At 64.7% G+C, this 56335-nt stretch carries 57 protein-coding genes (2 of these 57 only partly in view); 31 read left to right on the plus strand and 26 right to left on the minus strand.

Going from position 1 to position 56335, the window contains the following annotated elements; genetic code table 11:
* The 13 genes from VJS90_RS17065 to VJS90_RS17125 form a co-directional block, all read left to right on the plus strand.
* A protein-coding gene (locus VJS90_RS17065) for an energy transducer TonB (protein WP_324122821.1) crosses the window boundary here: on the plus strand, nucleotides 1–23 show its 3' portion. The gene continues 880 nt to the left of window position 1, outside the view; 23 of the gene's 903 nt are visible here — the last part of the coding sequence; the start codon falls outside the window, past its left edge; the stop codon is at nucleotides 21–23.
* A gap of 63 nt (nucleotides 24–86) precedes the next feature.
* Complete coding sequence (locus tag VJS90_RS17070) at nucleotides 87–656, plus strand: YqgE/AlgH family protein (RefSeq protein WP_324122822.1); 570 nt, start codon at nucleotides 87–89, stop codon at nucleotides 654–656.
* On the plus strand, nucleotides 656–1087 hold the full coding sequence (gene ruvX, locus VJS90_RS17075; RefSeq protein WP_324122823.1) for a Holliday junction resolvase RuvX: 432 nt from the start codon (nucleotides 656–658) through the stop codon (nucleotides 1085–1087). The genes VJS90_RS17070 and ruvX overlap by 1 nt, the downstream gene beginning before the upstream one ends.
* A gap of 46 nt (nucleotides 1088–1133) precedes the next feature.
* The gene (pyrR, locus tag VJS90_RS17080) at nucleotides 1134–1652 is read left to right on the plus strand and encodes a bifunctional pyr operon transcriptional regulator/uracil phosphoribosyltransferase PyrR (RefSeq protein WP_324122824.1); all 519 of its coding nucleotides are present in this window, start codon (nucleotides 1134–1136) and stop codon (nucleotides 1650–1652) included.
* Nucleotides 1653–1665: 13 nt separating this feature from the next.
* On the plus strand, nucleotides 1666–2670 hold the full coding sequence (locus VJS90_RS17085; RefSeq protein WP_324122825.1) for an aspartate carbamoyltransferase catalytic subunit: 1005 nt from the start codon (nucleotides 1666–1668) through the stop codon (nucleotides 2668–2670).
* Complete coding sequence (locus tag VJS90_RS17090) at nucleotides 2667–3938, plus strand: dihydroorotase (RefSeq protein ID WP_324122826.1); 1272 nt, start codon at nucleotides 2667–2669, stop codon at nucleotides 3936–3938. The genes VJS90_RS17085 and VJS90_RS17090 overlap by 4 nt, the downstream gene beginning before the upstream one ends.
* 204 nt (nucleotides 3939–4142) lie before the next feature.
* Nucleotides 4143–4673 carry an ATP-dependent protease subunit HslV gene (hslV, locus tag VJS90_RS17095; RefSeq protein WP_324122827.1) on the plus strand — a complete coding sequence of 177 codons (531 nt, stop codon included), beginning with the start codon at nucleotides 4143–4145 and terminating at the stop codon, nucleotides 4671–4673.
* A 76-nt stretch (nucleotides 4674–4749) separates the two neighbouring features.
* Nucleotides 4750–6096: an ATP-dependent protease ATPase subunit HslU gene (gene hslU / locus VJS90_RS17100; protein ID WP_324122828.1), complete on the plus strand. Its 1347-nt coding sequence runs from the start codon at nucleotides 4750–4752 to the stop codon at nucleotides 6094–6096.
* Nucleotides 6097–6182: 86 nt separating this feature from the next.
* On the plus strand, nucleotides 6183–6560 hold the full coding sequence (locus tag VJS90_RS17105; protein ID WP_324122829.1) for a DUF971 domain-containing protein: 378 nt from the start codon (nucleotides 6183–6185) through the stop codon (nucleotides 6558–6560).
* Between the two features lie 295 nt (nucleotides 6561–6855).
* A complete protein-coding gene (phaC, locus tag VJS90_RS17110; RefSeq protein WP_324122830.1) occupies nucleotides 6856–8535 on the plus strand; it encodes a class II poly(R)-hydroxyalkanoic acid synthase in 1680 nt (559 codons plus the stop codon).
* A 57-nt stretch (nucleotides 8536–8592) separates the two neighbouring features.
* On the plus strand, nucleotides 8593–9444 hold the full coding sequence (gene phaZ / locus VJS90_RS17115; RefSeq protein WP_324122831.1) for a poly(3-hydroxyalkanoate) depolymerase: 852 nt from the start codon (nucleotides 8593–8595) through the stop codon (nucleotides 9442–9444).
* Nucleotides 9445–9494: 50 nt separating this feature from the next.
* Nucleotides 9495–11177: a class II poly(R)-hydroxyalkanoic acid synthase gene (phaC, locus tag VJS90_RS17120; protein ID WP_324122832.1), complete on the plus strand. Its 1683-nt coding sequence runs from the start codon at nucleotides 9495–9497 to the stop codon at nucleotides 11175–11177.
* Between the two features lie 13 nt (nucleotides 11178–11190).
* The gene (locus VJS90_RS17125) at nucleotides 11191–11805 is read left to right on the plus strand and encodes a TetR/AcrR family transcriptional regulator (RefSeq protein ID WP_324123239.1); all 615 of its coding nucleotides are present in this window, start codon (nucleotides 11191–11193) and stop codon (nucleotides 11803–11805) included.
* A gap of 122 nt (nucleotides 11806–11927) precedes the next feature.
* Here the strand turns inward: VJS90_RS17125 and VJS90_RS17130 are convergent, their stop codons facing one another.
* The 3 genes from VJS90_RS17130 to VJS90_RS17140 form a co-directional block, all read right to left on the minus strand.
* Nucleotides 11928–12662 (minus strand): phasin family protein, encoded by a 735-nt coding sequence (locus tag VJS90_RS17130; protein WP_324122833.1) that lies wholly within the window; start codon nucleotides 12660–12662, stop codon nucleotides 11928–11930.
* A 10-nt stretch (nucleotides 12663–12672) separates the two neighbouring features.
* Nucleotides 12673–13110 (minus strand): phasin family protein, encoded by a 438-nt coding sequence (locus VJS90_RS17135; protein WP_324122834.1) that lies wholly within the window; start codon nucleotides 13108–13110, stop codon nucleotides 12673–12675.
* Nucleotides 13111–13208: 98 nt separating this feature from the next.
* On the minus strand, nucleotides 13209–13484 hold the full coding sequence (locus VJS90_RS17140) for a polyhydroxyalkanoic acid system family protein (RefSeq protein ID WP_324122835.1): 276 nt from the start codon (nucleotides 13482–13484) through the stop codon (nucleotides 13209–13211).
* Between the two features lie 126 nt (nucleotides 13485–13610).
* Between VJS90_RS17140 and ubiE the strand changes: the two genes are divergently transcribed.
* From ubiE to VJS90_RS17185, 9 genes are all read left to right on the plus strand, one after another.
* Nucleotides 13611–14381 carry a bifunctional demethylmenaquinone methyltransferase/2-methoxy-6-polyprenyl-1,4-benzoquinol methylase UbiE gene (ubiE, locus tag VJS90_RS17145; RefSeq protein ID WP_324122836.1) on the plus strand — a complete coding sequence of 257 codons (771 nt, stop codon included), beginning with the start codon at nucleotides 13611–13613 and terminating at the stop codon, nucleotides 14379–14381.
* Nucleotides 14381–15010, plus strand: a complete 630-nt coding sequence (locus VJS90_RS17150; protein ID WP_324122837.1) for a ubiquinone biosynthesis accessory factor UbiJ — start codon at nucleotides 14381–14383, stop codon at nucleotides 15008–15010. The genes ubiE and VJS90_RS17150 overlap by 1 nt, the downstream gene beginning before the upstream one ends.
* Nucleotides 15007–16614: a ubiquinone biosynthesis regulatory protein kinase UbiB gene (ubiB, locus tag VJS90_RS17155; RefSeq protein ID WP_324122838.1), complete on the plus strand. Its 1608-nt coding sequence runs from the start codon at nucleotides 15007–15009 to the stop codon at nucleotides 16612–16614. The genes VJS90_RS17150 and ubiB overlap by 4 nt, the downstream gene beginning before the upstream one ends.
* 70 nt (nucleotides 16615–16684) lie before the next feature.
* Entirely contained in the window at nucleotides 16685–17077 is a 393-nt protein-coding gene (hisI, locus tag VJS90_RS17160; RefSeq protein WP_324122839.1) for a phosphoribosyl-AMP cyclohydrolase, read from the plus strand.
* Nucleotide 17078: 1 nt separating this feature from the next.
* Nucleotides 17079–17414, plus strand: a complete 336-nt coding sequence (locus tag VJS90_RS17165) for a phosphoribosyl-ATP diphosphatase (protein WP_324122840.1) — start codon at nucleotides 17079–17081, stop codon at nucleotides 17412–17414.
* Between the two features lie 25 nt (nucleotides 17415–17439).
* Nucleotides 17440–17730, plus strand: coding sequence for a twin-arginine translocase TatA/TatE family subunit (locus tag VJS90_RS17170; protein ID WP_324122841.1), 291 nt, complete (start codon nucleotides 17440–17442; stop codon nucleotides 17728–17730).
* A gap of 3 nt (nucleotides 17731–17733) precedes the next feature.
* On the plus strand, nucleotides 17734–18105 hold the full coding sequence (tatB, locus tag VJS90_RS17175; protein WP_324122842.1) for a Sec-independent protein translocase protein TatB: 372 nt from the start codon (nucleotides 17734–17736) through the stop codon (nucleotides 18103–18105).
* Nucleotides 18102–18887: a twin-arginine translocase subunit TatC gene (gene tatC, locus VJS90_RS17180; protein WP_324122843.1), complete on the plus strand. Its 786-nt coding sequence runs from the start codon at nucleotides 18102–18104 to the stop codon at nucleotides 18885–18887. The genes tatB and tatC overlap by 4 nt, the downstream gene beginning before the upstream one ends.
* Complete coding sequence (locus VJS90_RS17185; protein ID WP_324122844.1) at nucleotides 18884–19591, plus strand: 16S rRNA (uracil(1498)-N(3))-methyltransferase; 708 nt, start codon at nucleotides 18884–18886, stop codon at nucleotides 19589–19591. The genes tatC and VJS90_RS17185 overlap by 4 nt, the downstream gene beginning before the upstream one ends.
* A 70-nt stretch (nucleotides 19592–19661) precedes the next feature.
* On the opposite strand, the gene VJS90_RS17190 is transcribed toward VJS90_RS17185, so the two are convergent.
* From VJS90_RS17190 to hutC, 12 genes are all read right to left on the minus strand, one after another.
* Entirely contained in the window at nucleotides 19662–20396 is a 735-nt protein-coding gene (locus tag VJS90_RS17190; RefSeq protein ID WP_324123240.1) for an amino acid ABC transporter ATP-binding protein, read from the minus strand.
* Nucleotides 20389–21351, minus strand: coding sequence for an amino acid ABC transporter permease (locus tag VJS90_RS17195; RefSeq protein WP_324122845.1), 963 nt, complete (start codon nucleotides 21349–21351; stop codon nucleotides 20389–20391). Before VJS90_RS17195 ends, VJS90_RS17190 begins: the two co-directional genes overlap by 8 nt.
* 79 nt (nucleotides 21352–21430) lie before the next feature.
* Entirely contained in the window at nucleotides 21431–22228 is a 798-nt protein-coding gene (locus VJS90_RS17200; protein WP_324123241.1) for a transporter substrate-binding domain-containing protein, read from the minus strand.
* Nucleotides 22229–22579: 351 nt separating this feature from the next.
* Nucleotides 22580–25153, minus strand: a complete 2574-nt coding sequence (gene mdoH, locus VJS90_RS17205) for a glucans biosynthesis glucosyltransferase MdoH (RefSeq protein WP_324122846.1) — start codon at nucleotides 25151–25153, stop codon at nucleotides 22580–22582.
* Nucleotides 25146–26864, minus strand: a complete 1719-nt coding sequence (locus tag VJS90_RS17210; protein WP_324122847.1) for a glucan biosynthesis protein G — start codon at nucleotides 26862–26864, stop codon at nucleotides 25146–25148. Before VJS90_RS17210 ends, mdoH begins: the two co-directional genes overlap by 8 nt.
* A 263-nt stretch (nucleotides 26865–27127) precedes the next feature.
* Complete coding sequence (gene dtd, locus VJS90_RS17215; protein WP_324122848.1) at nucleotides 27128–27565, minus strand: D-aminoacyl-tRNA deacylase; 438 nt, start codon at nucleotides 27563–27565, stop codon at nucleotides 27128–27130.
* Nucleotides 27562–28533 carry a prolyl aminopeptidase gene (gene pip / locus VJS90_RS17220; RefSeq protein WP_324122849.1) on the minus strand — a complete coding sequence of 324 codons (972 nt, stop codon included), beginning with the start codon at nucleotides 28531–28533 and terminating at the stop codon, nucleotides 27562–27564. The genes dtd and pip overlap by 4 nt, the downstream gene beginning before the upstream one ends.
* A 184-nt stretch (nucleotides 28534–28717) precedes the next feature.
* The gene (gene hutG / locus VJS90_RS17225; protein ID WP_324122850.1) at nucleotides 28718–29518 is read right to left on the minus strand and encodes an N-formylglutamate deformylase; all 801 of its coding nucleotides are present in this window, start codon (nucleotides 29516–29518) and stop codon (nucleotides 28718–28720) included.
* Complete coding sequence (hutI, locus tag VJS90_RS17230; protein ID WP_324122851.1) at nucleotides 29518–30726, minus strand: imidazolonepropionase; 1209 nt, start codon at nucleotides 30724–30726, stop codon at nucleotides 29518–29520. Before hutI ends, hutG begins: the two co-directional genes overlap by 1 nt.
* 32 nt (nucleotides 30727–30758) lie before the next feature.
* Nucleotides 30759–32288 carry a histidine ammonia-lyase gene (gene hutH, locus VJS90_RS17235; protein WP_324123242.1) on the minus strand — a complete coding sequence of 510 codons (1530 nt, stop codon included), beginning with the start codon at nucleotides 32286–32288 and terminating at the stop codon, nucleotides 30759–30761.
* 57 nt (nucleotides 32289–32345) lie between these two features.
* A complete protein-coding gene (hutU, locus tag VJS90_RS17240) occupies nucleotides 32346–34019 on the minus strand; it encodes a urocanate hydratase (RefSeq protein WP_324122852.1) in 1674 nt (557 codons plus the stop codon).
* 78 nt (nucleotides 34020–34097) lie between these two features.
* Entirely contained in the window at nucleotides 34098–34844 is a 747-nt protein-coding gene (hutC, locus tag VJS90_RS17245; RefSeq protein WP_324122853.1) for a histidine utilization repressor, read from the minus strand.
* A gap of 109 nt (nucleotides 34845–34953) precedes the next feature.
* On the opposite strand from hutC, the gene VJS90_RS17250 reads away from it, so the two are divergent.
* Nucleotides 34954–36318, plus strand: coding sequence for a formimidoylglutamate deiminase (locus VJS90_RS17250; RefSeq protein WP_324122854.1), 1365 nt, complete (start codon nucleotides 34954–34956; stop codon nucleotides 36316–36318).
* A gap of 72 nt (nucleotides 36319–36390) precedes the next feature.
* Here VJS90_RS17250 and VJS90_RS17255 read toward each other — a convergent pair whose 3' ends face one another.
* From VJS90_RS17255 to VJS90_RS17275, 5 genes are all read right to left on the minus strand, one after another.
* The gene (locus tag VJS90_RS17255) at nucleotides 36391–36963 is read right to left on the minus strand and encodes a lipocalin family protein (RefSeq protein WP_324122855.1); all 573 of its coding nucleotides are present in this window, start codon (nucleotides 36961–36963) and stop codon (nucleotides 36391–36393) included.
* Nucleotides 36960–37214, minus strand: a complete 255-nt coding sequence (gene bamE / locus VJS90_RS17260) for an outer membrane protein assembly factor BamE domain-containing protein (RefSeq protein WP_324122856.1) — start codon at nucleotides 37212–37214, stop codon at nucleotides 36960–36962. The genes VJS90_RS17255 and bamE overlap by 4 nt, the downstream gene beginning before the upstream one ends.
* Before the next feature lie 177 nt (nucleotides 37215–37391).
* The gene (locus tag VJS90_RS17265; RefSeq protein ID WP_324122857.1) at nucleotides 37392–37988 is read right to left on the minus strand and encodes a DUF924 family protein; all 597 of its coding nucleotides are present in this window, start codon (nucleotides 37986–37988) and stop codon (nucleotides 37392–37394) included.
* Nucleotides 37989–37991: 3 nt separating this feature from the next.
* Entirely contained in the window at nucleotides 37992–39002 is a 1011-nt protein-coding gene (locus VJS90_RS17270) for a class 1 fructose-bisphosphatase (RefSeq protein WP_324122858.1), read from the minus strand.
* 207 nt (nucleotides 39003–39209) lie between these two features.
* A complete protein-coding gene (locus VJS90_RS17275) occupies nucleotides 39210–41660 on the minus strand; it encodes a glycogen/starch/alpha-glucan phosphorylase (RefSeq protein ID WP_324122859.1) in 2451 nt (816 codons plus the stop codon).
* Nucleotides 41661–41840: 180 nt separating this feature from the next.
* Between VJS90_RS17275 and VJS90_RS17280 the strand changes: the two genes are divergently transcribed.
* Nucleotides 41841–42245, plus strand: coding sequence for a YkgJ family cysteine cluster protein (locus tag VJS90_RS17280; protein WP_324122860.1), 405 nt, complete (start codon nucleotides 41841–41843; stop codon nucleotides 42243–42245).
* Nucleotides 42246–42422: 177 nt separating this feature from the next.
* Here VJS90_RS17280 and typA read toward each other — a convergent pair whose 3' ends face one another.
* Nucleotides 42423–44243 (minus strand): translational GTPase TypA, encoded by a 1821-nt coding sequence (gene typA / locus VJS90_RS17285; protein WP_324122861.1) that lies wholly within the window; start codon nucleotides 44241–44243, stop codon nucleotides 42423–42425.
* Between the two features lie 128 nt (nucleotides 44244–44371).
* Nucleotides 44372–45826, minus strand: a complete 1455-nt coding sequence (gene thiI, locus VJS90_RS17290) for a tRNA uracil 4-sulfurtransferase ThiI (protein WP_324122862.1) — start codon at nucleotides 45824–45826, stop codon at nucleotides 44372–44374.
* A gap of 333 nt (nucleotides 45827–46159) precedes the next feature.
* Here thiI and glnA point away from each other — a divergent pair, with 333 nt between their 5' ends.
* From glnA to ntrC, 4 genes are all read left to right on the plus strand, one after another.
* Nucleotides 46160–47566 carry a glutamate--ammonia ligase gene (gene glnA, locus VJS90_RS17295; RefSeq protein ID WP_324122863.1) on the plus strand — a complete coding sequence of 469 codons (1407 nt, stop codon included), beginning with the start codon at nucleotides 46160–46162 and terminating at the stop codon, nucleotides 47564–47566.
* A 151-nt stretch (nucleotides 47567–47717) separates the two neighbouring features.
* Nucleotides 47718–48260, plus strand: a complete 543-nt coding sequence (locus VJS90_RS17300) for a chorismate mutase (protein ID WP_324122864.1) — start codon at nucleotides 47718–47720, stop codon at nucleotides 48258–48260.
* Between the two features lie 255 nt (nucleotides 48261–48515).
* A complete protein-coding gene (glnL, locus tag VJS90_RS17305; RefSeq protein ID WP_324122865.1) occupies nucleotides 48516–49601 on the plus strand; it encodes a nitrogen regulation protein NR(II) in 1086 nt (361 codons plus the stop codon).
* Nucleotides 49598–51034, plus strand: coding sequence for a nitrogen regulation protein NR(I) (ntrC, locus tag VJS90_RS17310; RefSeq protein ID WP_324122866.1), 1437 nt, complete (start codon nucleotides 49598–49600; stop codon nucleotides 51032–51034). Before glnL ends, ntrC begins: the two co-directional genes overlap by 4 nt.
* Before the next feature lie 210 nt (nucleotides 51035–51244).
* Here the strand turns inward: ntrC and VJS90_RS17315 are convergent, their stop codons facing one another.
* Nucleotides 51245–51682: a hypothetical protein gene (locus tag VJS90_RS17315; RefSeq protein WP_324122867.1), complete on the minus strand. Its 438-nt coding sequence runs from the start codon at nucleotides 51680–51682 to the stop codon at nucleotides 51245–51247.
* Between VJS90_RS17315 and trmL the strand changes: the two genes are divergently transcribed.
* Nucleotides 51681–52136 (plus strand): tRNA (uridine(34)/cytosine(34)/5-carboxymethylaminomethyluridine(34)-2'-O)-methyltransferase TrmL, encoded by a 456-nt coding sequence (gene trmL / locus VJS90_RS17320; protein ID WP_324122868.1) that lies wholly within the window; start codon nucleotides 51681–51683, stop codon nucleotides 52134–52136. The genes VJS90_RS17315 and trmL overlap by 2 nt on opposite strands.
* Before the next feature lie 62 nt (nucleotides 52137–52198).
* On the opposite strand, the gene secB is transcribed toward trmL, so the two are convergent.
* The 3 genes from secB to VJS90_RS17335 are packed head-to-tail and all read right to left on the minus strand — an operon-like array spanning nucleotide 52199 to nucleotide 53396.
* Nucleotides 52199–52687, minus strand: a complete 489-nt coding sequence (gene secB, locus VJS90_RS17325) for a protein-export chaperone SecB (RefSeq protein ID WP_324122869.1) — start codon at nucleotides 52685–52687, stop codon at nucleotides 52199–52201.
* 39 nt (nucleotides 52688–52726) lie between these two features.
* On the minus strand, nucleotides 52727–52981 hold the full coding sequence (gene grxC / locus VJS90_RS17330) for a glutaredoxin 3 (RefSeq protein WP_324122870.1): 255 nt from the start codon (nucleotides 52979–52981) through the stop codon (nucleotides 52727–52729).
* 1 nt (nucleotide 52982) lies between these two features.
* The gene (locus tag VJS90_RS17335) at nucleotides 52983–53396 is read right to left on the minus strand and encodes a rhodanese-like domain-containing protein (RefSeq protein ID WP_324122871.1); all 414 of its coding nucleotides are present in this window, start codon (nucleotides 53394–53396) and stop codon (nucleotides 52983–52985) included.
* Between the two features lie 204 nt (nucleotides 53397–53600).
* Here VJS90_RS17335 and gpmI point away from each other — a divergent pair, with 204 nt between their 5' ends.
* Nucleotides 53601–55142, plus strand: coding sequence for a 2,3-bisphosphoglycerate-independent phosphoglycerate mutase (gene gpmI / locus VJS90_RS17340; protein WP_324122872.1), 1542 nt, complete (start codon nucleotides 53601–53603; stop codon nucleotides 55140–55142).
* Between the two features lie 136 nt (nucleotides 55143–55278).
* A protein-coding gene (locus tag VJS90_RS17345; protein ID WP_324122873.1) for a murein hydrolase activator EnvC crosses the window boundary here: on the plus strand, nucleotides 55279–56335 show its 5' portion. Its footprint extends 233 nt past the window's final position; 1057 of the gene's 1290 nt are visible here — the first part of the coding sequence; the start codon lies at nucleotides 55279–55281; the stop codon falls past the right edge of the window.

The raw sequence follows: 56335 nt of genomic DNA on the forward strand, positions 1-56335 counted from the left end.
GCGACCGGCTGTCGAGCAACTGAAGATACGATTTGGGCGCATGACGCACCTTGTCAGCCTCGCCAGTCAACGCCACACTACTAGCCATGAAAACCCTCAGCCCGAGCTACCTCAAGCATCAGTTCCTGATCGCCATGCCGCACATGGCGGATCCGAACTTTGCCCAGACCCTCACCTACATCGTCGAGCACACGGCCAATGGTGCCATGGGCCTGGTGGTAAACCGGCCGCAGGAACTCAACCTGGCCGATATCCTCGAGCAGCTGCGCCCCGACACCGAGCCGCCGGCCAGTTGCCTGCGCGTGCCGATCTACGGCGGCGGGCCGGTGCAGACCGACCGCGGCTTCGTGCTGCACTCCAGCGAACGCAGCTATCAGGCGACGGTCGAGCTGGGAGGGCTGTCGCTGTCCACTTCGCAGGATGTGCTGTTCGCCATCGCCGACGGGCAAGGCCCGAAAAAAAGCCTGATCACCCTCGGCTATGCCGGCTGGGAAGCGGGCCAGCTCGAAGCGGAACTGGCCGACAATGCCTGGCTCAACTGCCCCTTCGACCCCGAGATCCTGTTTGCCACGGCCAGCGACCTGCGCCTTGACGCAGCCGCCGCCAGCCTGGGTATCAACCTGAGCCTGCTGACCAGCCAGGCGGGCCACGCCTGATGGCTCAATTACGCCTGCTACTGGGCTTCGACTACGGTACCCGGCAGATCGGCGTCGCGGTCGCCCAGATGGTCACCGGCCAGGCCCGCGAGCTGTGCACCCTCAAGGCACAGAACGGCGTGCCCGACTGGGACCAGGTTGAAAAACTGATCAAGGAGTGGCAGCCCGATGCCATCGTCGTGGGGCTGCCGCTCAACATGGACGGCACCCCCAGCGAGATGAGCGCCCGCGCCGAAAAATTCGCCCGCCGTCTCAATGGCCGTTTCAACCTGCCCGTGCACACCCACGACGAACGCCTGACCACCTTCGAGGCCAAGGGCGAACGCCTGGCCCGCGGTGGCCAGCGTGGCAGCTACCGCGACAATCCGGTCGATGCCATTGCCGCCGCCCTGCTCCTGCAAGGCTGGCTGGATGCCAACAGCGGGCAGTAACCCATCGGTTTCAAGCCGGGCCCGCCCGGCGTCCTGAGGAGCAAGCATGAGCCTACCCAACCCCGCCGAACTGGTCCGGCAGATGGCCGTCGACCTGCGCGCGCACCTGGCCCGGCGCAACATCACCGAGCCACGTTTCATTGGCATCCACACCGGTGGCGTCTGGGTCGCCCAGGCCCTGCTCGAGGCGCTTGGCAGTGACAGCCCGCTGGGCACCCTGGACGTCTCGTTCTACCGTGACGACTTCAGCCAGAACGGCCTGCACCCGCAGGTACGCCCCTCGCAGCTGCCGTTCGAGATCGAGGGCCAGCACCTGGTGCTGGTCGATGACGTGCTGATGAGCGGGCGCACCATCCGCGCCGCGCTCAACGAACTGTTCGACTACGGCCGCCCGGCCAGCGTGACCCTGGTCTGCCTGCTCGACCTGGATGCCGGCGAGCTGCCGATCCGGCCAAACGTGCTCGGTGCCACCCTGTCGCTGGCCGCCCATGAACGGGTAAAATTGACCGGACCCGCACCGCTCGCCCTCGAGCGCCAGGACCTCGCTTCCGCTTCCGCCCTTTAAAGAGTCCCCCGCGATGACGCCAATCGACGCCAAGCGCCCGCTGCAGCTCAACGATCAGGGCCAGCTACGCCATTTTCTCTCGCTCGACGGTTTGCCCCGCGAACTGCTGACCGAAATCCTCGACACCGCCGACTCCTTCCTGGAAGTCGGCGCCCGGGCCGTGAAGAAAGTCCCGCTGCTGCGCGGCAAGACCGTCTGCAACGTGTTCTTCGAGAACTCCACCCGTACCCGCACCACCTTCGAGCTGGCGGCACAGCGCCTGTCCGCCGACGTGATCACCCTGAACGTGTCGACGTCCTCGACCAGCAAGGGCGAGACCCTGTTCGACACGCTGCGCAACCTCGAGGCCATGGCCGCCGACATGTTCGTCGTGCGCCATGCCGATTCGGGCGCCGCGCACTTCATCGCCGAGCATGTCTGCCCGGACGTGGCCATCATCAACGGCGGCGATGGGCGTCATGCGCACCCGACCCAGGGCATGCTCGACATGCTCACCATCCGCCGCCACAAGGGCAGCTTCGAGAACCTCTCGGTGGCGATCGTCGGCGACATCCTGCACTCGCGGGTCGCGCGCTCGAACATGCTGGCGCTCAAGGCGCTCGGCTGCCCGGACATCCGCGTCATCGGCCCCAAGACCCTGCTGCCAATCGGTATCGAGCAGTACGGCGTGAAGGTGTACACCGACCTGACCGAAGGCCTCAAGGACGTCGACGTGGTGATCATGCTGCGCCTGCAGCGTGAGCGCATGGCCGGCGGCCTGCTGCCGAGCGAAGGCGAGTTTTACCGCCTGTTCGGGCTGACCACCGCGCGCCTGGCTGGCGCCAAGCCGGACGCCATCGTCATGCACCCAGGTCCGATCAACCGCGGCGTGGAGATCGAGTCGGCGGTGGCCGACGGCGCCCATTCGGTGATCCTCAACCAGGTGACATACGGCATCGCCGTGCGCATGGCCGTGCTGTCGATGGCCATGAGCGGACAGACCGCGCAACGACAACTGGACCAGGAGAACGCCCAGTGAGCATCAGTATTCTTGGCGCCCGGGTCATCGATCCTGCCAGCGGCCTTGACCAGGTCACCGACCTGCACCTGGACGGCGGCAAGGTGATCGCCATCGGCGCCGCCCCGGCCGGTTTCAGCGCCAGCCGCAGCCTCGACGCCGCGGGGCTGGTCGCCGCACCTGGCCTGGTCGACCTCGATGTCGCCCTGCGCGAGCCCGGCTACAGCCGCAAGGGCAACATCGCCAGCGAGACCCGCGCCGCCGCCGCGGGTGGCGTGACCAGCCTGTGCTGCCCGCCACAGACCCGTCCGGTGCTCGACACATCGGCCGTGGCCGAACTGATACTCGACCGCGCCCGCGAGGCCGGCCACAGCAAGGTCTACCCGATCGGCGCCCTGACCAAGGGCCTTGAAGGCGAGCAACTGGCCGAGCTGGTCGCCCTGCGCGACACCGGCTGCGTGGCATTCGGCAATGGCCTGAACAGTATCGGCAACAACCGTACCCTGGCCCGCGCTCTGGAATATGCCGCGACGTTCGACCTGACCGTGGTGTTCCACTCCCAGGACCGCGACCTGTCCCAGGGCGGCCTTGCCCACGAAGGCCCGATGGCGAGCTTCCTTGGCCTGCCGGGCATTCCCGAGACCGCCGAGACCGTCGCCCTGGCGCGCAACCTGCTGCTGGTCGAGCAGACCGGCGTGCGCGCGCACTTCAGCCAGCTCACCAGCGCCCGCGGCGCCCGTCTGATTGCCCAGGCCCAGGCGCTCGGCCTGCCGGTGACCGCCGACGTCGCCCTGTACCAGCTGATCCTTACCGACGAGGCACTGCGTGACTTCTCGAGCCTCTATCACGTGCAACCGCCGCTGCGCACCCAGGCCGACCGCGATGGCCTGCGCGAGGCGGTGAAATCCGGCGTGATCCAGGCAATCTCCAGCCATCACCAGCCCCACGAGCGCGACGCCAAGCTGGCGCCGTTCGGTGCCACCGAGCCAGGCATCAGCAGTGTCGAGCTGTTGCTGCCGCTGGCCATGACCCTGGTCGAAGATGGCCTGCTGGACTTGCCGACCTTGCTGGCACGTCTGTCCAGCGGCCCGGCCGCGGCCATGCGGCTGCCCGCGGGCGAGCTAAAGGTCGGCGGCGCGGCGGACCTGGTGCTGTTCGATCCCCAGGCGTCCACCGTGGCCGGCGAGCAGTGGTATTCGCGCGGCGACAACTGCCCGTTCATCGGCCATTGCCTGCCGGGCGCGGTGCGGTACACGCTGGTTGATGGGCATATTTGTCACCAGCAGTAACCGTGTTGCCCCTTCGCTGGCAAGCCAGCTTCCACCAGGCATAGCGCTGCCCATGAGAGCGACGCCTTACCTGTGGGAGCTGGCTTGCCAGCGAAGGGGCAACACCGATCCATCTGTCACCCCACCAACAGTTGAAATCCTTCCCCCCCTCCCCCATATGAGTCTGCATCAGGCATTTTCGCCCCGCTGCGTGGAGACTCTCCCTTGACCACCATCGTTTCAGTTCGCCGCCACGGCAAAGTCGTCATGGGCGGCGACGGCCAGGTTTCCCTCGGCAACACCGTGATGAAAGGCAACGCCAAAAAGGTCCGTCGCCTGTACCACGGTCAAGTCATCGCGGGCTTCGCCGGCGCCACCGCCGACGCCTTCACCCTGTTCGAGCGCTTCGAAGGCCAGCTGGAGAAACACCAGGGCCATCTGGTCCGCGCCGCCGTCGAGCTGGCCAAGGAGTGGCGTACCGACCGCTCCCTGAGCCGCCTCGAGGCCATGCTGGCCGTGGCCAACAAGGACGCGTCGCTGATCATCACCGGCAACGGTGACGTGGTCGAGCCCGAAGACGGCCTGATCGCCATGGGCTCCGGTGGCGCCTTCGCCCAGGCCGCTGCCCGCGCCCTGCTCGACAAGACCGACCTGTCGGCCCGCGAGATCGCCGAGACCGCCCTGAATATCGCCGGTGACATCTGCGTGTTCACCAACCACAACCTGACCATCGAGGAGCAGGACCTGGCCGAGTGATCAGCTGTTCTGGCGCCCAGCCCCGACGGCTGGGCTTTTCCACGCTGACCCACTGCGTCCGAGGACCATCATTACCATGTCCATGACCCCCCGCGAGATTGTCCACGAACTCAACCGCCACATCATTGGCCAGGATGACGCCAAGCGCGCCGTCGCTATTGCCCTGCGCAACCGCTGGCGGCGCATGCAGCTCCCTGCCGAGCTGCGCGTCGAGGTGACCCCGAAGAACATCCTGATGATCGGCCCCACCGGCGTCGGCAAGACCGAGATCGCCCGGCGCCTGGCCAAGCTGGCCCATGCCCCGTTCATCAAGGTCGAAGCCACCAAGTTCACCGAGGTCGGCTATGTCGGCCGTGACGTCGAGTCGATCATCCGCGACCTGGCCGATGCGTCGATCAAGATGCTTCGCGAGCAGGAGATCATCCGCGTGCGCCACCGCGCCGAAGATGCCGCCGAAGACCGTATCCTCGATGCCTTGCTGCCTCAGGCACGCACCAGCAGCAGCTTCACCGAGGAAGCGGCCGCCACCAGCAGCGATACCAACACCCGTCAGCTGTTCCGCAAGCGTCTGCGCGAAGGCCAGCTCGATGACAAGGAAATCGAGATCGAAGTGGCCGAAGCCGTCGGTGTCGAGATCGCCGCGCCGCCTGGCATGGAAGAGATGACCAACCAGCTGCAGAGCCTTTTCGCCAACATGGGCAAGGGCAAGCGCAAGGCGCGCAAGCTCAAGGTCAAGGAAGCGCTGAAGATGGTCCGCGACGAAGAGGCCAGCCGCCTGGTCAACGAGGAAGAGCTCAAGGCCAAGGCACTCGAAGCGGTCGAGCAGCACGGCATCGTGTTCATCGACGAGATCGACAAGGTGGCCAAGCGCGGCAATGTCGGCGGCGCCGATGTCTCCCGTGAAGGCGTGCAGCGCGACCTGCTGCCGCTGATCGAAGGCTGCACTGTCAACACCAAGCTGGGCATGGTCAAGACCGACCACATCCTGTTCATCGCCTCCGGCGCCTTCCACCTGAGCAAGCCGAGCGACCTGGTACCTGAGCTGCAAGGCCGCCTGCCGATCCGTGTCGAGCTCAAGGCCCTGACCCCGGGCGACTTCGAGCGCATCCTGAGCGAGCCGCATGCCTCGCTGACCGAGCAGTACCGCGAGCTGCTCAAGACCGAGGGCCTGAACATCGAGTTCGCGCCAGAGGGCATCAAGCGCCTGGCCGAGATCGCCTACCAGGTCAACGAGAAAACCGAGAACATCGGTGCCCGCCGCCTGCACACCTTGCTCGAGCGCCTGCTCGAAGAGGTGTCGTTCAGTGCCGGCGACCTGGCCAGCGCGCACAGCGAAGCGCCGATCCGCATCGACGCCGAGTACGTCAACAGCCACCTCGGCGAGCTCGCGCAGAACGAAGACCTGTCGCGGTATATTCTGTAGATCGTATGGGGCCGCCTTGCGGCCCTTCGTGGGAAAACCCGCGAAGGGCCGCAAGGTACCCCGCTATCTGCCGAGACCCGCAAGCCATGCCCAGACTCCCCACCGCCATCAACCTGCACAAAGCCTCCAAGACCCTGCGCCTGACCTACGGCCCAGACGAATCCTATGACCTGCCCGCCGAATTCCTGCGCGTGCACTCCCCCTCCGCCGAGGTCCAGGGACACGGCAACCCGATCCTGCAGTTCGGCAAGCTTGGCGTTGGCCTGGTCGGCGTCGAGCCGGCGGGACAGTACGCGCTCAAGCTGACCTTCGACGATGGCCACGACAGCGGCCTGTTCACCTGGGAATACCTCGAGCAACTGTGCCTGCGCCAGCAACCGCTGTGGAGCGAGTATCTCGACGAACTGCACAAGGCCGGCAAATCCCGCGACCCCGCGGAATCGGCCGTAAGGCTGATGCTCTAACACAAGCTTTCCCCGGGTTAGAGCGCATTTTCTAATCTCATCTGCTTGAATGACGACTTGACGGCCAATGACTGGCTGTCTTGCGCATTACACGAAAGTCGGGTAACCAATGGAGCTGGCAAGTTTCCTGCCTCGTTTCCACGGTTTCAAGCGCGGGCGGAGCCGGGCCGGCATGGGCGTCCGGTCGCAGCGCCGCTGTTCGTTATCACTGGTCACCCGAGCAGTAGTACCGGGCATCCGCCTGTGTCGAGCAACACAGCGCCGGTACTCGTCTCAGGACAATGGAGCGTCGTAGATGAGCAACAAGAACAACGATGAGCTGCAGCGCCAGGCCTCGGAGAATACCCTGGGCCTGAACCCGGTCATCGGCATCCGTCGCAAGGATCTGCTGACCTCGGCGCGCACCGTGCTGCGCCAGGCGATCCGCCAGCCGCTGCACAGCGCCAAGCATGTGGCGCATTTTGGTCTGGAACTGAAAAACGTCCTGCTGGGCAAGTCGGGCCTGGCGCCGGAGAGCGATGACCGGCGCTTCAACGATCCGGCCTGGAGCCAGAACCCGCTGTACCGCCGCTACCTGCAGACCTACCTTGCCTGGCGCAAGGAACTGCACGACTGGATCGGCAGCAGCAACCTGTCGGAACAGGACATCAATCGCGGGCACTTCGTCATCAACCTGATGACCGAGGCGATGGCGCCGACCAACACCGCGGCCAACCCCGCAGCGGTCAAGCGCTTCTTCGAGACCGGCGGCAAGAGCCTGCTCGACGGCCTGGCCAACCTTGCCAAGGACGTGGTCAACAACGGCGGCATGCCCAGCCAGGTCAACATGGACGCCTTCGAGGTCGGCAAGAACCTGGGCACCAGCGAAGGCGCCGTGGTGTACCGCAACGATGTGCTCGAGCTGATCCAGTACCGGCCGATCACCGAGCAGGTGTACCAACGCCCGCTGCTGGTGGTGCCGCCGCAGATCAACAAGTTCTACGTCTTCGACCTGAGCCCGGACAAGAGCCTGGCGCGCCACTGCCTTCGCTCCAACCAGCAGACCTTCATCATCAGCTGGCGCAACCCGACCAAGGCGCAGCGCGAGTGGGGCCTGTCGACCTACATCGACGCGCTCAAGGAAGCCGTCGATGCCGTGCTGTCGATCACCGGCAGCAAGGACCTGAACATGCTCGGCGCCTGCTCGGGCGGCATCACCTGCACCGCCCTGGTGGGGCACTACGCCGCCCTCGGCGAAACCAAGGTCAATGCGCTGACCTTGCTGGTCAGCGTGCTCGACACCACGGTCGACACCCAGGTCGCGCTGTTTGTCGACGAGCAGACCCTGGAGACAGCCAAGCGCCATTCCTACCAGGCCGGCGTGCTCGAAGGCAGCGAGATGGCCAAGGTGTTCGCCTGGATGCGGCCCAACGACCTGATCTGGAACTACTGGGTCAACAACTACCTGCTTGGCAACGAGCCGCCGGTGTTCGACATCCTGTTCTGGAACAACGACACCACGCGCCTGCCGGCCGCCTTCCACGGCGACCTGATCGAGATGTTCAAGAACAATCCGCTGACCCGCTCCAATGCCCTCGAAGTCAGCGGCACCTCCATCGACCTGAAGAACGTGACCTGTGACATCTACAGCGTCGCCGGCACCGCCGACCACATCACGCCGTGGCAATCGTGCTACCGATCGGCGCACCTGTTCGGTGGCAAGGTCGAGTTCGTGCTGTCCAACAGCGGGCACATCCAGAGCATCCTCAATCCCCCCGGCAACCCGAAGGGCCGCTACATGACGGGCACCGAGCAACCCGCCGACCCGCTGGCCTGGCAGGAAAACGCCATCAAGCACACCGACTCCTGGTGGCTGCACTGGCATGCCTGGCTGGGCGAGCGGGCCGGCGAGATGAAGAAAGCTCCGACTCGCCTGGGCAATCGTGCCTATGCGGCCGGCGAGGCTGCACCAGGAACTTACGTTCACGAGCGTTGAGTGTCACGCCGTGGCGGCCTGCCTCCACGGCGACTTATCCACCACAGGGTTTTGCGCATGCCGCATCCGTACATTCTCAGGACCGTCGAGCTGGATGGCCAGTCCATCCGCACCGCCGTCCGGCCCGGCAAGCCGCATCTGACGCCTCTGCTGATCTTCAATGGCATCGGCGCCAACCTGGAGCTGGTCTACCCGTTCATCGAAGCCCTCGACCCGGACCTTGAAGTGATCGCCTTCGACGTCCCTGGTGTCGGTGGTTCTTCCACCCCCAGGCAACCCTACCGGTTTCCGGGCCTGGCCAAGCTGACCGCACGCATGCTCGACTACCTCGACTATGGCCAGGTGAATGCGATCGGCGTTTCCTGGGGTGGCGCGCTGGCCCAGCAGTTCGCCTTCGACTACCCCGAGCGCTGCCGCAAGCTGGTGCTCGCCGCGACCGCGGCCGGGGCGTTCATGGTACCGGGCAAGCCCAGGGTGCTGTGGATGATGGCCAGCCCCCGGCGCTACGTGCAGCCCTCACATGTCATTCGCATCGCCCCGGAGATCTACGGCGGCGGCTTTCGACGCGATCCGGATCTGGCCCTGTCGCACGCGGCCAAGGTGCGTTCGGGCGGCAAGCTGGGCTACTACTGGCAGCTGTTCGCCGGGCTGGGCTGGACCAGCATCCACTGGCTGCACAAGATCAACCAGCCGACCCTGGTGCTGGCCGGCGACGACGACCCGCTGATCCCGCTGATCAACATGCGCCTGCTGGCTTGGCGAATTCCCAATGCCCAGCTACACATAATCGACGACGGCCACCTGTTTCTGATTACCCGGGCCGAGGCCGTCGCTCCGATCATCATGAAGTTCCTCCAGCAAGAGCGCCAACGCGCGGTCATGCACCCGCGGCCAGCCACGGGTGGCTGATGCCAGAGTGATCCGATCGTGGAGAGGGCCAGACGAGGGAGTGTTGCCTGATGAACGATAGACCGGTGAAAGGGGCACGCGCCGCCCCGGACATGACCATGAACGTGCAGAACGCGATCACCGGGCTGCGCGGCCGCGACCTGATCTCGACCCTGCGCCAGGTCGGCCGCCACGGGATGCTCAACCCCTTGCACACGGCGCGGCACATGCTCGCGCTCGGTGGCCAGCTGGGCCGCGTGATGCTCGGCGACACGCCCTACCAGCCGCACGCGCGTGACAACCGCTTCCAGGACCCGACCTGGAGCCAGAACCCGTTCTACCGGCGCGGCCTGCAGGCGTACCTGGCCTGGCAGAAGCAGAGCCGCCTGTGGATCGAGGAAAGCCAGCTGTCGCCAGACGACCGGGCCCGCGCGCAGTTCGTGGTCAACCTGCTCAATGACGCGCTGGCACCGAGCAATTCACTGCTCAATCCGCTGGCGGTCAAGGAGCTGCTCAACACCGGCGGGATGAGCCTGGTGCGTGGCGTGGGTCATCTGCTCGACGACCTGCGGCACAACGATGGCTTGCCACGCCAGGTCGATCCGCAGGCGTTCACGGTGGGTGAGACCCTGGCCTCGACGCCGGGCGCCGTGGTGTTTCGCAACGACCTGCTGGAGCTGATCCAGTACCGGCCGATGAGCGAGCGCCAGCACGCCCGGCCACTGATCGTGGTACCGCCGCAAATCAACAAGTACTACATCTTCGACCTCCGGCCGACCAACAGCTATGTCCAGTACATGCTCAAGAACGGTCTGCAGGTGTTCATGGTCAGCTGGCGCAACCCCGAGCCGCGTCACCGCGAGTGGGGCCTGTCGAGCTACGTGCAGGCACTGGAGGAAGCCCTCAATGCCTGCCGCAGCATCACCGGCAGCCGTGACCCCAACCTGCTGGGCGCATGCGCCGGGGGCCTGACCATGGCGGCGCTGCAAGGGCACCTGCAGGCCAAGCACCAGCTGCGCAGGGTACGCAGCGCGACCTACCTGGTGAGCCTGCTCGACAGCCAGTTCGAAAGCCCCGCCAGCCTGTTCGCCGACGAGCAGACGGTCGAGGCGGCCAAGCGCCGCTCGTACCAGCGCGGCGTTCTCGACGGCGGCGAGGTTGCGCGGATCTTCGCCTGGATGCGCCCCAACGACCTGATCTGGAACTACTGGGTCAACAACTACCTGCTCGGCAAGACGCCGCCTGCCTTCGACATCCTCTACTGGAACGCCGACCACACGCGCCTGCCTGCCGCCCTGCATGGCGACCTGCTGGACTTCTTCAAGCACAACCCGCTCACCCATCCGACCGGCCTCGAGGTCTGCGGCACACCCATTGACCTCCAGCGGGTCGACCTGGACACCTTTACCGTGGCCGGCAGCAATGACCACATCACCCCGTGGGACGCGGTCTACCGCTCGGCCCTGCTGCTCGGTGGCAACCGGCGCTTCGTGCTGGCCAACAGCGGGCACATCCAGAGCATCATCAACCCGCCCGGCAACCCCAAGGCGTATTACCTGGACAACCCGCGCCTGTCCAGCGACCCGCGCGCCTGGTTCCATGATGCCAAGCGCACCGACGGCAGCTGGTGGCCGCTGTGGCTGGAATGGATCACCCAGCGTTCTGGCGCCTTGAAGGAGGTTCGCAGCGAACTGGGCAACAAGGCGTACCCGCCGATGGACGCCGCGCCCGGCACCTACGTGCTGGTCCGCTGAAGGCATGGCCCGGATAAAGACCCGCGACCGCATCCTCGATTGCGCGCTGCAGCTGTTCAACGAGCAGGGCGAGCCGAATGTGTCGACCCTGGAGATCGCCAACGAGCTGGGGATCAGTCCTGGCAACCTGTACTACCACTTCCATGGCAAGGAGCCGGTGGTGCTGGGTCTGTTCGAGCGTTTCGAGGAAGCGCTGCTACCGCTGCTCGATCCGCCCCTGGACGTGCGCCTGGATGCCGAGGACTACTGGCTGTTCCTGCACCTGATCGTCGAGCGCATGTCACAGTACCGGTTCTTGTTCCAGGACCTGTCGAACCTCACCGGACGCTTGCCCAAGCTGGCCCGTGGCGTGCGCAACCTGATCAATGCCGTCAAGCGCACCCTGGCCGCGCTGCTCGCCAGCCTCAAGGCGCAGGGGCAGGTGCAGAGCGATACCCAGGCGTTGGGCCAGCTGGTCGAACAGATCACACTGACCTTGCTGTTCTCGCTGGATTACCAGCGCGTGCTGGCGCGCCAGGGCGACGTGGGGGTGGTGGTCTACCAGGTGATGATGCTGGTGGCGCCGCATCTGCACCAGCCGTCACGCCAGGCGGCGGAAGAGATGGCAGTCAGGTATCTCGAGGGATAAGGCGGGTACAGCACTGGTTCCGGGGCCGCTTCGCGCGCCAATCGCGCAGTCCGGCACCGCGGCAAGCCAGCTCCTGCAGGGGTCGTGCAGGAGAGGCTTGCCGCAATCGGCTCGGGGGAATATCAAGCCTGGCTGGCTTGACCCGCCGACTCCGACGCCGGTGCACTGGACGATGCACTGTTCGAGCCCGAATTGCCCGACGAGGCCGCGCTCGAAGCGGGGGCTTCGGACTTGGCCGGGGCCTTTTTCACCGCAGGCTTGCGCGGTGCCGCAGGCTTTTTGGCCGCCGCAGGTTTTGCGGCAGCGGTCTTCGCGGCCGCCTTGGTGGTCGCGGACTTGGCCGCGGACACTGCTTTTTCCGCAGGTTTGGTCACGGCCTTGGCCAGTGGCTTGGCGGTGCTGCGGGTGGCGGTGGCCTTGCTGGCCGCGACGGACCTGGACGATACCGGCTTGACCGAGGCGCCAGTCAGCCGCTCGATCTGCTTGGTGAGGGTATCGACCTGCTGGTGCAGGGCTTTGATCTCGTTGCGGCTAGGCACGCCCAGACGCGAGATCGCACTGTTCAGACGCTTGTCGAAGGCCTCCTCGAGCTCGCCCCACTTGCCCAGCGCCCGCTCCTTGACCTCACTGACGCGCGAGGTGCCCGCACGGGCAGTGTCCTTGGCGGACTCGGCGGCATTCTTGGCCTGCTTTTCCGCCTTCTCGCCGTCCTTCACCAGGGAGTCGAACAGCTTGCTGCCGTCCTCATCGATCTTGGAGTAGATGCCAAGGCCAGCCAGCCAGATCTTGCGGGAGTACTTTTCGATCCCGCCGACCCAGGAGCTACCTTCCTTCTCGGTGTTCTTCTTGCCAGCCATCCTGCTCTCCTTATTGTTTGCGAGCCACGCGTTCAAGCAACGCCGTCAGCTCTTCGAGCTTGATGGACAATGCCTCAACGTCATGTTTAGACGGAATACCGATGCGGTTCAAGGCTCTGCCGACGCGCGCATCGAATGCTCTCTCGATCTTGTCGAGGCGAACCTCGAAGCGGCTGCGGACCACCTTGAGCTCACGCTCGGCCTCGTCGAGCTGGCTGTTGGCGGCGTCGAGACCTTGGTCGACGACCTCCTCGAGACGCTCCTCGCCACGCTTTTCAACGACCTCGCCAGCCTTGACCAGCTCCTTGAAATACTCCGAGCTTTCCTCGCCGACGCGGGTGTAGGCACCCAGGCCCGCGAGCCAGATCCTGCGCGCGTAGCCGCGCACCTCACCCAGGGCACCGGCCTGGGCGGCATCGACTTTCTTCTTTAGGGTCACTCTGGCCATGCTCTACACCTCACGCTCATAGGGAATGTCGGGCTGAGCATCAAGGTAGGACGAAAAATTAGAATGCACACCCTAAGAGCAGCGTGCAGCGTGAACGGTCAGGCCAGCGCCTTGTCGAGCGCGCGCTCGATGCCGCTCTGGATGCTGCCGCTCATCATCGACAGCATCATCCCCAGCTTGAGCTCGACGCGGATGCTGTCGTCACCGATCAGCACGCTGCCCTTGGCGCCGCTGCGCGAGACGTCGACGCGGTCGCCCTGCCACTCGGCCTTGAGGTCGTATTCGCGCGAGAGCTTCTCGACCAGCGACTCGGCCTTGGCGCGCGCGGCCTCGCGGCCGAGGTTGTGTTTACGTTCCACGCTGATCTGGGTCATGGGGGCAATCCTGGAATCAAAGACAATGCGCACATTATGCCCGCGCCCGCCCGGCGACACACCCCGCCAAGACAAATCCGCCCGTTCACCGCTAGAATGGCGGTAATTTTTTCCCGGTGAAGCGAAATGAACGATCAGCGCAAAGGCGACCAGGCCGAACCCACCACCCATTTCGGCTACAAGAACGTTCGTGAAAGCGAAAAGGCGGCAAAAGTCGCCGAGGTCTTCCACTCGGTGGCCGCCAAGTACGACCTGATGAACGATGTCCTCTCCGGCGGCATGCACCGGCTGTGGAAGCGCTTCACCATCGAGCTTTCCGGTGTGCGCAGCGGCAACCGGGTGCTGGACATCGCAGGTGGCACGGGTGACCTGGCGGCCAAGTTCTCGCGCCTGGTGGGCCCGACCGGCCAGGTGGTGCTGGCCGACATCAATGATTCGATGCTCAAGGTCGGCCGCGACCGCCTGCTCGACCGCGGCGTGGCGGGCAATATCGAGTTCGTCCAGGCCGACGCCGAAAAGCTGCCCTTCCCGGACAACCACTTCGACTGCGTGACCATTGCCTTCGGCCTGCGCAACGTCACCCACAAGGAAGACGCCCTGCGCTCGATGCTGCGCGTGCTCAAGCCAGGCGGGCGCCTGCTGGTGCTGGAGTTCTCCAAGCCGACCAACACCTTCATGTCCAAGGCCTACGACGCCTACTCGTTCGCCTTCATGCCCCTGGCCGGCAAGCTGATCACCAACGACTCGGAAAGCTACCGTTACCTGGCCGAGTCGATCCGCATGCACCCCGACCAGGAAACCCTCAAGGCCATGATGGTCCAGGCCGGCTTCGACCGCGTCACCTACCACAACATGACCAGCGGCATCGTCGCGCTGCACCGGGGAATCAAGCCCTGATGCTGCTTGCCGGCCTTCTCGCAAGCGTCGAACACGGGCTCAACCGTGTGCTGCGCATGGACAGCACGGCACTGCCGCGCCTGGCCGCGCTGGAGGGCAAGGTGATTGCCATCGACTGCCGCCAGCCGTCGCTCTCGGTGTTCATCCTGCCCGATGAAGAAGGCCTGATGCTCGCCGCCCACTGGGAAGGCGAAGTCGATTGCACCTTGCGCGCGCCAGCGGGCAGCCTGGTGCGACTGGCGTTCGCCGGCGACAAGAATGCCGTGCTGCACAGCCCGCAGGTCGAACTGCATGGCGACAGCGCGGTGCTGCTGGACCTGTTCGGCATCCTCCAGGACCTGGAACTGGACTGGGAATACGAGCTGTCGCGCTGGCTGGGCCCGGTGCCCACCGCCCTGCTCGCCGGCCACCTGCGCCTGCGTGCGCGCTGGACCCGCGAAGGCCTGGCGCGTTTCAGCGTCAACCTGTCCGAATACCTTGCCGAAGAAGCCCGCACCCTGGTCGGCCAGCGCGAGGCCGAAGCGGCCTTTCGCGAGCTCGACTCGCTGAAACTCGACATTGAACGCCTCGAGGCGCGCGTCCAGCGCCTTGCCCGATCCCGATCCCTTGATACCAGCGATAACGCATGAAGCTGCTCGCCGTCCGCCGTCTGTTGCGCATCCAGCGCGTCGTGATTCGCTACCGTCTCGATGACCTGCTGTTCGATCTGCCCCTGCCCTGGTGGCTGAGGAGCCTGCGCCTGGTCATGCCGTGGCGCTGGCTGCCGCGCAAGCCCTCCGCGCTCAACCGCGGCGCCCGCTTGCGCCTGGCCCTGCAAGACCTGGGGCCGATCTTCATCAAGTTCGGCCAGCTCCTCTCGACCCGCCGCGACCTGCTGCCCACCGACATCGCCGATGAGCTGATGCTGCTGCAGGACCGGGTGCCGCCGTTCGACCCGAAAAAAGCCGTGGCGCTGATCGAGGAGCAGCTCGGCGCGACCGTCGGCGAGGTATTCAGCCGCTTCGACGTCGAGCCCTTGGCATCGGCCTCCGTGGCGCAGGTGCATGGCGCCCGCCTCAAGACCGGCGAAGAGGTGGTGGTCAAGGTGGTGCGTCCCGGCCTGAAGCCGGTGATCGCCCAGGACCTGGCCTGGCTGTTCCTGATCGCCAAGGGCGCCGAGCGGGTTTCGGCCGATGCTCGCCTGCTGCACCCGGTCGAGGTGGTGAAGGATTACGAGAAGACTATCTTCGACGAGCTCGACCTGCTGCGCGAGGCGGCCAACTCCAGCCAGCTGCGGCGCAACTTCGAAGGCTCGGACATGCTCTACGTGCCCCAGGTGTACTGGGACCTGTGCCGGCCCAAGGTGCTGGTGATGGAGCGCATCTACGGCGTGCCGGTGACCGACCTGGCCGCGCTGGCCGACCAGCGCACCGACATGAAGATGCTCGCCGAGCGTGGGGTGGAGCTGTTCTTCACCCAGGTGTTCCGCGACAGCTTCTTCCATGCCGACATGCACCCGGGCAACATCTTCGTCAGCACCGTCCGTCCCTGGAGCCCGCGGTACATCGCCATCGACTGCGGTATCGTCGGCAGCCTCACCCCCGAGGACCAGGACTACCTGGCGCGCAACCTGTTCGCCTTCTTCAAGCGCGACTACCGGCGCGTCGCCCAGCTGCACATCGACTCAGGCTGGGTGCCGGCACAGACCAAGCTCAACGAATTCGAGGCGGCCATCCGCACGGTGTGCGAGCCGATCTTCGAGAAGCCGCTCAAGGACATTTCCTTCGGCCAGGTGCTGATGCGCCTGTTCCAGACGGCACGGCGCTTCAACATGGAGGTCCAGCCGCAGCTGGTGCTGCTGCAGAAGACCCTGCTCAACATCGAGGGCCTGGGCCGCCAGCTGTATCCGGACCTCGACCTGTGGAGCACCGCGCAGCCGTTCCTCGAGCGCTGGATGCGCGAGCGCATGAGCCCGCGCACGGTGCTGGGCAACCTGCACAGCCAGGTCGAGCAACTGCCGCACCTGGCCGGCATGACCCGCGATCTGCTCGAACGCCTCTCGCAGCCCCACCTGAACGATCCCGAGATGCCGCGGCGCCGGGACCACGACGGCTGGGCCCTGCGCCTGCTGGGCGGCAGCCTGCTGGCGGGTGGCGCGACACTGGCCACCGCCGCCGCCAGCCTCAGCGCGCCGGCTGCCTGGCCTGCGTGGTTGATGCTCGCGGCAGGGCTTTACCTGATCGTGCGCCGATAGCCAGCCGCGCGGCTGGCTGGCACACTAGCGCAAGGGCCCGGCAGACCAGGGCCCGAGTTTGGAGTCGACAATGAAAGACTGGCTGGACGAGATCAAGTGGAACAGCGATGGCCTGGTACCGGCCATCGCCCAGGACCACAAGACCGGGCGCGTACTGATGATGGCCTGGATGAACCGCGAATCCCTGGCCCTGACGGCCGCCGAGCAACGCGCCATCTACTGGTCGCGCTCGCGAGGCAAGCTGTGGCGCAAGGGCGAGGAATCGGGCCATGTGCAGAAGCTGCACGAAATGCGCCTGGACTGCGATGCCGACGTGATCATCCTGATGGTCGAGCAACTGGGTCATATCGCCTGCCATACCGGCCGCGAAAGCTGCTTCTACCGTGTATACGAAAACGGCCAGTGGCACACCGTCGACCCGGTCCTCAAGGACCCGGATGCCATCTACAGCGCAGGACACTGACATGACCGACACACTCACCCGCCTCGCCGAAGTGCTCGAAGGCCGCAAGAACGCGGCGCCCGATACTTCCTACGTGGCCAGCCTGTACCACAAGGGCCTGAACAAGATTCTCGAAAAGCTTGGCGAGGAATCGGTCGAGACCATCATCGCCGCCAAGGATGCCGCCCACAGTGGCGACTGCAGCGACGTCATCTACGAGACCGCCGACCTCTGGTTCCATAGCCTGGTCATGCTCAGCGCGCTGGGCCAGCATCCACAAGCCGTGCTCGATGAGCTCGAGCGCCGCTTCGGCCTCTCCGGCCACGACGAAAAAGCCGCACGCCAGCCATCGGCGTGACGGTTCAGACATAGAGGAAAGCATCATGGGTATTTTTGACTGGAAACACTGGATCGTCCTGCTGGTCGTCGTCGTCCTGGTCTTCGGCACCAAGAAACTGAAAAACCTCGGTGGTGACCTGGGCGAATCGATCAAGGGCTTTCGCAAGGCCATGAGCGACGAGGAGGCCAAGCCTGCCGAGCCGACCACGCCGCCGGCCCAGCCCGTGCCGCCTGTGCATGCCCAGCCCCAGGCCCAGAACACCGCGCCGCTGAACCAGCCGCACACCATCGACGGCCAGGCGACGCCGGTCCAAGACCCGCTCCGGAAGGACTGATCCATGTTCGGGATCAGCTTCAGCGAGCTGTTGCTCGTCGGCCTGGTCGCCCTGCTGGTGCTCGGTCCCGAGCGCCTGCCGGGCGCCGCACGGACCGCAGGCCTGTGGGTCGGCCGGCTCAAGCGCAGCTTCAACAGCATCAAGACCGAAATCGAGCGTGAAATCGGCGCCGATGACATCCGTCGCCAGCTGCACAACGAGCACATCCTGTCCATGGAACAGGAAGCGCGGCGCATCCTGGATCCTCAGGCCACGCCAGCCAACCCAGCCAATCCGGCGCCGACAACGCCTGCTGCGGTTGAAACCACCAGCAGCACGCCGGCAGCCTCGCCTGCCGTTGCCCCCGAGCCGCCACAACCGCCAAGAGCCCCATGAGCGAAATCCCGGAACACGACCAGCCGATGCCGCTGGTCTCGCACCTGACCGAGCTGCGCACCCGCCTGTTGCGCTGCGTGGCCGCCATCTTCCTGATCTTCATCGGGCTCTTTGCCTTCGCGCAGCAGATCTACACCCTGGTGTCCCAGCCACTGCGCGAGCACCTGCCGGCCAATGCGACGATGATCGCCACCGATGTGGCCTCGCCGTTCCTGACGCCGTTCAAGCTGACCATGATCGTCTCGCTGTTCCTGGCCATGCCGGTCATCCTGCAGCAGATCTGGGGCTTCATCGCACCTGGACTGTACCGTCACGAAAAGCGCATCGCGATTCCGCTGCTGGTCTCCAGCATCATCCTGTTCTACGCAGGCATGGCGTTCGCGTATTTCCTGGTGTTTCCGCTGATCTTCGGCTTCTTCGCCAGCGCGACGCCCGAGGGTGTTTCGATGATGACGGACATCGCCAGCTACCTGGACTTCGTCATGACGCTGTTCTTCGCCTTTGGCGTGGCGTTCGAGATCCCGGTGGCGGTGGTGCTGCTGGTGTGGATCGGCGTGGTCGATGTGAAGTACCTGAAGAAGATCCGTCCCTACGTGATCATCGGCTGCTTCGTGGTCGGCATGGTCCTGACCCCGCCCGACATTTTCTCGCAGACCCTGCTGGCCGTGCCCATGTGGCTGCTGTTCGAGATCGGCGTGCTGTTCGGCGGCCTGATCCGCAAGCGCAGCGAGTCACATGACAGCGCTGACCACGACGACCAGCCGCCCGCGACCCAACCGTGAACCTGCTGCTGCTAGAGGAGGCCGATTTCATCGCGGCCGACCGTGTGGTGCTGGCCGACCGCCGCTTTACCCACATGCAGGAGATCCATCGCGTGGCGGTGGGTGACAGCCTGCGGGTCGGGCGCCTGGGTGGCTTGATGGGCAAGGCGACGGTGATCCGCCTGGAGGGCCATGAGGCCGAGCTCGAGGTGGCCTTCGACCAGCCGCCGCCTGCCAAGCTGCCCCTGACCCTGGTCCTGGCCCTGCCGCGTCCGAAGATGCTGCGCCGGGTGTTCCAGACCATCGCGACCCTGGGCGTGCCGCGCCTGATACTGGTCAACAGCTATCGGGTCGAGAAAAGCTTCTGGCAGACGCCTTTCCTCACCCCGGAGGCCATTCGCGAGCAACTGGTGCTGGGCCTGGAGCAAGGGCGCGACACGATACTGCCTGAGGTCGTCATCGAGAAGCGCTTCAAGCCATTTGTCGAAGACCGCCTGCCTGCCATCGCCGAAGGCACGCTTGGCCTGGTCGGCCATCCTGGCCCCTTCCCCGCCTGCCCTCGCGCGGTGGATGAGCCGGTCACCCTGGCGATCGGGCCTGAGGGTGGCTGGATTGCGTATGAAGTCGACCTGCTGGCCAAGGCAGGGCTTGCCCCCGTGCAGCTCGGCGATCGCATCCTGCGGGTCGAGACTGCGGTGACCGCGCTGCTGTCACGGATCTTCTAGGACGATCGGCGCTTGTGGCAGCTGGCTCGCCAGTTGCCACAGGTGTCAGCAGTGCATCGGCCAACCTCGATCAGAGCACCTGGCGCAGGAACGCCTGGGCACGGGGATCCTTTGGCGCGGCGAAAAACGCCTTTGGCGAGGCGTCCTCGAGCAGCTTGCCATGATCGAAGAACAGCACCCGGTCGGCCACTTCGCGGGCGAAGCCCATTTCGTGAGTCACGCAGACCATGGTCATGCCTTCCTGGGCCAGGGTCTTCATCACGTCCAGCACCTCGCCGACCATCTCCGGGTCGAGCGCCGAGGTTGGCTCATCGAACAACATGACCTTGGGGTCCATCGCCAGCGCCCGGGCGATGGCCACGCGCTGCTGCTGACCGCCTGAGAGGCGCGAGGGATATTCGTTGGCCTTCTGGCTGATGCCGACCTTCTCCAGCAGCGCACGGGCCTTGGCCTCGCGCTCGGCCTTGCCGCGCTTGCGCACCACTTTCTGCGCCAGGCACAGGTTTTCCAGCACGGTCATGTGCGGGAACAGGTTGAAGTGCTGGAACACCATGCCGACTTCACGGCGGTAGGCGTTGATGTCGGTTTTCGGGTCATCGAGCTGCAGGCCGTCTATGGAGACATGCCCCGCATCGAAATGCTCCAGGCCGTTGAGGCAGCGCAGGAAGGTCGACTTGCCCGAGCCCGACGGGCCCAGTACCACCACCACCTCGGCCCTGGCCACGCGCGTGGTGACGTTGTCGACCGCGCGCACGACCTGGCCGCGGGTATCAAAGACTTTCAGCAGGTCACGGACTTCAATCACTTTGCGCAAGCCTCCGCTCGAGCCGGCTGGCGATGTGCGACAGCGGCAGGTTGATCAGCAGGTACAGGCCTGCCACGCAGAACCAGATCTCGAACGTCGAGAACGAGGTGGTGATGGCCTCGCGGCCGCTCTTGGTGAGTTCGGTGATGGCGATCACCGACACCAGCGAGGTGTCCTTGACCAGGCTGATGAACTGGCCCGCCAACGGCGGCAGCACGCGCTTGAACGCCTGCGGCAGGATCACGTGTCGCATCGACTGGCTGCTGTTGAGTCCCAGCGAACGGGCCGCCTCGCCCTGCCCCTTGGCGATCGACTGCACCCCCGCGCGCACGATCTCGGCGACATAGGCGCCGGTGAACAGCGCCAGCGCCGCGACGCCCGCGAACTCGCGGGACAGGTTCAGCACGGTGCCGATGAAGAAGTAGAAAATGAATATCTGCACCAGCAGCGGCGTGCCGCGCACCAGCTCGACATAGACCGTCGAGAGGTCACGCACCGTCGGGTTGTTCGACAGCCGGCACAGCCCGGCGCACAGGCCGATCACCAGGCCAAAGGCACCCGACACCACCGACAGCCACAACGTGGTCCACAGCCCCCAGGCCAGCGGCCCCGCGGCCCAATGCCGGGTCACGCCCACCACATCGCCTTCGGCGACATCGTCGCCCTTGCTCATCTGCAGGCTGTTCTGCGCGACCTCGAGCACCTGCTCGGCGCCGTCTTCGTCACGCAGGGTGACGCGAGCCATGTCGCCTTGGCCGACGATGTCCTGCACCGTGCCGTAGCCGGCGGCGCGCTGGGCTTCCTCGGCCTGATAGGCGAAGTATTGTGGAACGCGGTTCCAGCGCCACTCGTAGGAGATCATCGAGGTGGCGAAGTACAGGCTCAGCGCCAGGCCCACCAGGACCAGGGCCGTCAGCCCATGCCAGGGCCACTGGGCTTTCTTGTGTTTGATCACGTCGGGTAGTTCCGTAAATGCGAACGCGCAGGGTTGGCCTGCGCGTCGGGGTCAAAGCCTAGGCGTGGGCCTGAAGCCTTTATTCCATTTCCTTCAGCCAGTCGGTGCTCTTGAACCACTTGTCGTGGATTCGATCGTAGGTACCGTCGTGCTTGATCTGGTGCAGGAAGTTGTTGATGTAGTTGATGCTGTCGTAGTCGCCCTTCTTCAGGCCGAACGCCAGCGGCTCGTAGGTGAACGGCTCATCCAGGTAAAGCAGCTTGCCAGCGCCGGCCTTGTTCACCGCGACCACGTTGTAGGGGGCATCGTAGACGAAGGCGTCGGCCTTGCCGTTGACCACGTCCATGACCGCTTCCTGCTCGTTGTCGTAGCCGTGGTACTTGGCTTTGCTGATCAGCTTCTTGGCGACCATCTCGCCGGTGGTGCCCAGCTTGGAGGTGATGCGGTACTTGTCGCTGTTCAGGTCCTTGTACGACTTGATCTCGCCTGCCAGCTCCTTGCGGATCAGCAGGGTCTGGCCGACCACGATGAACGGTTCGCTGAAGTTCAGGCGCAGGTTGCGTTCCTGGGTCAGGGTCATGCCGCTGCCGATGAAGTCGAACTTGTCGGTCAGCAGGGCGGGAATGATCCCGTCATAGGCGGTGGAGACGGTCTCGAGCTTGACGCCCATGGACTTGGCCATGGCCTTGAGGATATCGACCTCGAAGCCAATAATCTCGCCACGCTTGTTGGTCATCTCGAACGGCATGTAGGTCGGGTCCATGCCCACCCGCAGCGTGCCGCGCTTGACTGCGTCATCGATGGCGCCCGCCTGGGCGGCGCTCACCGCGACCAGCGCGGTGGCAGCGACCAGCAGTCGCGACAGGTATTTCTTCATCATCACCAGATCCCCTAACAAGAAAGAATGCGCGTTTTATTGTTGGCAGCGAACGGCCGGACGGCCGATGTGAAATATCGGAGGGGATGCTAACGCATGCGGGGGCTGGGACCTAGCCGGAGGACGCAGAAAAACCTGTGGAACAGGTGCCCGGCTTCAAATCCTGTGGGAGCGGGCTTGTCCCGCGATCGGGCCCGCAGGGGCCGCGAAAGCTGCGAGTGCGGTGGCGCAATGCACCGCGGGTGCAGTCTTTACGGCCGCTGCGCGCCCGATCGCGGGACAAGCTGAACTGGCCTAATGGCCCGCTCCCACAGGCAGTTGCTCCGCTGTGGGGCGGGTGTGGGAGGGATGTCAGGCGCCGACCAAGGCTGGCTGTGCCTGACCCTCCGGGTGCAGCGGCAACAGCGGCGAGTGCGGGTCGTTGTTGATCGAACTGCGCCACACATCGAGCCAGTCGGTTTTCTGCTCTGCCCAGACCCGCTCATGCAAGCGCGCCAGGGCAACCGGGTCGCTCAGCAAGGCCAGGCGGGTGGCCCCGTTGAGTCCCTGTGGGCCGGCTTCCAGCGCCTTGGCCACATGCTCGGCACGCATTTTCTCGATCGGCTCGGCCAGCCCATGACGGGCCGTCGCCATGGCGCACGCCAAGGCGTTCTGGCGAGGGTCGACCACCGCACGGACAAACCCGTCGTTGAGCGCATGCCAGCGGTTTTCATGGGTGTACTGGTCGGTTGCCAGCAACTCATGCGGTGTCGCATATTCCTCGGGAATCAGGAACAGCTTCTCGTCCTTGGCACGCAGACCCAGCTTGGTCCGGCTGGAAATCACCGAAACCGGGATCGACAGCATCAGCGAGCCCACGATCGGCACCAGCCACCACAGGAAGCTCGGGTTCAGCCAGGCGACCAGCAGGGTCCAGGCAACACCCAGCAAGGTCTGCGGCCCATGACGGCGCACGGCCTCGCCCCAAGGCGTGGAGTCGTCGTCACGCTGTGGCGAATTCCAGGTCGCGGCCCAGCCCAGGAAGGCCGCCAGCACGAAGCGGGTGTGGAAGATCATGCGCACCGGTGCCAACAGCATGGAGAACAGCATCTCCATCAGCATCGACAGGGTGACCTTGATCCGCCCACCGAACTCCTTGGCGCCCTTGGCCCAGATCAGGATGATGCTGAGCAGCTTGGGCAGGAACAGCAGCACGATGGTGGTGGAGAACAGCGCGATGGCCTTCTCCGGGTGCCACTGCGGCCACAACGGGTACAGCTGGAACGGCTCGAGGAAGTACTGCGGCTCCATCAGCGTGTTGGTCGCCAGCAGCGCGGTCGACAGCACCAGGAAGAAGAACCACAGCGGCGCCGACAGGTACGACATCACGCCGGTCAGGAACACCGCGCGGTGCACAGGGTGCATGCCCTTGACCAGGAACAGGCGGAAGTTCATCAGGTTGCCGTGGCACCAGCGCCGGTCGCGCTTGAGCTCATCAAGCAGGTTGGGCGGCAGCTCTTCGTAGCTGCCCGGCAGGTCGTAGGCGATCCACACGCCCCAGCCGGCACGGCGCATCAGCGCGGCTTCGACGAAGTCGTGGGACAGGATCGCACCGGCGAAGGCACCCTTGCCAGGCAATGGCGCCAGGGCGCAGTGCTCGATGAAAGGCTTCATGCGGATGATCGCGTTGTGGCCCCAGTAGTGCGATTCGCCCAGCTGCCAGAAGTGCAGGCCGGCGGTGAACAGCGGGCCGTACACGCGGGTGGCGAACTGCTGCATGCGCGCATACAGGGTGTCCATGCCCGACGCCCTTGGGGCGGTCTGGACGATACCTGCGTCCGGGTTCGCCTCCATCAGGCGCACCAGGCTGGTCAGGCACTCGCCGCTCATCACGCTGTCGGCATCGAGGACCACCATGTAGCGGTACTCGCCGCCCCAGCGGCGGCAGAAGTCGTCGAGGTTGCCGCTCTTGCGCTTGACCCGGCGGCGCCGGCGGCGATAGAAGATGCGCCCGAAGCCCTTGGCCTCACGGTAGACTTCAAGCCACGCCTGCTGCTCGGCCACGGCAATGTCGGTGTCGTTGGTGTCGCTGAGCACGAAGAAATCGAAGCGGTCCAGGTCGCCCGTGGCGGCCACCGACTCGAACGTGGCGCGCAGTCCGGCGAACACGCGGGGCACGTCCTCGTTGCAGATCGGCATCACGATGGCCGTGCGAGCGCCAGGCTCGATCGGCTCGTTGCCCGCGCTGCTGCCCGAGATCCGGTATTTGTCACGCCCGGTGAGCAGCTCCAGGAAGCCCATCAGCGCGGTCCAGAAACCTGCCGACACCCAGCAGAACAGAATGCCGAACAGGATCAGGATGCTGGTCTGCAACGCATACGGCCAGACCTGGACAATGGTGTCCAGCACCGGCTGGCTGGTGATCTCGTTGAGGTCGACGAAGGACCAGCCCTGGTACGGCAGGATACCTTTCATGTACCAGCCGGCCACGACCGTCTGGCCCAGCATCAGGGCCAGCAGGATGTACCTGCGCAGCGACCCGACCCAGCGCCAGCGTGCCGTCGGCAGCTCGCGCTTGGGCGGCTGCGCGGGGTTGCTGCGCCCGGTCATGCGGCGCCAGGCGCGAATCAGGATGTTGGTGCGCCACGGCTCGGGAATCACCCGTGTGCGCTGAATCGGCGGGGCGATCTTCAGGCACAGGCGCCCGCGACCGTCCACGCCAAGCATTTCGGCGTCTTCGAGCTCGCTCGCGCTGCCCAGGGTAAGGCGGCTGCCCACCGAGGCCTGGACGGCGTCGGCGGGGCTGGCCGCATCCTGGGCCGAGAGACGTTGGTGCAGCTCGCTGAACGAGGTGCAGCTCGCGAGCTCCGCGCGCTGCTCATCGCTCAGTGGGAGGTGGGCCAGGTACTCGACGAGCGACTCTGGCCGTGGACTTGAATTACTCATCGGCAGGCAACTGGTAGCTCCAGGTTTCGGTCAGCACCTGTTCGGTGGTGGCCGGGGCCCCGGTGGTGGAGGCCGCATCGGCGGCGGGTTGCTCGGCAGCCTTGGACGCCTTGGCGTCAGCCTTGACATGCTTGGCCGCAGGCTTGTCCTGAACAACTGGCTTGGCGGGCTCGACCGGCACGTCACGCACCAGCGCGGCGCGCATCTCGACCGACTTGGCCGGGTCCTTGAGCTTCATCCGCAGGGTCAGGCGCCAGCCCTTGGTCTCAGGGTTGTAGCGCAGGTTGTTCTCGACCAGCTCGGCATTGTCATCCAGGCTGACCTGGCTGCGCACGGCGGTGTCTTCGGGCAGTTTGGCCAGCGCAGGGCCTTCGAAGTCGACCAGGAAGGCCACGCTGCCGTCAGGCTGGCGAATCAGGTTGGACTGCTTGACGTCGCCGGTGGAGCGCATGGTGCGGTTGACCCAGCCCAGGTCCGGCGAGTGGAACTGCGACTCGTCGATGGTCCAGTGCAGGCGGTAGTCGAAGTCGACCGGCTGGCCAGGCTCTGGCAGTTTCTCGGGGCTCCAGAAGGCAACGATGTTGTCGTTGGTCTCGTCGGCGGTCGGGATCTCGACCAGGTCGACGGTGCCTTTGCCCCAGTCGCCACGTGGCTCGATCCAGGCGCTCGGGCGCTTCTGGTAGTTGTCATCCAGGTCTTCGTAGTGGCTGAACTCGCGCTGGCGCTGCAGCAGGCCGAAACCACGCGGGTTCTCGACGCTGAAGTTGCTCACGGCCAGGTGCTTGGGATTGTTCAGCGGACGCCACAGCCACTCGCCATTGGCCGCGTGGATCGACAGGCCTTCGGAGTCATGCAGGGCCGGGCGGTAGTTGAGCACCTTGGACGGCTGGTTGCTGCCGAACAGGAACATGCTGGTCAGCGGCGCGATACCCAGGCGGCTGACGTGGTCACGCAGGAACACCCGCGACTTGACGTCGACAATGGTGTCGCTGCCCGGACGCAGGGTCAGCTTGTAGGCGCCGGTGGAGCGCGGCGAGTCAAGCAGGGCGTAGATCACCAGGTGCTTGTCGGCAGGCTTCGGACGCTCGACCCAGAACTCGGTGAACCGCGGGAATTCTTCGCCAGACGGCAGCGCGGTGTCGATGGCCAGGCCACGTGCCGACAGGCCATACACGTGGCCTTTGCCGACCACGCGGAAATAGCTGGCCCCCAGCAGGGTCATGATCTCGTCCTGCTTGTCGGCCTTGTTGATCGGGTAGAGCACCCGGAACCCGGCATAGCCCAGGTTTTCGGTGGTCTTGGCGTCGTGCGGAACGTCACCGAAGTCGAAGCGGCTCGGGTCGTACTTGATTTCCTCGACCGTGGTGGCGGTGACTTCGTTGATCTTCACCGGCGTGTCGAAGTGCATGCCCTGGTGATAGAAAGAGAGCTTGAAGGGCGTCTTCTCGCCAGCCCACTCGGCCTTTTCCTGAAGGAAACGGATTTTCTGATAGTCGGCATACTTCATGTCGCGGAACACGGCAGGCAGATTGCTCTTCGGCGCCTCGAACTTCTGGCCGGCGAGATCCTTTGCCTTGGCGGCAACATCATCAAGATTGAATGCCCACAGCTGGCCCGCGCTCAACAGGCCGACCAGGGTGGCGCTTGCCAACAGGGCCTTGCGCAGCCGTTTGCCGGGAATTCTTGGTGCGTTATGGGGACTTACAATCACGAGCAACCCTCGCCGAAAACAGATCAAAGAACCAACGGCCAGCGACAAATGCCGGGTTGGCGAGCACTGTTCGGACCCCGTTTGGGCGCAATGATTCCCCAAAGGGTTCCGGACGGTACTCAAGTCAGGGTGAAACGAACCTACGGGCGCCCGTTCACGCAGCGCGGGATTATCCAGCAGGCCGCGTGACAGCGCATCAGGCAGTCATAACTATTTATCCTAGAAAATCAGTCTTTTCATGCTTTAGGGAGGGGATTTTCCCCTCAGATTTGTAACATGAATGTTACAGGGCCATCATTGACCAGATGGACCTGCATGTCGGCCCCGAACCTGCCGCTGGCCACCGGGGTGTGCAGCGCTTCGGCACGGCCCAGCAGATAGTCGAACAGTTCGGCCCCCAGCGCCGGCGGCGCGGCGGTCGAGAAGCCTGGGCGCATGCCACTGCGGGTGTCGGCGGCCAGGGTGAACTGCGACACCAGCAGCAGGCCGCCGCCGGTGTCCTTGAGCGACAGGTTCATCTTGCCGTCGGCATCGCTGAACACCCGGTAGTTGAGCAGCTTGTGCAACAGCTTGTCGGCGTGCTCGCGGGTGTCGCCCGGCTCGACCGCGACCAGCACCAGCAGGCCTTGGTCGATGGCACCGACGATTTCGCCGTCCACTTCCACGCGCGCGCCGCGCACACGTTGCAACAGCCCCTTCATGCTTCTTCCAGGGGAAGGTCGAGCAGGCGACGGGCCATCTGGTCGGCAGCGCGCACCAAGGCATCGGTGATACCCGGTTCGGAGGCCGCATGGCCGGCATCCCGGATCACCTTCAGCTCACTGTTCGGCCACGCCTGGTGTAGCTCCCAGGCGTTGTCCAGCGGGCAGATCACATCGTAGCGCCCGTGCACGATAACCGCCGGCAGGTGGGCGATCTTCGGCATGTCGCGGATCAGCTGGTCGGGTTGCAGGAACGCGTTGTTGACGAAGTAGTGGCACTCGATACGCGCGATCGACAAGGCCCGCTGTGGCTCGGAGAAGCGGTCGACCACCAGCGGATTGGGGCGCAGCGTCGCGGTACGGCCCTCCCAGGTCGACCAGGCCTTGGCGGCGTGCATCTGCGCGATCTGGTCATTGCCGGTGAGACGCTTGTGGAAAGCCTTGAGCATGTCACCACGCTCCTCAGGCGGAATGGGGGCGATGTAGTCCTGCCAGTAGTCCGGGAACAGGCGGCTCGCCCCGGCCTGGTAGAACCACTCGATCTCCTGCGGGCGGCACAGGAAGATGCCACGCAGGATCAGTCCGTGGACCCGCTCGGGGTGCGTCTGCGCGTACGCCAGCGCCAGGGTAGAACCCCAGGAGCCGCCGAACAGCACCCACTTGTCTATTCCCAGGTGCTTGCGGATGCGCTCCAGGTCTTCGACCAGGTGCCAGGTGGTGTTGTTCTCGAGGCTGGCGTGGGGGGTCGAGCGCCCGCAGCCGCGCTGGTCGAAGGTGATGATGCGATAGATGTTGGGGTCGAAGTAACAGCGGCTTTGCGCGTCGCAACCGGCGCCCGGGCCACCATGGATGAACACCACCGGCAGACCCTCGGGCGAGCCGCTTTCGTCTACATACAACACATGCGGCGCTTCCACGGCCAGATCGTGCCGGGCGTAGGGTTTGATCTGCGGGTACAAGGTCTGCATTGCGCACTCCGTGTGGGGATTTATTCTGCCGTTCGCGTTCGGCATCATAAACCTGAATCGCGCTCAGATCATGTACCTGTGCGAGGTGTGTTGTCTGCACCGGCCCCTTCGCTGGCAAGCCAGCTCCCACAAGTGCTGCGCCGCTCTCAAAGGCGCCGGTGAACCTGTGCAGGCACCCAATCAATCAGGCCAAGCGCTGGCGCCCCCACTCCACCATAGCTTCAAGCAACCGCTCCAGCACCTGCTGCGTCCCCCGCGCCAGATCTTCCCGGTAACCGAACGGCTCGGCTTCCTCCATGTAGGTACGCTGCGCCAGCTCCAGCTGCACCGCATGCACCTGCTTCTGCGGATCGCCGTAATGGCGGGTGATATGCCCACCCTTGAAGCGGCCGTTGAGCACATGGCTGTAGTCACTTGCTTCGGCGCAGACCGCGAGCAGCCGTTCGGCCAGTTCAGGAGCGCAACTGGCTCCGTTGAACGTTCCGAAGTTGAAGTCCGGCAGCGCACCGTCGAACAGGCGGGGAACGTGCGAGCGAATTGAATGAGCATCCCACAGCAGCGCGTAGCCGAAGACTTCGCGCAGGCGCGCCAGCTCACGCTGGATCGCCTCGTGGTAAGGCCGCCAGATCAGCTCCAGACAGCCTGCCCGCTCCTCGGCTGCAGGCGCCATCCCGTCTGCGAACAGCGGCTGGCCGTCGAACAGCGTCGCGGGGTAGAGGCCTGTGGTCGCGCCGGCATACAGCGGCTGGTCATCCTCGGGGCGGTTCAGGTCGATGACGAAGCGCGAGTACTCCCCCGCCACCACGCTGGCGCCCAGCTCACGGGCGAAGCTGTACAGCCGCGGGATATGCCAGTCGGTGTCAGGCAGGCCGCGCGCTGACGCCACCAGTCCTCGCGCCACCGCCGGGGTCAGCCGCAAGCCGGCATGAGGGATGCTGACCAGCAGCGGCAGACGACCTTGATGGAAACTCAGGGCACTGTCCATCAGGCTTCGCTCCATTCATCGCCACCGCGAATCACGCGCCTGGGCAGCTCGCCGCCCAGCCAGTAGGCAAGCTCGGCCGGCCGCTCGATGCGCCAGGCCACGAAGTCGGCGACCTTGCCAGGTTCCAGCGAGCCATGGCTGGCACCAAGCCCCAGTGCCATGGCGGCATGCAACGTGACACCGGCCAGGGCTTCCTCGGGGGTCAGGCGGAACAAGGTGCACCCCAGGTTGAGCATCAGGCGCAAGGACAATCCCGGCGAAGTGCCAGGGTTGAGGTCACTGGCCAGGGCGATCTTCACACCATGCCTTCGCAGGATATCCAGCGGCGGCAGCCGGGTTTCGCGCAAGCAATGGAACGCGCCCGGCAGCAGCACGGCGACGGTGCCGGCTTCGGCCATGGCGATGGCGTCCTCTTCGGTCATGAACTCCAGGTGATCGGCCGACAGCGCCTGGTACCGCGCCGCCAGGCTCGAACCGTGCAACGGCGAGAGCTGTTCGGCGTGCAGCTTGACCGGCAGGCCCAGCTCGCGCGCCGTGATGAACACCCGCTCGACCTGTTCGGGAGAAAACGCCAGGTGTTCGCAGAAAGCATCCACCGCATCCATCAGCCCTTCATTGGCCAGGGCCGGGAGCATCTGTTCGCAGACGTGGGCGATGTAGTCGTCAGCCCTTCCGGCATATTCCGCAGGCAGTGCATGGGCGGCGAGACAGGTGCTGCGCACGGTCAGCGGCAGCGCCTCGCCGAGGCGACGGATGACCCGCAGCATCTTGCGTTCGCTGGCAAGGTCCAGGCCGTAGCCGGACTTGATCTCAAGCGTGGTGACACCATCGCGCATCAGCGCCTGCACCCGCTGCAGGGCGCTGGCGAACAGCTGGTCTTCGCTGGCCGCGCGCGTCGCCCGCACGGTACTGGCGATACCGCCGCCCCGGGCGGCGATCTCGGCATAGCTCGCGCCCTGCAGGCGCTGCTCGAATTCACCGCTGCGGTTGCCGCCGAACACCGCATGGGTATGGCAGTCGATCAGCCCGGGCGTGACCCACGCGCCCTCGAGGTCGACGCGCTGGTCGATACCCGTCTGCGGCAGGTCGCACAGGGGGCCGATCCAGTCGATGAGCCCGCCGCGGGTAACGATCGCCGCGTCCTCGATGATCGAGTAACCGCCGTGGGCCAGGGTTGCGGCATGGCAATGGTGCCAGAGGGTTTTCATGTGTCTCTCCCGCGATAGGGCCACAGCGCGATTCACAGGCTGGGCAGCACGCCCACCGGCAACAACCCGGTCAGCCGCCCCTCGGCCAGCAACCGCACCGCCACCTCGATGTCCGGCGCGAAGAACCGGTCTTTGTCGTAATGCGTCACCTCGTGGCGCAGGATCTGCCGCGCGCGCTCCAGCTTGACCGAGGTCTTGAGGCCTTCGCGCAAGTCCAGCCCCTGGCAGGCGCCGAGCCACTCGATGGCCAGCACGCCGCGGGTATTCTCGGCCATCTCCCACAAGCGCTTGCCCGCCGCCGGCGCCATGGACACGTGGTCTTCCTGGTTGGCCGAGGTGGGCAGGCTGTCGACGCTGTGCGGATGGGACAGCGCCTTGTTCTCGCTGGCCAGCGCGGCGGCCGTGACCTGGGCGATCATGAAGCCTGAGTTGACACCGCCGTTCTCCACCAGGAACGGCGGCAGTTGCGACATGTGCTTGTCCATCATCAGCGAGATGCGCCGCTCGCTCAGCGCGCCGATCTCCGCAATGGCCAGGGCCATGTTGTCAGAAGCCATGGCCACGGGCTCCGCGTGGAAGTTGCCGCCCGAGACGACGTCGCCTTCCTGGGTGAACACCAGCGGGTTGTCCGACACCGCGTTGGCCTCGACCGCCAGCACCTCGGCGGCCTGGCGCAGCTGGGTCAGGCATGCGCCCATGACTTGCGGCTGGCAGCGCAGGGAGTAAGGGTCCTGGACCTTGCCGCAGTGCTCGTGGGAGGCCGAGACCTCGCTTGCAGCGCTCAGCAGGTCGCGGTAGCAGGCAGCGGCATCGATCTGCCCACGCTGACCGCGGGCGGCATGGATACGCGCGTCGAACGGTGCGCGCGAGCCCAGTACCGCCTCGACGGTCAGGCCGCCACAGGCGATGGCCGCCGCGAACAGGTCCTCGGCCTCGAACAGGCCGCGCAAGGCGTAACCGGTTGAGGCCTGGGTGCCGTTGAGCAAGGCCAGGCCCTCCTTGGCGGCCAGGGTCAGCGGCTCAAGGCCCGCGACGGCGAGCGCCTCTGCGGCGGGCAACCACTGGCCCTGGTAGCGCGCCTGGCTTTCACCGAGCAGCACCAGCGACAGGTGCGCTAGCGGCGCCAGGTCGCCGGACGCCCCAACCGAGCCTTTGAGCGGAATGTGCGGATAGACCTCTGCGTTGACCAGCGCGATGAGCGCATCGATGACCTTGCGGCGGATGCCCGAGAAACCACGGCTTAGGCTGTTGATCTTCAGCACCATGATCAGCCGGACCATGGCATCGTCCAGCGGCGCGCCGATGCCGGCAGCGTGGGACAGCACCAGCGAGCGCTGCAGGTTCTCGAGGTCGTGGCTGGCGATCCGCGTCGAGGCCAGGAGCCCGAAGCCGGTGTTGATGCCATAGGTGGTGCGGTCTTCGGCAACGATGCGCTCGACACACGCGACGCTGGCGTCGATCGGCGCATCGGCGCAGGCGTCGAGCCTGAGGCGCACAGGCTGCTGGTAGAGCGCGCGTAGCTGGGCGAGCGTCAGGGTGCCGGGTTTGAGTGTCAGTTCGATCACTTCAGTACTCCATGCGCGTGGGCCCACGGGCCCCTTCTTGTTGTTCAGTATCGGTCAGCGCGTGATCATCGGCAGGTCCAGGCCCTGCTCCCTGGCGCAGTCGATGGCGTCCTGATAGCCGGCGTCGGCATGCCGCATCACCCCAGTGGCCGGATCATTGGTCAGCACGCGGGCGATGCGCTCGGCGGCCTCATCGCTGCCGTCGCAGACGATGACCATGCCGGCGTGCTGGGAGAACCCCATGCCCACCCCGCCGCCATGGTGAAGCGATACCCAGGTCGCGCCGCTGGCGGTGTTGAGCAGCGCGTTGAGCAGCGGCCAGTCGGACACCGCGTCGGAGCCGTCCCGCATCGACTCGGTCTCACGGTTGGGGCTGGCGACCGAGCCGGAATCCAGGTGGTCGCGGCCAATCACGATCGGTGCCGACAGCTCGCCGCTGCGCACCATTTCATTGAACGCCAGGCCCAGCCGGGCGCGCTGCCCGAGGCCGACCCAGCAGATGCGTGCCGGCAAGCCCTGGAAGCTGATGCGCTCGCGGGCCATGTCCAGCCAGTTGTGCAGGTGCGCATCGCCGGGGATCAGTTCCTTGACCTTGGCGTCGGTCTTGTAGATGTCCTCGGCATCGCCCGAGAGCGCCACCCAGCGGAACGGGCCGATGCCACGGCAGAACAGCGGGCGGATGTAGGCTGGTACGAATCCTGGGAAGTCGAAGGCATTGCCCACGCCCTCCTCCTTGGCCATCTGGCGAATGTTGTTGCCGTAGTCGAAGGTCGGGATACCCTGTTTCTGGAAGTCGAGCATGGCCTGCACGTGCACCGCCATCGACTGCCTGGCCGCCTTGACCACGGCGGCCGGATCGGTCTGCGCACGGTCGCGGTACTGCGACCAGGTCCAGCCGGCGGGCAGGTAGCCGTTGAGCGGGTCGTGGGCACTGGTCTGGTCGGTGACCAGGTCCGGTCGCACACCGCGCCTGACCAGCTCAGGCAGGATTTCGGCGGCGTTGCCATGCAGGGCGATGGAGATCGCCTTGCCCTCGGCCGTGTACCGGGTGATGCGCGCCAACGCGTCATCCAGATCGCGGGCCTGCTCGTCGACGTAGCGGGTATCCAGACGAAAATCGATCCGGCTCTGCTGGCATTCGATGTTCAGCGAGCACGCGCCGGCCAGGGTCGCGGCGAGAGGCTGGGCGCCCCCCATTCCCCCCAGGCCCGCGGTCAGCACCCATTTGCCCTTGAGGCTGCCGGCATAGTGCTGTCGGCCGGCCTCGACGAAGGTTTCATAGGTGCCCTGGACAATCCCCTGGCTGCCGATGTAGATCCAGCTGCCAGCGGTCATCTGGCCGTACATGGCCAGTCCCTTGGCATCGAGTTCGTTGAAGTGCTCCCAGCTGGACCAGTGCGGCACCAGGTTGGAGTTGGCGATCAGCACGCGCGGTGCGTTGGGATGGGTCTTGAACACGCCGACCGGCTTGCCCGATTGCACCAGCAGGGTTTCGTCGTCGCCGAGCCGGGTCAGGGACTCGACGATCCGGTCGTAGCATTCCCAGTTGCGCGCGGCGCGGCCGATGCCGCCATAGACCACCAGTTCCTTGGGGTTCTCGGCGACCTGCGGGTCGAGGTTGTTCATCAGCATGCGCAGCGGCGCTTCGGTCAACCAGCTCCTGGCGGTCAGCCTGGTGCCACGCGGCGCACGGATTTCGACGTCACGGTATTTGTTGTTGTCGGTCACGCGAATGTCCTCAGCGAACGAGTCGATGAGGTAATACAAGCACAGCGGTACTTGTATGTACAAGTACAGATTACCGTATTATTTGCTGAAGCGCCCTTCCAGCCGATGCCTGGAGCCCGGGTGGATGAGCCGCGCGGCAGTGACTGGCTGACGCCCGGACCAGGTACGCCGGCGGATAAGCAGGCAGGGTTCGCCCCGCTCGATCTGCAGCAGGTGGCATTCATCCGCCTCGGCCAAGATTGCCTCGACCACATGCTCGCCCTCGGTCAGCGGTGCGACCTGGGTCAGGTACGCATAAGGCGTCTGCCGGGTGAAGTCCTGCTTGAGGTAATCAGGAGCGGCCTGGGCGTTGACGTAGCGGTCTTCGATCTGCACCGGCACGCCGTTCTCGAAGTGCACGATCAGCGAATGGAACACCCGCTGGCCTTCACGCATGTCCAAGGCCAGCGCGCGCTCGGACCCGGCGGCCTCCTCGGCAAGAACAATGACCTGGCAGCTGTGCGCATGCCCGCGCGCGGCGATCTCGTCGGCGATATTGTGAACCTCGAACAGCGCCGAGCGCCCCTTGGGCTCGGCGACGAAGGTGCCAACGCCCTGCATGCGCACCAGCAGCCCTTCGGCGGTGAGCTCGCGCAGGGCGCGGTTGATGGTCATGCGGCTGAAGCCCAGCTGACTGACCAGCTCGCTTTCCGAAGGCACGCGGTGATGCGGCGGCCAGCTGCCGTTTTCGATGTGCTGGGCAATCATCTGCTTGACCCGGGCATAGAGCGGCGCCGGCCCCTCGCCCGAGGGGGCGGCCAGCGCGGAGACAGGGGGTGTCGGCACGGTGTGTAGTCCTTTGATGGTTTGAATGAACCGTAGCTTGCCGAAATTTACCGGCCCCACAAACACCTGTATATGTATAGACAACCTGACAGGAACCAGGACTATCGTGATGCGTGCTTTCTTTACCGAACGCGCCCTGCTGCCTACAGGCTGGGCTGCCAACGTCCGACTCGAGATCGCCGCCGATGGCACCCTGGCCACGATCACTGCCCAAGGCTCGCCACATGGCGCCGAACGCCTCGGCGGGCCTCTGCTGCCGGGCATGCCGAACGTGCACTCGCATGCGTTCCAGCGCGTGATGGCCGGGCTGACCGAGGCCGCAGGCGATCCTGATGACAGCTTCTGGACCTGGCGCGAGCTGATGTACCGCCTGGTCGGCAGGATCACCCCCGGGCAGCTGCAGGTGATCGCCCGCCAGGTGTACATCGAGATGCTCAAGGCCGGCTATACCTCGGTCGCCGAGTTTCACTACGTCCATCACCAGCATGACGGCCGCGCCTACGCCGACCCGGCCGAGCTGTCGCGGCGCATCAGCGCGGCGGCCAGCGCCAGCGGCATCGGCCTCACCTTGTTGCCGGTGCTGTACAGCCATGCCGGTTTCGGCGGCCAGCCGCCCAGCGAAGGCCAGCGGCGTTTCATCAACGGCAGCGAGCAGTATCTGCGTTTGCAGGACAGGCTTGCCCCGCTGCTCGCGGTGGAACCGGCCCAGCGGCTGGGGGTGTGCTTTCATTCCCTGCGGGCGGTCACGCCCGCGCAGATCGGCGACGTGCTGGCCACCATCGGCGTGGACTGTCCGGTGCATATCCACATTGCCGAGCAACAGCAGGAAGTCGATGACTGCCTGGCCTGGAGCGGCCTGCGCCCGCTGCAGTGGCTGCATGAGCACGTCGAGGTGGACCGGCGTTGGTGCCTTGTGCACGCCACCCATGCGCAGGCCGATGAAGTCGGCGCCATCGCGCGAAGCGGCGCGGTCGTCGGATTGTGCCCCACCACCGAAGCCAACCTGGGCGACGGGATCTTTCCGGCGGTGGCGTACCTGGCCCAGGGCGGGCGGCTGGGCATCGGCTCGGACAGCCACGTGTCACTGAGCGTGGCCGAGGAGTTGCGCTGGCTGGAGTATGGCCAGCGCTTGCGTGACCAGCGGCGCAACCGGCTGTACCGCAGCGACCAGCCAGTGGTCGGCCGCACGCTGTTCGATGCCGCCGTCAGCGGCGGCGCCCAGGCGCTGGGCCAGCCGGTGGGCGAGCTGGCGCTGGGCAAGCGCGCGGACTGGTTGGTGCTCGATGGCAATGATCCCTACCTGGCGACAGCCACTGGCGATGGCATCCTCAACCGGTGGGTGTTTGCCGGAGTCGATCGCCAGGTGCGCGATGTGATGGTCAACGGGCAGTGGGTGGTGCGCCAGGGCAGGCATGCGGATGAGGAAGAAAGCGCGCAGGCATTTGCGCAGGCGTTACGGGAGTTGCTTGCCTGAAAATCCAGCTGGCAGCCTGTGGGAAATTCCATGATCCAGTGCAAGCCTCCTGGACCCGTAACCGTACTGGCCTTACCGCTCCCGCGCGATATCCCGGTCCGACACCCGCCACACCAGCCGCGAGGTGTCATAGCCTTGCTGGCGTGCCTTGGCCAGCAGGTGCTCGCGCACCACGGCCGTCACCGTGGGCGTACGCGAGAGCAGCCACAGGTGCTTGCGGTCGGGATTGCCGACCAGCGCCGTCTGGTAACGATCATCCACGTACAGCACCCAGTATTCGCCTTTGCTCATGCCTGGCATCAGGCGGGTGAACCAGTTGTCGAACTCGACCCACAGTTTGTCGGCATGACCCGGCTCCTGGGGCCAGGCATTGCCCTGCGCGCGCAGCCACTCGCCGTCCAGGGTGCGGCAGCGGTTGAGCACTCCCAGCGAGCCATCGGGCTTGACGTTGTAGTGCGCCTCGGACTGGGCGCAGTCGTTCTGGAAGTACATCGGCAGGTGCGCTTGCTCGAACCATTTGCCCTGGTAGCGCTTGAGGTTGATTTCGCCCGCCGTCTTCGGCGCCAGCGCATCGCCGCCAGGCGTGGCGCAGCCGCCCAGCAGCAGCGCGCCGCTCAGGCCCAGCAGCAGGGCCAGACGCTTCATTTGAGGCCCTGCCCGGAATACAGCAGCACCTGGTCGGCCGCGAACTGGACGCTGATGAAGCTCTTCTCGTCGCCCCAGGTGCAGCTGCTCATGCCCAACGCACCCGAACATTCGGTGGGCGCACCGAGTAGCTGCTCGACCTGGGCCTTGGTCATGCCGGACTTGAGCTTGGAATAGTTCTCCTGGTTGATCTTGCTGCACGCAGTCAGAACAACGCACAAGGACAACAAGGCGAGGGATCGCAACGACATGAGGGGTCACTCCTGGGGCTGAAAACTCAGGCGTAGACGCCTGCAGAGCCGTTGGAGGGGAAAAAGGCTCCCAGGTTCCCGGCGGGACACGCTTTTTCTCGGAAACCGGAAACGAAAACGGGGCAATCCGCAGGCGCGGTCAAGCGCCCCGAATTGCCCCGCATTCAGTTCAACGCGTCAGAAGCGCGAACCTGGCTCCAGCAGGAAGTCCATCTCTTCATCGGTACTCGGGCGGTCCAGCAGCAGGTTGCGCTGCGGGAAGCGGCCAAAGCGCTCGATCACCCGCTGGTGCTGCTCGGCGTAGTCGAGAAACCCTTCGAACAGCCGGCGGTTGAACTCAGGCTGCTCGTCCAGCAGGACCTGGTACCGCTCGACGCACAGGTTCTGCCAGTCCAGCACCTCGGCATGCTCGAGCACCAGCAGGATGAACACCCGCTGGATCGGCAGCAACTGGAAATCCCAGTCTTTCTGCAGCCCTTGCATGGCCACTACCTGGGCACGCCGGTCGCCCTCGAAGGCGCGTGATGTGTCGCGGTGGATCATGCGCGGCAGCTGGTCCAGCAGCAGGATCAGGCCCAGCCAGCCCTGCGGGCTCTGCTGCCACTCATCCAGGCCGCCGGCCAGCGCCTGCTCGACCAGTTCGCCGAAAAGCGCCTGCGCTTCGGCGTCGTGCTGCTTGCCGAACCACAAGGTACTTTTTTCGTCGGTCACGGCCTGGGCACTGGTGCCCCAACCGAACCACCACTCAAGCAACGGCTGCCAAGGTGCGAGCATGGCTTACTCCTTGTGATACGCAGTGACGCGCTCGACCTCTTCCTTCGAGCCCAGGATCACCGACACGCGCTGGTGCAGGCTGTCTGGCTGGATGTCGAGGATGCGCTGGTTGCCGTCGGTGGAGGCACCGCCGGCCTGCTCGATGATGAACGACATCGGGTTGGCTTCGTACATCAGGCGCAGCTTGCCTGGCTTGGACGGGTCACGGGCATCGCGCGGGTACATGAACAGGCCGCCGCGGGTCAGGATGCGGTGCACGTCGGCCACCATCGAGGCGATCCAGCGCATGTTGTAGTTCTTTTTCAGCGGGCCGGTCTCGCCTGCCAGCAGCTCGCTCACGTAGCGCTGCACCGGGGCTTCCCAGTGACGCTGGTTGGACATGTTGATGGCGAACTCGGCGGTGGTTTCCGGTACCTGGATGTTCTCGTGGGTGAGCACGAAGCTGCCCAGCTCGCGGTCCAGGGTGAAGCCCTTGACGCCGTTGCCCAGGGTCAGGATCAGCATGGTCTGCGGGCCATAGATCGCATAGCCGGCGGCGACCTGCTGGGTACCCGGCTGGTGGAAGGCCTTCTCATCCAGGCTTTCGTTCTGGCTCAGGTACTCGTTAGGGCAGCGCAGCACCGAGAAGATGGTGCCGACCGAGACGTTGACGTCGATGTTCGACGAGCCGTCGAGCGGGTCGAAGACCAGCAGATAGGCACCCTTGGGGTACTTGCCCGGGATCTGGTAGGCGTTGTCCATTTCCTCGGAAGCCATGCCGGCCAGGTGGCCGCCCCATTCGTTGGCTTCGAGCAGGATTTCGTTGGAGATCACGTCGAGCTTCTTCTGCACTTCGCCCTGCACGTTCTCGGTGCCCATGCTGCCGAGGACACCACCCAGCGCGCCTTTGGAGACGTTGTGGCTGATTTCCTTGCACGCACGCGCCACCACTTCGATCAGGAAACGCAGATCGGCAGGGGTGTTGTTGCTACGGGTCTGCTCAATCAAATAGCGACTCAGGGTAACGCGGGACATGTATGGCTCCGAAGGCATGGGGGAGGAAAAACCCCCGCAGTTTACAGGGAGTGTCGCAGGCTAGCGAGCAAAGAGACTCGCCTGGCCGATCAGACGGCCAGATGGGTCTTTGGTTCAGGGCCGGCGATCTGCCGGCATCGCGGCGCGCCCTTCGCTGCGGTTCGGCGTTCCGACAAGCCAGCGAAAGGCGCGCCACTGACTCAAGGTCTAGTCCAAAGCTTTCCAGATGTCATTGGCATACTCGCGAATGGTCCGGTCCGATGAGAACCAGCCCATGTTCGCGGTGTTGATCACCGCCATGCGCCACCATGCTTCGGTGTCATGCCACAGGTCCTCGACCCGTTGCTGGGCATCCCAGTACGCATCGAAGTCCGCGCACACCAGGAAGCGGTCGTGCGCCACCAGCGAGTCGATCAGGCCGGTATAGCGCGCCGGATCATCTGGCGAGAACACCCCGCCACGGATCGCTTGCAGCACGTCGTTGAGCCGGTGCGAGGCACTGACCGCCGCGCTGGCGCCAAAGTCGCCACTGCGCCGGCGCGATTCCACCTGCTGGGCGGTCAGGCCGAAGATGAACATGTTGTCCACGCCCACCTGCTCGCTCATCTCGACGTTGGCGCCATCGAGCGTGCCAATGGTCAGCGCGCCATTGAGGCCGAACTTCATGTTGCTGGTGCCCGACGCCTCGTACCCCGCCGTGGAGATCTGCTCCGAGAGATCCGCCGCCGGGATGATGCTTTCGGCCAGGCTCACGTTGTAGTTGGGCAGGAACACCACCTTGAGCAAACCGCGCACGGTCGGGTCGTTGTTCACCACCCGGGCGATGTCGTTGGACAGCTTGATGATCAGCTTGGCCTGGTGATAGCTGGCGGCCGCCTTGCCGGCGAAGAGCTTCACGCGCGGTACCCAGTTGGTGCCCGGCTCGGCGCGAATGGCCTGGTACAGGGCCACGGTGTGCAGCAGGTTCAGCAACTGGCGCTTGTACTCGTGGATGCGCTTGACCTGCACGTCGAACATCGCTTCGGGATTGACCGTGACGCCCAGGCGTTCCTGGATGATGCTCGCCAGGGCACGCTTGCTGTGCAACCGCTGGGCGGCGAACTGCCTACGGAAGTCACGGCTCTCGGCGAAGGGCGCAAGACGGGGCAACTGGCCCTGCGGGTCATCCAGCACTTCGGCGCCCAGAGCGTCGACCAGCATGCCGGTCAGTGTCGGGTTGGCCTGGTACAACCAGCGGCGGAAGGTGACGCCGTTGGTCTTGTTGTTGATCCGCTGCGGGTAGAGCTTGTGCAGTTCGCTGAACACGGTGTTGCGCATCAGCCGGGTGTGCAGCGCCGAGACACCGTTGACACTGTGCGAGCCCAGGAACGCCAGGTTGCCCATGCGTACCCGCCGGCCGTTGTCTTCCTCGATCAGCGACACCGCGCGCAGCACGTCGAAATCGTGGATGCCCTTGGCACGCATGGCGTCGATGTGGAAGGCGTTGATCAGGTAGATGATCTGCATGTGCCGCGGCAGCATGCGCTCCATCAGACCGACCGGCCAGGTCTCCAGCGCCTCGGGCAGCAAGGTGTGGTTGGTGTAGGCCAGGGTGTTGACGGTCAGCTCCCAGGCGGTGTCCCACGGGATCTCGTGCTGGTCGACCAGCAGGCGCATCAGTTCGGCGACCGCGATCGAGGGGTGCGTGTCATTGAGCTGGATGGCCGCCTGGTCGGGCAGGTTGAGCAGCGAGTCATGCATGTTCAGGTGGCGGCGCAGCAGGTCTTGCAGCGAAGCCGAGACAAAGAAGTATTCCTGACGCAGGCGCAGCTCCTGGCCGGCTTCGGTGCTGTCCGCCGGGTACAGGACCCGCGAGATGCTCTCGGCACGGGCCACTTCCGCCACGGCGCCCAGGTGGTCACCGGCGTTGAATCGCTCGAGGTGCAGCTCTTCGAGGGCTCGGGCCCGCCACAGCCGCAGGGTATTGACGCTGGCGCCGCGCCAGCCGACCACCGGGGTATCGTAGGCCACCGCCCGCACCGTCTCGCCGGGCCACCAGACCTGGCGCTGGTTGCCGTTGCCGTCGTCCACGGTCTCGACGCTGCCGCCAAAGCTGATCGGGTAGATCACCTCGGCGCGCTCGAACTCCCAGGGGTTGCCGAAATCGAGCCAGTTCTCGGTCTGCTCCTGCTGCCAGCCATCGACCACCGCCTGGCGGAACAGGCCGTGCTCATAGCGGATACCGTAGCCATGGGCGGCGATGCCCAAGGTCGACATGCTCTCCATGAAGCATGCGGCCAGACGCCCCAGGCCACCGTTGCCCAGGGCGGCGTCGGGCTCGAGCAGACGGATGCGGTCAAGGTCGACGTCAAGCCCGACCATGGCCTCGCGGGCGATGTCCAGCAAGCCCAGGTTGCTCAGACTGTCGTAGAGCAGGCGGCCGATCAGGAATTCCAGCGAGAGGTAATAGACGCGCTTCTGGCTCTTGCGATAAACCTGGCGGGTGTGGTCCATCCAGTGCTCGACCATATGGTCGCGTGCGGCCAGGGCAACGGCTTCGAACCAGTCATGCTCGAAGGCGTGCTCGGGGTCCTTGCCCACGGAGTAGGTCAGCTTGGCCAGTACGGCGGCGCGGAATTCGGCCACTTCGACTTCACGGGCGGTGGGTTCCTGAGACATGCGCAGTCCTCGGGTGTACTTGAGCGGATGGAAGAGTTCAGCCTAGACGCTTCGACACAGAGCGACAGCCTGCGTTCGGGGAATTATTGGCTGACAGACGAAACCGGCGAAAGGTTGTTCACAAATTGAGCAACTCCGGTATCATCGCGCGCCCATCTGACCGTCGCTAGCCTTATATAAATGAAAACCACCCTGATCGCCGCCGCCGAAGTTGACCGCCTGGACACCTGGCAACGCTATGCCAGCCACATGTGCGGAGGCTGCCACTCGACCTGCTGCACCTTGCCGGTCGAGGTCAAGATCAAGGACTTGATCCGTATTGGCGTGGTGGATGATTTTGAAAAGGACGAGCCGCCGAAGAACATCGCCAAGCGCTTGCAGAAGGACGGCATCATCGAACGCTTCAACCAGAAGTCGGGGATCTTCACCCTGACGCGGATGAGCAACGACGACTGCCTGTACCTGGATCGCAAGAGCCGGCTGTGCACGATCTATGAGAAGCGGCCGGATACGTGCCGGAATCACCCACGCGTCGGGCCACGGCCTGGGTATTGCGCGTACAAGCCGAAGATGGCGGTGCGGTGACCCGGCGGGCCCCTTCGCGGGCAAGCCCGCTCCCACAGGTACAGCGCTGAGCCAAGGAGCAACGCTGTACCTGTGGGAGCGGGCTTGCCCGCGAAGGGGCCATCACTGACACCCCACAAACAAAAACGCCCCCGGTCTCTCGACCGGGGGCGTTTTTGTTCAGCCTAGGCTAGCGGATCAGGCCTTGGCTTTCTTGGCAGCGCGGGTACGCTCGCCTTCGTCCAGCAGCTTCTTGCGCAGGCGGATCGACTTCGGCGTGACTTCGCACAGCTCGTCGTCCTGGATGAATTCCAGGGCCTGTTCCAGGGTGAAGCGAACCGGCGGAACCAGGGCGATGGTCTCGTCCTTGCCCGAAGCACGCATGTTGTCGAGCTTCTTGCCTTTGGTCGGGTTCACGCCCAGGTCGTTGTCGCGGCTGTTCAGGCCGATGATCTGACCGTTGTAGATGTCCTGACCGTGCTCGATGAACAGCTTGCCACGCGCCTGCAGGGTCTCCAGCGAGTAGGTCAGCGCCTTGCCGGTCTCGACCGAAACCAGTACGCCGTTCTGACGGCCGGACATGTGGCCCGACTTCATGGTGTCGTAGCGATCGAAGATCGAGGTCAGGATGCCTGCGCCGTTGGTCAGGGTCAGGAACTGGTTACGGAAACCGATCAGACCACGGGCCGGAATGTTGTATTCCAGGCGTACACGGCCCTTGCCATCCGGCACCATGTTGGTCAGGTCGCCCTTACGCAGACCCATCTCTTCCATGACCTTGCCCTGCGAATCTTCAGGGATGTCGATGGTGACGTTCTCGAACGGTTCCTGCTTCACGCCACCCACTTCGCGGATGATCACTTCAGGACGGCCAACGGCCATCTCGAAGCCTTCGCGGCGCATGGTTTCGATCAGTACCGACAGGTGCAGCTCACCACGGCCGGAGACCTTGAACTTGTCAGCCGAGTCGCCTTCTTCAACGCGCAGTGCAACGTTGTACAGCAGCTCTTTGTCCAGACGCTCTTTGATGTTACGGCTGGTGACGAACTTGCCTTCCTTGCCGCAGAACGGCGAGTCGTTGACCTGGAAGGTCATCGAAACGGTCGGCTCGTCGACGGTCAGTGGCTTCATCGCTTCGACCGCGTCCGGGGAGCACAGGGTGTCGGAGATGAACAGCTCGTCGAAACCGCTGATGCAGACGATGTCGCCAGCCTGGGCTTCTTCGACGTCGACGCGGTGCAGGCCATGGTGGCCCATCAGCTTCAGGATACGGCCGTTGCGCTTCTTGCCTTCGGTGTCGATGGCGACGACCGGGGTGTTCGGCTTGACGCGGCCACGGGCGATACGGCCAACGCCGATCACACCCAGGAAGCTGTTGTAGTCCAGAGCGGAGATCTGCATCTGGAACGGACCTTCGCGGTCGACGGCCGGCGCAGGTACGTTGTCGATGATCGACTGGTACAGCGGGGTCATGTCTTCGGCCATGGCGGTGTGGTCGAGACCGGCGATGCCGTTCAGGGCCGAGGCGTAGACAACCTGGAAGTCCAGCTGGTCGTCGGTGGCGCCGAGGTTGTCGAACAGGTCGAAGATCTGGTCCAGAACCCAGTCAGGACGCGCGCCCGGACGGTCGACCTTGTTGATGACCACGATCGGCTTCAAGCCGGCTTCGAAAGCCTTCTTGGTCACGAAACGGGTTTGCGGCATAGGGCCGTCCTGGGCGTCGACCAGCAGCAGCACGGAGTCGACCATCGACATCACACGCTCCACCTCGCCACCGAAGTCGGCGTGGCCGGGGGTGTCGACGATGTTGATGTGGTAGCCGTTCCAGTTGATGGCGGTGTTTTTCGCCAGAATGGTAATACCGCGCTCTTTTTCCTGGTCGTTGGAGTCCATGACGCGCTCGTCGTTGAGCTCGTTACGCTCCAGGGTGCCGGACTGACGCAGGAGTTTGTCGACCAGGGTGGTTTTACCATGGTCAACGTGGGCGATGATGGCGATGTTACGCAGATTTTCGATCACAAATGTATCTCGATCAGAGGATTCGGTTTGCCGCCCATTCTAGGCGGCCAATATGAATGAACAAGGCTCAGCGGGCCCGTCGGTCGGGAGGGCGATGGCGGATACTGCCGCCATACAGCCCCGGCGTCTTATGTCGGACGATAAACACGCACATTGGCATGTCCCTCACTGAGCAGGTGATGCGCATGCAGCCGGCTCATCACACCCTTGTCGCAATACAGCAGGTACTGCCGGTTGCCATCGAGGTGCTTGAAGCGGCTGTTGAGCGCATAAAACGGCAAAACCTGCACCTCGACGCCATCGAGCACCAGCGGCTCGTCTTCCTGGGCATCGGGGTGGCGAATGTCGATGACGATCTGACCGGGCATGGCCTCGGCGACTTCCTCGACCTGGATATCCTGGCCCAGCTCATCGATCACATTGTCGATGGAGATGAAGCGGGCGCGCTCCAGGGCGCGCTCCAGCACGGCCATGTCGAACTTGTTCTCTTCCTGCGCGACGCGGTGCGGCTTGGCGCAGGTGGTCGGGTTCACCGAGATCACGCCGCAGTACTCGGGCATGTGCTTGGCGAACTCGGCGGTACCGATCTGGTACGCGGTGTCGATGATGTCCTGCTTGTGGCTGGCCAGCAGCGGGCGCAGGACCAGCTTGTCGGTGGCCTGGTCGATCACCGCGAGGTTGGGCAGGGTCTGGCTGGACACCTGGGAGATGGCCTCGCCGGTCACCAGGGCATCGATCTGCAGGCGTTCGGCGACCTTGGCCGAGGCGCGCAGCATCATGCGCTTGAGCGTGACGCCCATGTAACTGTTGTCGACCTTGCCGAGGATCTCGCCGAGCACTTCCTCGAACGGCACGCTGATGAACAGCACGCGCTGGCTGCTGCCGTACTTCTTCCACAGGTAGTGGGCCACTTCCATCACGCCCAGCTCGTGGGCACGGCCGCCCAGGTTGAAGAAGCAGAAGTGGGTCATCAGGCCACGGCGCATCATCTGGTAGGCGGCCACGGTGGAGTCGAAACCACCGGACATCAGTACCAGCGTCTGCTCCAGAGAGCCCAGCGGGTATCCGCCGATGCCCTGGTGCTGGTTATGGATGATGTACAGCCGCTGGTCGCGGATCTCGAGGCGTACCATGACTTCGGGGTTGCGCAGGTCGATACCCGCGGCACCGCACTGCTGGCGCAACTGGCTGCCGACGTAGCGGTCGACGTCCATCGAGCTGAAGTCGTGGTGGCCGCCGCGCTTGCAGCGAACCGCGAAGCGCTTGCCGGCCAGCAGGTGGCCGAAGTAGGCCTTGCACTTGGCGACGATGTCGTCGAAGTCGCCCAGCGGGTGCTCATCGACCTGCAGGAAGTGAACGATGCCTGGCATGCAGCGCAGGCGCTCGACCATCTCGCGCTGGACCTTTTCGTCTTCAACGCGGGTGACCACCTCGAGGTTGTCCCAGACGCCATCGACCTTCAGCTCCGGATCCAGGTCCTTGAGCACGACACGGATGTTCTTGCCCAATTGACGGATGAAGCGCTTGCGCACCGGCCGGCTCTTGATGGTGATTTCTGGAAAGACTTTGACGATTAGTTTCATGGTCTACAGCGCGCGAAGGGCCAGCTGAAAAAGAAGGGCGCGAATTATAGCGGAAATTGCTCAAGGTTTGAGCAACTTTTGTACAGAAGGTTTTGACCGCTCTATTTTGGTGCGCATGGCGGTCGGAGCGCCTCTTATGGGTGCAGAAAAACACTCAATGGAATGGCTACATGGCTCAAAAAGACCGAGCTTGGCGCAACCTGGCCATTTTTGGGCACTGGCATGCAATTTGCTCCCTTGTGAGGCAGGTAAGCTTGGCCGACTATGCGCGCCCAGCGACACCCTTTTTGCAGGGCAACGGCCTACCGTGCCCTAGACCATCCGGAGGACAACATGTCGAAGTCGGTTCAGCTCATCAAAGATCATGACGTCAAGTGGATTGATCTGCGTTTCACGGACACCAAAGGCAAGCAGCAACACGTCACCATGCCAGCTCGCGATGCGCTGGATGATGAGTTCTTCGAAGCCGGCAAGATGTTCGACGGCTCGTCGATCGAAGGCTGGAAAGGCATCGAAGCCTCCGACATGATCCTGCTGCCGGATGACAGCACCGCCGTGCTGGACCCGTTCACCGAAGAGCCGACCCTGATCCTGGTCTGCGACGTGATCGAGCCGTCCACCATGCAAGGCTACGACCGCGACCCGCGCGCCATCGCCCGCCGCGCCGAAGAGTACCTGAAGACCACCGGTATCGGTGACACCGTCTTCGTCGGCCCCGAGCCTGAGTTCTTCATCTTCGACGACGTCAAGTTCAAGTCCGACATCTCTGGCTCGATGTTCAAGATCTTCTCCGAACAAGGTTCGTGGATGACCGACCAGGACGTCGAAGGCGGCAACAAGGGCCACCGTCCAGGTGTCAAAGGCGGCTACTTCCCTCTGCCACCAGTCGACCACGACCACGAAATCCGCACCGCGATGTGCAACGCCCTGGAAGAAATGGGCCAGGTCGTCGAAGTTCACCACCACGAAGTGGCGACTGCCGGCCAGAACGAAATCGGCGTCAAGTTCAACACCCTGGTTGCCAAGGCTGACGAAGTCCAGACCCTGAAGTACTGCGTGCACAACGTTGCCGACGCCTACGGCCGCACCGCGACCTTCATGCCGAAGCCGCTGTACGGCGACAACGGCTCGGGCATGCACGTGCACATGTCGATCGCCAAGGAAGGCAAGAACACCTTCGCTGGCGAAGGTTATGCCGGCCTGTCGGAAACCGCCCTGTACTTCATCGGCGGCATCATCAAGCACGGCAAGGCGCTGAACGGCTTCACCAACCCGGCCACCAACTCCTACAAGCGTCTGGTACCTGGTTTCGAAGCGCCGGTCATGCTGGCCTACTCGGCCCGTAACCGTTCGGCCTCGATCCGTATCCCTTACGTTTCCAGCCCGAAAGCCCGCCGCATCGAAGCGCGCTTCCCGGACCCGGCAGCCAACCCGTACCTGTGCTTCGCCGCGCTGCTGATGGCTGGCCTGGACGGTATCCAGAACAAGATCCACCCAGGCGACGCCGCCGACAAGAACCTGTATGACCTGCCGCCAGAAGAGGCCAAGGAAATCCCACAGGTCTGTGGCAGCCTGAAAGAAGCCCTGGAAGAGCTGGACAAGGGCCGTGCGTTCCTGACCAAGGGCGGCGTGTTCTCCGACGACTTCATCGATGCCTACATCGACCTGAAATCCGAGGAAGAGATCCGCGTGCGCACCTTCGTTCACCCGCTGGAATACGACCTGTACTACAGCGTCTGATGCGTTGACGCCTGGCGTCCGATGTCTCAATTGAAAATGGCCTCCTCGTGAGGCCATTTTTCTTTTTGCCTACAGAACAAAGCGAAAAAGCCGACTGGCGCAACCAGGCCATCAGCCCACACTCCGGTCTTCTTTTGCCAAGGAGATCATCATGCGCCCCTACCCTTTCGTCCCACTGCTGCTTCTGGCCCTGCAGGGCTGCACCTCCCCAGGCCAGCCAGCCGGCCCCCTCGAGCCGTTGCTCGACAGCATCGAGCGGCGCCTCGACATCGCCGAAGCCGTGGCGCTTCACAAATGGGACTTGCGCCAACCTGTGCAGGCCACGGCCCGCGAGCGGCAGGTGCTGGAGAGCGTGCGCCGCGCCGCGCCTGAACACCAACTGGACCCGGACCGCGCCGAAGCGTTCTTCAGCGACCAGATGGAAGCCAACAAACTCCTGCAGTACAGCGCCCTGTCGTCCTGGCAGCTGCAACAGCGCTCGCCCTCCACCCAGCGCCAGGACCTGCACCAGCAACTGCGCCCCCGGCTAGACCGCCTGCAAGCGCAACTGCTCGAGCATCTGGCCCTGCTGGACCAGCACCCCGTGCCGCGCTGCGCGCACGTACTGGCGCGCACGCTGGCCCAGCGCACCGATGATCCGGTCCGCCATCTTGCCCTTGTCCGCGCCACCGGCCAGCTGTGCGGGAAACCCTGAAAGCCTCTATGCTCTATGTTGGTGCATGGCTGAATGGTTTTAGCCTGTCCTGTCCCCACTTTGGTTCATGAAAATCTGCAAAGCGGGGCTTTTCCCGCTGGAACCGCGCGAATACAGGTCCTTATCTGCAAATCCCGCTTCTTTTCGGAGCCTTGGTTTGGTTTTTGCATTTTCTTCGTATCAGCGGATTTCCAGCGCGCCCGCCCTTGGCCCAGCCCGGGGCGCCCATGTGCCAAAAGAGGTCAACGACGCCCCATGACCATCAGCGATGCACAGCACCGACTGCTTCTCGACAACCTGACCACTGCGACCCTCCTGCTCAACGCCGACTTGCGCCTGGAATACATGAATCCGGCGGCCGAGATGCTGCTGGCCATCAGCGGCCAGCGCAGCCATGGGCAATTCATCAGCGAGCTGTTCACCGAATCGGCAGAGGCGCTCAACTCCCTGCGCCAGGCGGTGGAGCAGGCGCATCCGTTCACCAAGCGCGAAGCCCAGCTGACCTCGCTGACCGGCCAGAGCCTGATCGTCGACTACGCCGTCACGCCGATTCCGACCCAGGGCCAGACCCTGCTGCTGCTGGAGGTCCACCCACGCGACCGCCTGCTGCGCATCACCAAGGAAGAGGCCCAGCTCTCCAAGCAGGAAACCACCAAGATGCAGGTGCGCGGCCTCGCCCACGAGATCAAGAACCCGCTGGGCGGGATCCGCGGCGCGGCCCAGTTGCTGGCCCGCGAACTGCCCGAGGAAGAGCTGCGCGACTACACCAACGTGATCATCGAGGAAGCCGACCGCCTGCGTAACCTGGTCGACCGCATGCTCGGCTCGAACAAGCTGCCCTCGCTGGCCATGACCAACATCCATGAGGTGCTGGAGCGCGTTTGCAGCCTGGTGGATGCGGAAAGCCAAGGCTGCATCACTCTGGTGCGCGACTACGACCCAAGCCTGCCCGACGTGCTGATCGACCGCGAGCAGATGATTCAGGCCGTGCTCAACATCGTGCGCAACGCCATGCAGGCCATCAGTAGCCAGAACGAGCTGCGCCTGGGCCGCATCACCTTGCGCAGCCGGGCCATGCGCCAGTTCACCATCGGCCACACCCGCCATCGCCTGGTGGCCCGCGTCGAACTCATCGACAACGGCCCCGGCATTCCGGCTGAACTGCAGGACACCCTCTTCTATCCCATGGTCAGCGGACGCCCGGACGGTACCGGGCTCGGCCTGGCCATTACCCAGAACATCATCAGCCAGCACCAGGGCCTGATCGAATGTGACAGCCACCCCGGCCACACCACGTTCTCGATCTTCCTGCCTCTGGAACAAGGAGCCACTGCCTCATGAGCCGAAGTGAAACCGTCTGGATCGTCGACGATGATCGCTCAATCCGTTGGGTACTGGAAAAAGCCCTGCAACAGGAAGGCATGACCACCCAGAGCTTCGACAGCGCCGATGGCGTGATGGGCCGCCTGGCCCGGCAGCAGCCGGACGTGATCATCTCCGACATCCGCATGCCCGGCGCCAGCGGGCTGGACCTGCTCGCGCAGATCCGCGAACAGCACCCGCGCCTGCCGGTCATCATCATGACCGCTCATTCGGACCTGGACAGCGCCGTGGCCTCCTACCAGGGCGGCGCCTTCGAGTACCTGCCCAAGCCGTTCGACGTCGACGAAGCCGTCTCCCTGGTCAAGCGCGCCAACCAGCACGCCCAGGAGCAGCAAGGCCTGCACACCCCTCCCAGCCTGACCCGCACCCCCGAGATCATCGGCGAGGCTCCGGCGATGCAGGAGGTCTTTCGCGCGATCGGCCGCCTGAGCCACTCCAACATCACCGTGCTGATCAATGGCGAGTCCGGCACCGGCAAGGAGCTGGTCGCCCACGCCCTGCACCGCCACAGCCCGCGCGCGGCCTCGCCGTTCATCGCGCTGAACATGGCGGCGATTCCCAAGGACCTGATGGAGTCCGAGCTGTTCGGCCATGAGAAAGGCGCGTTCACCGGCGCTGCCAACCTGCGCCGAGGGCGCTTCGAGCAGGCCGACGGCGGTACGTTGTTCCTCGACGAGATCGGCGACATGCCGGCCGACACCCAGACCCGTCTGTTGCGCGTGCTGGCCGACGGCGAGTTCTACCGCGTGGGCGGCCATGTGCCGGTCAAGGTCGACGTGCGGATCATCGCCGCCACTCACCAGAACCTTGAAACCCTGGTGCAGGCCGGCAAGTTCCGCGAAGACCTGTTCCACCGCCTGAACGTGATCCGCATCCATATCCCGCGCCTGGCTGACCGGCGCGAGGACATCCCGGCCCTGGCCCGGCATTTCCTCGGCCGCGCCGCGCAGGAGCTGTCGGTCGAGCCGAAGCTGCTCAAGCCGGAAACCGAAGAGTTCATGCGCAACCTGCCGTGGCCCGGCAACGTGCGCCAGATGGAGAATACCTGCCGCTGGATCACCGTGATGGCCTCGAGCCGCGAGGTGCTGGTGGGTGATCTGCCGCCGGAGCTGCTGAACCTGCCCCAGGATGCCGCGCCGGTCACCAACTGGGAACAGGCCCTGCGCCAGTGGGCCGACCAGGCCTTGGCCCGCGGCCAGTCGAACCTGCTCGACAGCGCGGTGCCGAGCTTCGAACGCATCATGATCGAGACCGCCCTCAAGCATACGGCCGGGCGCCGCCGGGATGCCGCGGTGCTGCTGGGCTGGGGGCGCAATACCCTGACCCGCAAGATCAAGGAGCTGGGGATGAAGGTCGATGGCGGGGACGACGACGAAGGGGATGATCACTGACCGACCCCGGGGCCGCCCGCCGGCCCCGGCCCATGCACCGATCCTGTGCCCCCTGCACCGCCGCAATGCACCCAACCCCTGTAAAACCGCGCAGAACCCCTCTGGAACGCCCATTTCCCGGCTTTTTCAAAGTTGGCACGACACCTGCAATAACCTAGGTACATCCAGTTTTGGGGACCTCGGTACAGGCAGGCCGGGAAATCCCCTCTTTTATTCGTGCAGCCTCACCTGCACACGCCAACGCCCCGCGTCCTCCGCACCGGTCCACTCGCCGTGCAGGGGGCGCGCGGCGACCAGGCTCACCAACAATCCCCTATCGCTTTTCCGCACTCGCCAGCTGACCGGCTTGCCCTGCATCCGCAACTGACCCCGCTGAACCTTGCCGCTGGCCTCGAAGAGCAACGCCAGGGTGCCGTCCACGTTCTCGCCATGCAGCTTGGGTTGCTCGTTGAACCACAGGTCCAGCCCACCTTCGACCACCTCCACCTGCTCGAGCACGCGCTCCTCGGGCGTGGTCAGGCGGCCGATCATCAGACCGACCAGCACGCCGAACAGGGCCAACGAGAACAGCATCCGCGGCCAGGCCTTAGAACGCGGGTCCGGTTCAGGGGTAGAATGCTCGTCATCTTCACGCTCGGAGCCGTGCATGTTTCACGTCATCCTTTTTCAACCAGAGATTCCGCCGAATACCGGCAACATTATCCGGCTTTGCGCCAACAGCGGCTGCGACCTGCACCTGATCGAACCCATCGGGTTCGAGCTGGATGACAAGCGCCTGCGCCGGGCAGGCCTGGATTACCATGAGTATGCCACGCTCAAGCGTCATGAGAGCCTGGCCGGATGCCTGGAGAGCCTTGGCCAGCCCAGGCTGTTCGCGTTCACCACCAAGGCTTCGCACCCTTACCACGAGGTGGCGTTCCAGCCGGGGGATGCGTTCCTGTTCGGGCCCGAGAGCCGAGGCTTGCCTGCCGAGGTGCTGGACAGCCTGCCAGCCGAGCAGCGCTTGCGCCTGCCGATGCAGCCTGGGTGCCGCAGCCTGAACCTGTCCAACACCGTGGCGGTCACGGTGTACGAGGCGTGGCGCCAGCAGGGGTTTGCCTGACAGGCCTGTAGTGCCATAAAAAAAGCGCCATGAAGGCGCTTTTTCATTTACCGCAAAACCGATTACTGCAGCGAAGGCGCTTCACCCGCTTCCTGCATGCGCTGCATTTCCTGCGCGTACAGTGCATCGAAGTTCACCGGCGACAGCATCAGCGCCGGGAACGAGCCACGGGTCACCAGGCTGTCCAGCGTCTCACGGGCGTACGGGAACAGGATGTTCGGGCAGAAGGCGCCCAGGGTGTGGCTCATCGACGCGGCGTCGAGGTTCTTGATCAGGAAGATACCGGCCTGCTGCACCTCGGCGATGAAGGCAACTTCCTCACCGTTCTTGACGGTCACCGACAGGGTCAGCACCACTTCGTGGAAGTCGCCTTCCAGGGCTTTCTGCTTGGTGTTCAGGTCCAGCGCGACGCTCGGTTCCCACTGCTGGCGGAAGATCGCCGGGCTTTTCGGGGCTTCGAACGACAGGTCGCGCACGTAGATACGCTGCATCGAGAACTGTGGGGAGGTATCGTCGGCTGCGGCGGCGCCGTTGGTCTGTTGCTCAGTCATGGCAGATCCTTCTTTCTAAGGTCTTGGATAAGGGTGAAATCAACCCTTGAGCAGCGCATCGAGCTTGCCGGCGCGCTCCAGGGCAAACAGGTCATCGCAACCGCCGACATGGGTGCTGCCGATCCAGATCTGCGGCACCGACGTGCGGCCCGCCTTCTGGCTCATCTCGGCGCGCAGCTGCGGCTTGCCGTCGACCTTGATCTCTTCGAACGCCACGCCCTTGTTCTGCAACAGGTACTTGGCGCGCGAGCAGTAGGGGCAGTAGTCACTGGAGTAGACGATGACGTTGTTCATGTCACTTCACCAGCGGCAGGTTATCGGCTTTCCAGCCCGAAACGCCACCGCCCAGCTTGGCGGCGCTGAAGCCTGCCTTGATCAGCTCGCCGGCGACGCCGCCCGAGTGCTGGCCCATGCTGTCGACGATGATCAGCGTCTTGGCCTTGTGCTTCTCGAGCTCGCCCATGCGGTTGGTCAGCTTGTCCTGCGGGATGCTCACGGCGCCAACGATATGGCCTGCCGCGTACTCCTTGGCCGGACGGATGTCGACGACCAGGCCCTTGTCGCTGTTGACCAGCGAGGTGAGCTCGCCGTTGCTCAGGCTACGGCCACCCTTGCGGGCCTCGTTGAGAATCAGCAGCACCAGCAGCACGACGAAGATGGCTACCAGAATGTAGTGCTCTGTCGCAAATCGAATCAGGTTATCAACCATCGGGGGTGTTCCAGGCCATTGAAAATGCTGGCCAGTATACACAGCACCCAAGGTGGGCCAAAGTCTGGCCGACGGGCCTGGGCCCACTGCCGCTTGCCATCCGCTGCCCCGACTGGCAGGCCGCCTGAGGATTATTCGTCACGGCGGGCGGATTTGCCCTAAAATGCGTGTCTTTATCATCTTGAGCAACCGTGAGAGGGATTGATGACGAGCACGCCCAAACCCCTGGTCCTGATCATCCTTGATGGTTTCGGTCACAGCGAAAGCCCTGAATACAACGCCATCTACTCGGCCACCACGCCGGTCTACGACCGCCTGCGCGCCACCCGGCCGCACGGCCTGATCTCCGGCTCCGGCATGGACGTCGGCCTGCCCGACGGGCAGATGGGCAATTCCGAGGTCGGCCACATGAACCTGGGTGCCGGGCGCGTGGTGTACCAGGACTTCACGCGAGTGACCAAGGCGATCCGCGACGGCGAGTTCTTCAACAATCCGGTCCTGACCGGCGCGGTCGACACGGCGGTTGGCGCCGGCAAGGCCGTGCATATCCTCGGCCTGCTCTCCGACGGCGGCGTGCACAGCCACCAGGACCACCTGATCGCCATGGCCGAACTGGCTGCCCAGCGGGGCGCCGAGAAGATCTACCTGCACGCCTTCCTCGATGGTCGCGACACGCCGCCCCGCAGCGCCCAGTCGTCCATCGAGCTGCTCGACAGCACCTTCGCCCGCCTGGGCAAGGGCCGCATCGCCAGCCTCATCGGCCGCTACTTCGCCATGGACCGGGACAACCGCTGGGACCGCGTCAGCGCGGCCTACAACCTGATCGTCGACAGCACGGCCGAGTACACCGCCGACACCGCCGTGGCGGGCCTCGAGGCGGCCTATGCGCGTGACGAGAGCGACGAATTCGTCAAGGCCACGCGCATTGGCGAAGCGGTCAGGGTCGAGGACGGCGACGCCGTGGTGTTCATGAACTTCCGCGCCGACCGCGCCCGCGAGCTGTCGCGGGTATTCGTCGAGCCTGACTTCAACGAGTTCCCGCGTGCGCGCCTGCCCAAGGTCGCCGCGTTCATCGGCCTGACACAGTACTCGGCCAAGATCGCGGCGCCGGCGGCCTTTGCTCCCTCGAGCCTGAACAACGTGCTCGGCGAGTACCTGGCCAAGAACGGCAAGACCCAACTGCGCATCGCCGAGACCGAGAAGTACGCCCACGTCACCTTCTTCTTCTCCGGTGGCCGTGAAGAGCCGTTCGAAGGCGAAGAGCGCATTCTCATCCCGTCGCCCAAGGTTGCCACCTACGACCTGCAGCCCGAGATGAACGCCCCGGAGGTCACCGACCGTATCGTCGAGGCCATCGAGCAGCAGCGCTATGACGTGATCGTGGTCAACTACGCCAATGGCGACATGGTCGGCCACACCGGCGTGTTCGAAGCCGCGGTAAAGGCCGTCGAGGCGCTGGACCACTGCGTTGGACGTATCGTCGATGCGCTGGAGCAGGTCGGCGGCGAAGCGCTGATCACCGCGGACCACGGCAACGTCGAGCAGATGGAAGACGAGTGCACCGGGCAGGCGCATACCGCGCACACCACCGAGCCCGTTCCGTTCATCTATGTCGGCAAGCGTGACCTGAAGGTTCGCGAAGGCGGCGTGCTGGCCGACGTGGCGCCCACCATGCTCACGCTGCTGGGAATGGATGTGCCCGCGGAAATGACCGGGACCTCGATACTCGTCGAATCCTCAAACTGATCGACGCAGTCCCCTGTACGGGCCGCGCTTCGCGCGGCGCGTTCGGCGGATGCCCCGCCGCTTGTACCCCAGCCATTTTTTTTGCAGCCCCGGGCGGGCATACTAGCCCAGTCTCCATCCTGGGTATCCCCTCTCCATGCTCCGCGCCCTGATCCTCCTAGCCTTGTCCTGCCTGCTCACCCCGGCGTTCGCCGACGAGCGCGCACAGACCCAGCAGAAACTCGACGCCACCCGCCAGGACATCGCCGAGCTGCAAAAGATGCTCGGCAAGCTGCAGGATGAAAAATCCGGTGTGCAGAAAGACCTGCGCGCAACCGAAACCGACATCGGCACGCTGGAAAAGCAGGTGGAGGCCCTGCAACAGGAACTAAAAAAGACCGAAGGCGAGCTGGAGCGCCTCGATAACGAGAAAAAAAAACTCCAGAGCGCCCGCATTGAACAACAGCGACTGATCGCCATCCAGGCCCGCTCGGCCTACCAGAATGGCCGCGAGGAATACCTCAAGCTGCTGCTCAACCAGCAGAACCCCGAGAAATTTGCCCGCACCCTGACCTACTACGACTACCTCAGCCAGGCCCGCCTGGAACAGCTGCGCAGTTTCAACGAGACCCTGACCAAACTGGCGGGCGTCGAGCAGGACATTGCCCGGCAACAGGCCGCGCTGCTGGCCCAGCAGGGCAATCTCGACAGCCGGCGCCACGAGCTCGAAACCGTGCGCCAGGAGCGCCAGCAGGTGCTGGCCAGGCTGAACACCGACCTCAAGGCCCGCGACCAGAAGCTGCAGTCCCGCCAGCAGGACCAGGCTGAACTGGGCCGCGTGCTCAAGACCATCGAAGAGACCCTGGCGCGCCAGGCCCGCGAAGCCGAGGAGGCACGCAAGCGTGCCCTGCTCGCCGAGCAGGAATCCCAACGTCAGCGCGACGCCCAGGCCCGCGCCCAGGCCGGCAGCGATGCAGCGCCGAAAAAATCGAAAACCACCTTGGGCCCCATGGTTTCAAGCAGCGGAGAAACCTTTGGCGGCGCTTTTTCTGCCGCCCGAGGCAAACTTCCATGGCCGGTCAATGGTCGATTGCTTGCACGCTTTGGTGAAACGCGGGGCGATGACGCCCGGGCCAAGTGGGACGGCGTGATGATCAGCGCCTCCGTTGGCAGCCAGGTGCGTGCGGTGCATGGTGGACGAGTGGTCTTCGCCG

This window comes from Pseudomonas sp. (assembly GCF_035277045.1).
Classification (GTDB): Bacteria; Pseudomonadota; Gammaproteobacteria; order Pseudomonadales; family Pseudomonadaceae; genus Aquipseudomonas.

Coding starts and splice junctions, on each gene's coding strand:
- gpmI (WP_324122872.1), top strand. CDS start 53,601: ATGACGAGCACGCCCAAACCCCTGGTCCTGATCATCCTTGATGGTTTC.
- phaC (WP_324122832.1), top strand. CDS start 9,495: ATGAACGATAGACCGGTGAAAGGGGCACGCGCCGCCCCGGACATGACC.
- ruvX (WP_324122823.1), top strand. CDS start 656: ATGGCTCAATTACGCCTGCTACTGGGCTTCGACTACGGTACCCGGCAG.
- VJS90_RS17070 (WP_324122822.1), top strand. CDS start 87: ATGAAAACCCTCAGCCCGAGCTACCTCAAGCATCAGTTCCTGATCGCC.
- VJS90_RS17250 (WP_324122854.1), top strand. CDS start 34,954: ATGCGTGCTTTCTTTACCGAACGCGCCCTGCTGCCTACAGGCTGGGCT.
- glnL (WP_324122865.1), top strand. CDS start 48,516: ATGACCATCAGCGATGCACAGCACCGACTGCTTCTCGACAACCTGACC.
- phaZ (WP_324122831.1), top strand. CDS start 8,593: ATGCCGCATCCGTACATTCTCAGGACCGTCGAGCTGGATGGCCAGTCC.
- grxC (WP_324122870.1), bottom strand. CDS start 52,981: ATGAACAACGTCATCGTCTACTCCAGTGACTACTGCCCCTACTGCTCG.
- VJS90_RS17335 (WP_324122871.1), bottom strand. CDS start 53,396: ATGGTTGATAACCTGATTCGATTTGCGACAGAGCACTACATTCTGGTA.
- pip (WP_324122849.1), bottom strand. CDS start 28,533: ATGCAGACCTTGTACCCGCAGATCAAACCCTACGCCCGGCACGATCTG.
- thiI (WP_324122862.1), bottom strand. CDS start 45,826: ATGAAACTAATCGTCAAAGTCTTTCCAGAAATCACCATCAAGAGCCGG.
- VJS90_RS17170 (WP_324122841.1), top strand. CDS start 17,440: ATGGGTATTTTTGACTGGAAACACTGGATCGTCCTGCTGGTCGTCGTC.
- VJS90_RS17200 (WP_324123241.1), bottom strand. CDS start 22,228: ATGAAGAAATACCTGTCGCGACTGCTGGTCGCTGCCACCGCGCTGGTC.
- VJS90_RS17140 (WP_324122835.1), bottom strand. CDS start 13,484: ATGACCCAGATCAGCGTGGAACGTAAACACAACCTCGGCCGCGAGGCC.
- VJS90_RS17165 (WP_324122840.1), top strand. CDS start 17,079: ATGACCGACACACTCACCCGCCTCGCCGAAGTGCTCGAAGGCCGCAAG.
- pyrR (WP_324122824.1), top strand. CDS start 1,134: ATGAGCCTACCCAACCCCGCCGAACTGGTCCGGCAGATGGCCGTCGAC.
- VJS90_RS17275 (WP_324122859.1), bottom strand. CDS start 41,660: ATGTCTCAGGAACCCACCGCCCGTGAAGTCGAAGTGGCCGAATTCCGC.
- phaC (WP_324122830.1), top strand. CDS start 6,856: ATGAGCAACAAGAACAACGATGAGCTGCAGCGCCAGGCCTCGGAGAAT.
- VJS90_RS17150 (WP_324122837.1), top strand. CDS start 14,381: ATGCTGCTTGCCGGCCTTCTCGCAAGCGTCGAACACGGGCTCAACCGT.
- hutG (WP_324122850.1), bottom strand. CDS start 29,518: ATGGACAGTGCCCTGAGTTTCCATCAAGGTCGTCTGCCGCTGCTGGTC.
- tatC (WP_324122843.1), top strand. CDS start 18,102: ATGAGCGAAATCCCGGAACACGACCAGCCGATGCCGCTGGTCTCGCAC.
- VJS90_RS17135 (WP_324122834.1), bottom strand. CDS start 13,110: ATGGCCAGAGTGACCCTAAAGAAGAAAGTCGATGCCGCCCAGGCCGGT.
- VJS90_RS17255 (WP_324122855.1), bottom strand. CDS start 36,963: ATGAAGCGTCTGGCCCTGCTGCTGGGCCTGAGCGGCGCGCTGCTGCTG.
- tatB (WP_324122842.1), top strand. CDS start 17,734: ATGTTCGGGATCAGCTTCAGCGAGCTGTTGCTCGTCGGCCTGGTCGCC.
- trmL (WP_324122868.1), top strand. CDS start 51,681: ATGTTTCACGTCATCCTTTTTCAACCAGAGATTCCGCCGAATACCGGC.
- dtd (WP_324122848.1), bottom strand. CDS start 27,565: ATGAAGGGGCTGTTGCAACGTGTGCGCGGCGCGCGCGTGGAAGTGGAC.
- ntrC (WP_324122866.1), top strand. CDS start 49,598: ATGAGCCGAAGTGAAACCGTCTGGATCGTCGACGATGATCGCTCAATC.
- VJS90_RS17130 (WP_324122833.1), bottom strand. CDS start 12,662: ATGGCTGGCAAGAAGAACACCGAGAAGGAAGGTAGCTCCTGGGTCGGC.
- ubiB (WP_324122838.1), top strand. CDS start 15,007: ATGAAGCTGCTCGCCGTCCGCCGTCTGTTGCGCATCCAGCGCGTCGTG.
- hutI (WP_324122851.1), bottom strand. CDS start 30,726: ATGAAAACCCTCTGGCACCATTGCCATGCCGCAACCCTGGCCCACGGC.
- hisI (WP_324122839.1), top strand. CDS start 16,685: ATGAAAGACTGGCTGGACGAGATCAAGTGGAACAGCGATGGCCTGGTA.
- VJS90_RS17315 (WP_324122867.1), bottom strand. CDS start 51,682: ATGCACGGCTCCGAGCGTGAAGATGACGAGCATTCTACCCCTGAACCG.
- VJS90_RS17300 (WP_324122864.1), top strand. CDS start 47,718: ATGCGCCCCTACCCTTTCGTCCCACTGCTGCTTCTGGCCCTGCAGGGC.
- mdoH (WP_324122846.1), bottom strand. CDS start 25,153: ATGAGTAATTCAAGTCCACGGCCAGAGTCGCTCGTCGAGTACCTGGCC.
- bamE (WP_324122856.1), bottom strand. CDS start 37,214: ATGTCGTTGCGATCCCTCGCCTTGTTGTCCTTGTGCGTTGTTCTGACT.
- VJS90_RS17265 (WP_324122857.1), bottom strand. CDS start 37,988: ATGCTCGCACCTTGGCAGCCGTTGCTTGAGTGGTGGTTCGGTTGGGGC.
- VJS90_RS17105 (WP_324122829.1), top strand. CDS start 6,183: ATGCCCAGACTCCCCACCGCCATCAACCTGCACAAAGCCTCCAAGACC.
- VJS90_RS17270 (WP_324122858.1), bottom strand. CDS start 39,002: ATGTCCCGCGTTACCCTGAGTCGCTATTTGATTGAGCAGACCCGTAGC.
- VJS90_RS17085 (WP_324122825.1), top strand. CDS start 1,666: ATGACGCCAATCGACGCCAAGCGCCCGCTGCAGCTCAACGATCAGGGC.
- ubiE (WP_324122836.1), top strand. CDS start 13,611: ATGAACGATCAGCGCAAAGGCGACCAGGCCGAACCCACCACCCATTTC.
- secB (WP_324122869.1), bottom strand. CDS start 52,687: ATGACTGAGCAACAGACCAACGGCGCCGCCGCAGCCGACGATACCTCC.
- glnA (WP_324122863.1), top strand. CDS start 46,160: ATGTCGAAGTCGGTTCAGCTCATCAAAGATCATGACGTCAAGTGGATT.
- hslU (WP_324122828.1), top strand. CDS start 4,750: ATGTCCATGACCCCCCGCGAGATTGTCCACGAACTCAACCGCCACATC.
- VJS90_RS17280 (WP_324122860.1), top strand. CDS start 41,841: ATGAAAACCACCCTGATCGCCGCCGCCGAAGTTGACCGCCTGGACACC.